The 57,671-nt window shown below is 42.0% G+C and carries 47 protein-coding genes (1 of these 47 running past the window's edge); 33 read left to right on the top strand and 14 right to left on the bottom strand.

Going from position 1 to position 57,671, the window contains the following annotated elements; translation table 11 throughout:
* The 3 genes from topA to FM019_RS05915 form a co-directional block, all read left to right on the top strand.
* Nucleotides 1-2,376 carry the 3' portion of a type I DNA topoisomerase gene (gene topA / locus FM019_RS05925; RefSeq protein WP_143835010.1) on the top strand. It extends 261 nt beyond the left edge of the window, so only the last 2,376 of its 2,637 coding nucleotides appear in the window; its start codon lies off the left edge, out of view; its stop codon occupies nt 2,374-2,376.
* Between the two features lie 83 nt (nt 2,377-2,459).
* On the top strand, nt 2,460-3,023 hold the full coding sequence (locus FM019_RS05920; RefSeq protein ID WP_143835009.1) for a DUF2058 domain-containing protein: 564 nt from the start codon (nt 2,460-2,462) through the stop codon (nt 3,021-3,023).
* 42 nt (nt 3,024-3,065) lie between these two features.
* Nucleotides 3,066-3,518 (top strand): YaiI/YqxD family protein, encoded by a 453-nt coding sequence (locus FM019_RS05915; RefSeq protein ID WP_143835008.1) that lies wholly within the window; start codon nt 3,066-3,068, stop codon nt 3,516-3,518.
* 63 nt (nt 3,519-3,581) lie between these two features.
* Here FM019_RS05915 and FM019_RS05910 read toward each other — a convergent pair whose 3' ends face one another.
* The 5 genes from FM019_RS05910 to FM019_RS05890 form a co-directional block, all read right to left on the bottom strand.
* A complete protein-coding gene (locus FM019_RS05910; protein WP_143835007.1) occupies nt 3,582-4,790 on the bottom strand; it encodes a DEAD/DEAH box helicase in 1,209 nt (402 codons plus the stop codon).
* Between the two features lie 99 nt (nt 4,791-4,889).
* Nucleotides 4,890-6,080 carry an aromatic amino acid transaminase gene (locus tag FM019_RS05905; protein ID WP_143835006.1) on the bottom strand — a complete coding sequence of 397 codons (1,191 nt, stop codon included), beginning with the start codon at nt 6,078-6,080 and terminating at the stop codon, nt 4,890-4,892.
* 70 nt (nt 6,081-6,150) lie between these two features.
* The gene (locus tag FM019_RS05900; RefSeq protein ID WP_143835005.1) at nt 6,151-6,918 is read right to left on the bottom strand and encodes an NRDE family protein; all 768 of its coding nucleotides are present in this window, start codon (nt 6,916-6,918) and stop codon (nt 6,151-6,153) included.
* Nucleotides 6,918-7,883, bottom strand: a complete 966-nt coding sequence (locus FM019_RS05895) for an FHA domain-containing protein (RefSeq protein ID WP_143835004.1) — start codon at nt 7,881-7,883, stop codon at nt 6,918-6,920. The genes FM019_RS05900 and FM019_RS05895 overlap by 1 nt, the downstream gene beginning before the upstream one ends.
* A complete protein-coding gene (locus FM019_RS05890; protein ID WP_143835003.1) occupies nt 7,874-9,127 on the bottom strand; it encodes a serine protease in 1,254 nt (417 codons plus the stop codon). The genes FM019_RS05895 and FM019_RS05890 overlap by 10 nt, the downstream gene beginning before the upstream one ends.
* Nucleotides 9,128-9,228: 101 nt before the next feature.
* Between FM019_RS05890 and FM019_RS05885 the strand changes: the two genes are divergently transcribed.
* Entirely contained in the window at nt 9,229-9,855 is a 627-nt protein-coding gene (locus tag FM019_RS05885) for a lysophospholipid acyltransferase family protein (protein ID WP_143835002.1), read from the top strand.
* Nucleotides 9,845-11,086 (top strand): cystathionine gamma-synthase family protein, encoded by a 1,242-nt coding sequence (locus FM019_RS05880; protein ID WP_143835001.1) that lies wholly within the window; start codon nt 9,845-9,847, stop codon nt 11,084-11,086. Before FM019_RS05885 ends, FM019_RS05880 begins: the two co-directional genes overlap by 11 nt.
* Nucleotides 11,087-11,144: 58 nt before the next feature.
* Here FM019_RS05880 and FM019_RS05875 read toward each other — a convergent pair whose 3' ends face one another.
* Both FM019_RS05875 and FM019_RS05870 read right to left on the bottom strand, forming a co-directional pair.
* A complete protein-coding gene (locus FM019_RS05875) occupies nt 11,145-12,518 on the bottom strand; it encodes a DUF4397 domain-containing protein (protein ID WP_143835000.1) in 1,374 nt (457 codons plus the stop codon).
* 281 nt (nt 12,519-12,799) lie between these two features.
* A complete protein-coding gene (locus FM019_RS05870; protein ID WP_143834999.1) occupies nt 12,800-13,339 on the bottom strand; it encodes a glutathione peroxidase in 540 nt (179 codons plus the stop codon).
* Between the two features lie 141 nt (nt 13,340-13,480).
* On the opposite strand from FM019_RS05870, the gene FM019_RS05865 reads away from it, so the two are divergent.
* A complete protein-coding gene (locus tag FM019_RS05865) occupies nt 13,481-15,976 on the top strand; it encodes a prolyl oligopeptidase family serine peptidase (RefSeq protein ID WP_143834998.1) in 2,496 nt (831 codons plus the stop codon).
* 31 nt (nt 15,977-16,007) lie between these two features.
* On the opposite strand, the gene rrtA is transcribed toward FM019_RS05865, so the two are convergent.
* Nucleotides 16,008-16,502 (bottom strand): rhombosortase, encoded by a 495-nt coding sequence (rrtA, locus tag FM019_RS05860; protein ID WP_260681548.1) that lies wholly within the window; start codon nt 16,500-16,502, stop codon nt 16,008-16,010.
* Between the two features lie 520 nt (nt 16,503-17,022).
* Here rrtA and ggt point away from each other — a divergent pair.
* A complete protein-coding gene (ggt, locus tag FM019_RS05855; protein ID WP_260681547.1) occupies nt 17,023-18,768 on the top strand; it encodes a gamma-glutamyltransferase in 1,746 nt (581 codons plus the stop codon).
* A gap of 32 nt (nt 18,769-18,800) precedes the next feature.
* On the opposite strand, the gene FM019_RS05850 is transcribed toward ggt, so the two are convergent.
* From FM019_RS05850 to cysK, 4 genes are all read right to left on the bottom strand, one after another.
* Nucleotides 18,801-19,301, bottom strand: coding sequence for an NUDIX domain-containing protein (locus FM019_RS05850; protein ID WP_221934362.1), 501 nt, complete (start codon nt 19,299-19,301; stop codon nt 18,801-18,803).
* 15 nt (nt 19,302-19,316) lie between these two features.
* Nucleotides 19,317-19,427 (bottom strand): NUDIX hydrolase N-terminal domain-containing protein, encoded by a 111-nt coding sequence (locus tag FM019_RS20910; protein WP_221934361.1) that lies wholly within the window; start codon nt 19,425-19,427, stop codon nt 19,317-19,319.
* A 23-nt stretch (nt 19,428-19,450) separates the two neighbouring features.
* Entirely contained in the window at nt 19,451-19,915 is a 465-nt protein-coding gene (locus FM019_RS05845) for a hypothetical protein (RefSeq protein ID WP_143834996.1), read from the bottom strand.
* A gap of 104 nt (nt 19,916-20,019) precedes the next feature.
* Nucleotides 20,020-20,988, bottom strand: coding sequence for a cysteine synthase A (gene cysK / locus FM019_RS05840; protein ID WP_143834995.1), 969 nt, complete (start codon nt 20,986-20,988; stop codon nt 20,020-20,022).
* A 269-nt stretch (nt 20,989-21,257) separates the two neighbouring features.
* Between cysK and FM019_RS05835 the strand changes: the two genes are divergently transcribed.
* The 11 genes from FM019_RS05835 (at nt 21,258) to FM019_RS05785 (ending at nt 31,104) form a co-directional block, all read left to right on the top strand.
* Complete coding sequence (locus FM019_RS05835) at nt 21,258-22,094, top strand: MoxR family ATPase (RefSeq protein ID WP_143834994.1); 837 nt, start codon at nt 21,258-21,260, stop codon at nt 22,092-22,094.
* Nucleotides 22,094-23,272, top strand: coding sequence for a vWA domain-containing protein (locus FM019_RS05830; protein ID WP_143834993.1), 1,179 nt, complete (start codon nt 22,094-22,096; stop codon nt 23,270-23,272). Before FM019_RS05835 ends, FM019_RS05830 begins: the two co-directional genes overlap by 1 nt.
* Nucleotide 23,273: 1 nt before the next feature.
* The gene (locus FM019_RS05825) at nt 23,274-24,443 is read left to right on the top strand and encodes an RDD family protein (RefSeq protein ID WP_143834992.1); all 1,170 of its coding nucleotides are present in this window, start codon (nt 23,274-23,276) and stop codon (nt 24,441-24,443) included.
* 20 nt (nt 24,444-24,463) lie between these two features.
* Nucleotides 24,464-25,480 carry an XdhC family protein gene (locus tag FM019_RS05820; RefSeq protein WP_143834991.1) on the top strand — a complete coding sequence of 339 codons (1,017 nt, stop codon included), beginning with the start codon at nt 24,464-24,466 and terminating at the stop codon, nt 25,478-25,480.
* Nucleotides 25,477-26,100 carry an NTP transferase domain-containing protein gene (locus FM019_RS05815; RefSeq protein ID WP_143834990.1) on the top strand — a complete coding sequence of 208 codons (624 nt, stop codon included), beginning with the start codon at nt 25,477-25,479 and terminating at the stop codon, nt 26,098-26,100. Before FM019_RS05820 ends, FM019_RS05815 begins: the two co-directional genes overlap by 4 nt.
* Nucleotides 26,097-26,579, top strand: coding sequence for a (2Fe-2S)-binding protein (locus FM019_RS05810; RefSeq protein WP_143834989.1), 483 nt, complete (start codon nt 26,097-26,099; stop codon nt 26,577-26,579). Before FM019_RS05815 ends, FM019_RS05810 begins: the two co-directional genes overlap by 4 nt.
* On the top strand, nt 26,576-28,819 hold the full coding sequence (locus tag FM019_RS05805) for a molybdopterin cofactor-binding domain-containing protein (RefSeq protein WP_143834988.1): 2,244 nt from the start codon (nt 26,576-26,578) through the stop codon (nt 28,817-28,819). The genes FM019_RS05810 and FM019_RS05805 overlap by 4 nt, the downstream gene beginning before the upstream one ends.
* A 131-nt stretch (nt 28,820-28,950) precedes the next feature.
* Nucleotides 28,951-29,664 carry a rhomboid family intramembrane serine protease gene (locus FM019_RS05800; protein ID WP_143834987.1) on the top strand — a complete coding sequence of 238 codons (714 nt, stop codon included), beginning with the start codon at nt 28,951-28,953 and terminating at the stop codon, nt 29,662-29,664.
* On the top strand, nt 29,664-30,113 hold the full coding sequence (locus FM019_RS05795) for an acyl-CoA thioesterase (RefSeq protein WP_143834986.1): 450 nt from the start codon (nt 29,664-29,666) through the stop codon (nt 30,111-30,113). Before FM019_RS05800 ends, FM019_RS05795 begins: the two co-directional genes overlap by 1 nt.
* A gap of 134 nt (nt 30,114-30,247) precedes the next feature.
* The gene (locus FM019_RS05790; RefSeq protein WP_143834985.1) at nt 30,248-30,796 is read left to right on the top strand and encodes a YaeQ family protein; all 549 of its coding nucleotides are present in this window, start codon (nt 30,248-30,250) and stop codon (nt 30,794-30,796) included.
* Nucleotides 30,796-31,104 carry a hypothetical protein gene (locus tag FM019_RS05785; protein WP_143834984.1) on the top strand — a complete coding sequence of 103 codons (309 nt, stop codon included), beginning with the start codon at nt 30,796-30,798 and terminating at the stop codon, nt 31,102-31,104. Before FM019_RS05790 ends, FM019_RS05785 begins: the two co-directional genes overlap by 1 nt.
* Nucleotides 31,105-31,278: 174 nt before the next feature.
* On the opposite strand, the gene rne is transcribed toward FM019_RS05785, so the two are convergent.
* Nucleotides 31,279-34,278: a ribonuclease E gene (rne, locus tag FM019_RS05780; protein ID WP_409553363.1), complete on the bottom strand. Its 3,000-nt coding sequence runs from the start codon at nt 34,276-34,278 to the stop codon at nt 31,279-31,281.
* Nucleotides 34,279-34,875: 597 nt separating this feature from the next.
* Here rne and rluC point away from each other — a divergent pair.
* Nucleotides 34,876-35,820: a 23S rRNA pseudouridine(955/2504/2580) synthase RluC gene (rluC, locus tag FM019_RS05775; protein ID WP_143834983.1), complete on the top strand. Its 945-nt coding sequence runs from the start codon at nt 34,876-34,878 to the stop codon at nt 35,818-35,820.
* A gap of 33 nt (nt 35,821-35,853) precedes the next feature.
* Here rluC and FM019_RS05770 read toward each other — a convergent pair whose 3' ends face one another.
* Nucleotides 35,854-36,438, bottom strand: a complete 585-nt coding sequence (locus FM019_RS05770; protein WP_143834982.1) for a nucleoside triphosphate pyrophosphatase — start codon at nt 36,436-36,438, stop codon at nt 35,854-35,856.
* Between the two features lie 108 nt (nt 36,439-36,546).
* Here FM019_RS05770 and yceD point away from each other — a divergent pair, with 108 nt between their 5' ends.
* The 14 genes from yceD (at nt 36,547) to FM019_RS05700 (ending at nt 57,492) form a co-directional block, all read left to right on the top strand.
* A complete protein-coding gene (gene yceD / locus FM019_RS05765) occupies nt 36,547-37,074 on the top strand; it encodes a 23S rRNA accumulation protein YceD (RefSeq protein ID WP_143834981.1) in 528 nt (175 codons plus the stop codon).
* A gap of 9 nt (nt 37,075-37,083) precedes the next feature.
* Nucleotides 37,084-37,254, top strand: a complete 171-nt coding sequence (rpmF, locus tag FM019_RS05760) for a 50S ribosomal protein L32 (protein ID WP_143834980.1) — start codon at nt 37,084-37,086, stop codon at nt 37,252-37,254.
* 6 nt (nt 37,255-37,260) lie between these two features.
* Complete coding sequence (gene plsX / locus FM019_RS05755; RefSeq protein ID WP_143834979.1) at nt 37,261-38,292, top strand: phosphate acyltransferase PlsX; 1,032 nt, start codon at nt 37,261-37,263, stop codon at nt 38,290-38,292.
* Nucleotides 38,293-38,295: 3 nt separating this feature from the next.
* On the top strand, nt 38,296-39,255 hold the full coding sequence (locus FM019_RS05750; protein WP_143834978.1) for a beta-ketoacyl-ACP synthase III: 960 nt from the start codon (nt 38,296-38,298) through the stop codon (nt 39,253-39,255).
* A gap of 24 nt (nt 39,256-39,279) precedes the next feature.
* A complete protein-coding gene (fabD, locus tag FM019_RS05745; RefSeq protein ID WP_143834977.1) occupies nt 39,280-40,212 on the top strand; it encodes an ACP S-malonyltransferase in 933 nt (310 codons plus the stop codon).
* 10 nt (nt 40,213-40,222) lie between these two features.
* The gene (fabG, locus tag FM019_RS05740) at nt 40,223-40,963 is read left to right on the top strand and encodes a 3-oxoacyl-ACP reductase FabG (protein ID WP_143834976.1); all 741 of its coding nucleotides are present in this window, start codon (nt 40,223-40,225) and stop codon (nt 40,961-40,963) included.
* Between the two features lie 178 nt (nt 40,964-41,141).
* The gene (acpP, locus tag FM019_RS05735; RefSeq protein ID WP_008844663.1) at nt 41,142-41,381 is read left to right on the top strand and encodes an acyl carrier protein; all 240 of its coding nucleotides are present in this window, start codon (nt 41,142-41,144) and stop codon (nt 41,379-41,381) included.
* A gap of 75 nt (nt 41,382-41,456) precedes the next feature.
* Nucleotides 41,457-42,701 (top strand): beta-ketoacyl-ACP synthase II, encoded by a 1,245-nt coding sequence (gene fabF, locus FM019_RS05730; RefSeq protein ID WP_143834975.1) that lies wholly within the window; start codon nt 41,457-41,459, stop codon nt 42,699-42,701.
* A gap of 75 nt (nt 42,702-42,776) precedes the next feature.
* On the top strand, nt 42,777-43,610 hold the full coding sequence (gene pabC, locus FM019_RS05725) for an aminodeoxychorismate lyase (RefSeq protein ID WP_143834974.1): 834 nt from the start codon (nt 42,777-42,779) through the stop codon (nt 43,608-43,610).
* Nucleotides 43,603-44,604 carry an endolytic transglycosylase MltG gene (gene mltG, locus FM019_RS05720; protein WP_143834973.1) on the top strand — a complete coding sequence of 334 codons (1,002 nt, stop codon included), beginning with the start codon at nt 43,603-43,605 and terminating at the stop codon, nt 44,602-44,604. The genes pabC and mltG overlap by 8 nt, the downstream gene beginning before the upstream one ends.
* Before the next feature lie 13 nt (nt 44,605-44,617).
* Nucleotides 44,618-45,244 (top strand): dTMP kinase, encoded by a 627-nt coding sequence (gene tmk / locus FM019_RS05715; protein WP_143834972.1) that lies wholly within the window; start codon nt 44,618-44,620, stop codon nt 45,242-45,244.
* Nucleotides 45,245-45,246: 2 nt separating this feature from the next.
* Nucleotides 45,247-46,131: a DNA polymerase III subunit delta' gene (gene holB, locus FM019_RS05710; protein ID WP_143834971.1), complete on the top strand. Its 885-nt coding sequence runs from the start codon at nt 45,247-45,249 to the stop codon at nt 46,129-46,131.
* A gap of 28 nt (nt 46,132-46,159) precedes the next feature.
* Nucleotides 46,160-46,939: a TatD family hydrolase gene (locus FM019_RS05705; RefSeq protein WP_143834970.1), complete on the top strand. Its 780-nt coding sequence runs from the start codon at nt 46,160-46,162 to the stop codon at nt 46,937-46,939.
* A gap of 191 nt (nt 46,940-47,130) precedes the next feature.
* Nucleotides 47,131-57,492 carry a S8 family serine peptidase gene (locus tag FM019_RS05700; RefSeq protein WP_143834969.1) on the top strand — a complete coding sequence of 3,454 codons (10,362 nt, stop codon included), beginning with the start codon at nt 47,131-47,133 and terminating at the stop codon, nt 57,490-57,492.
* Nucleotides 57,493-57,671 lie beyond the last annotated feature (179 nt).

Here is a 57,671-nt window from a genome sequence, read left to right as displayed (position 1 = left end):
GCTCATTACGATATTCTTAATGGTAAAGAGAAAGTAGTCGCTGAATTGAAAAAGCTGGCAAAGGACGCAGATACGATTTATCTCGCAACGGATTTGGATAGAGAAGGAGAGGCGATCGCCTGGCACTTGCAGGAGATTTTAGGGACCAAAGGAAAAACCTACCAGCGCGTCGTATTCAACGAAATTACTAAAAATGCCATTCAAGACGCATTTTCTGATCCTGGTGAAGTGAATATCGAACGCGTCAACGCACAGCAAGCACGTCGATTTTTAGATCGTGTTGTTGGCTTTATGGTCTCACCTTTACTTTGGAAAAAAGTCGCAAGAGGCCTTTCAGCGGGGCGAGTTCAATCGGTGGCAGTTAGACTTGTTGTGGAGCGTGAGCGAGAAATCAAAGCCTTTGTTCCAGAAGAGTTTTGGGATGTTCACGCCGACCTAGATGCCGCGTCTCAACCCCTTAGAATGCTAGTCAACAAGGAAAATGGCAAAGCATTCAAACCGACTAATAAAGCACAAGCTGATGAAGCAGTAAAATCTTTAAAATCAGCACAATACAACGTAATTAGTCGCGAATCGAAACCCACACAAAGCCGTCCGTCTGCACCTTTTATAACTTCAACGTTACAGCAAGCTGCAAGTACACGATTGGGATTTGGCGTTAAAAAAACCATGATGATGGCGCAGCGTCTCTATGAAGCGGGTCACATTACTTATATGCGTACCGATTCAACCAATTTGAGTCAGGACGCAGTGCAAACTTGTCGTGATTTCATAAGTGATAATTTCGGAAATAATTATTTGCCTGAAAAAGCAAACCTTTACGGCAGTAAAGAGGGGGCACAAGAAGCCCACGAAGCAATTAGGCCCTCAAATGTACAAGTTAAATCCGAATCACTGACCGAAATGGAACGTGATGCGCAAAGATTGTACGAATTGATCTGGCGACAGTTTGTTGCCTGTCAGATGGTTCCAGCGAAATATGATGCGTCAACCATTAAAGTTGCTGCTGGCGATTTTGAATTGGTAGCAAAGGGGCGTGTGCTTAAATTTGATGGTTGGACACGTGTACAGACACAAGTTAAAAACAAAAAAGATGATGACTTAACTTTACCTGATGTCAAAGAAGGCCAGAGCCTTGATTTAAAAGCCCTCGATCCTAAACAGCATTTTACTAAACCCATCGCTCGTTTTAATGAGGCGTCATTGGTAAAAGAATTGGAAAAACGTGGTATAGGCCGTCCTTCTACCTATGCAAGCATCATATCTACCATTCAAGATCGTGGTTACGTCAAACTTGACAACAAACGTTTTTATGCGGAAAAAATGGGAGAGATCGTCAACGACAGATTAGTCGATAATTTTACCGATCTAGTGGGCTTCGATTTCACTGCAAACATGGAACAACAGCTTGATGATGTAGCAACAGGTAAACGCAAATGGAAGGATGTGTTAGACGAGTTTTATGACGACTTCTACCAACGTTTGTTGAAAGCTGAATTGCCGCCTGAAGAAGGCGGGATGCGTCTCAATCAGGCGATTGAGACCGAAATACCTTGCCACATTTGTGAGCGGCCCATGAACGTAAGAACCGCGTCAACAGGCGTGTTTTTGGGATGTTCAGGTTACAATCTTCCTCCCAAAGAACGCTGTACAGGCACAAAGAATCTTACGCCTGGTGATGAAGTTGTTAAAGTGGATGACGAGGAAGAGCTCGAAACTGAATTGCTTCGTGCTAAACGGCGATGTGATGTCTGCGGTACTGCAATGGACAGCTATTTAGTCGATGAAGCCCGAAAACTGCATGTATGTGGCAATACACCGACCTGTCCTGGGACCTTTGTAGAAAAAGGCACCTTTAAAATTAAAGGTTACGACGGCCCAATAATCGAATGCGACAAATGTGGATCAAATATGGAGCTGAAAAATGGACGTTTTGGCAAATATTTTGGATGCACAAATGAAGATTGCAAAAATACGCGTAAGTTGCTGAAAAACGGCGAACCCGCGCCACCAAAAGAAGATCCTGTGGATTTGCCGGAACTTCCTTGCGAAAAATCCGATGCACACTTTGTATTAAGAGATGGTGCTTCTGGAATATTCCTTGCCGCGCATAATTTCCCCAAATCTCGAGAGACCCGAGCGCCATTTGTTCACGAATTGGCCCGATTTAGAGACCGGATATCGCCAAAATTCTATTATTTAGCTGACGCGCCAGACAAAGATCCTGATGGTAATCCTAGTATGGTCAGGTACAGTCGCAAAACCAAACAACAGTACATCACAACCGAGAATAGTGATGGAAAAGCAACAGGTTGGGCAGCGTGGTATACCGACGGAAAATGGCAAATAGATGATAAACGCAAAAAGAAAAAGTAAATTTGCGTGACTTTGCATTCAGTAAATAAAACGGCGGTGTTACACTGCCGTTTTTTATTTTTAAGAACTTTTTAGAGACGATCATGGCGTTATCACTTCAAGAGCAGTTGTTAAAGGCCGGTTTAACAGATAAGAAAAAAGTTAAACAGGTGAAAAAAGAGAAACACAAAAAAATAAAGCATCAACAAAAACACAAAGTCGTTGAGGAAAACGTTGCCAAAATAGCAGCGGATAAGGCGTTGGAAGAAAAAAGAGAAAAAGATCGTCAATTAAATCTTGAAGCGAAGAAAGTCGCCGATGCCAAGGCCATATCAGCGCAAATCAAGCAACTGATAGAGATAAATAAACAGCCCAAAGACAATGGCGACATTCCTTGCAATTTCCAGCATAACAATGTCATCAAACGCCTTTATGTCGATCAACAAACTCGCAATCGTATCAGCCAAGGTAAATTAGCTATTGTAACCTTGGGTAACGGCTACGAAATTGTGCCGATGCCTGTTGCAGACAAAATTAGTGCCCGGGATGAAGAGGCAGTGGTTTATCGAGCAGATGAAGCCGAACAGGCCGAAGCTAAAAGTAGCGCTACAAAAGAAGAAGATGATTGGTATGCTGAATACGAAATTCCAGATGATTTGGTTTGGTAAGCAGTGAAAGAGCCGTTTAGGTCGACAAAATGAGAGATAACATTGAAAATTTGGGTTGATGCGGACGCGTGTCCCAATGTCATTAAAGACATTTTATTTAAGGCAGCACAGCGAACAGGCGTAGAAATGATGTTGGTTGCCAATCAATACATCAAAGTGCCACCTGCAAAAAACATTTCGTCTTTGCAAGTTTCTGCGGGCTTCGATGTTGCTGATGACGAAATCGTCAAACGTTGTGAAAACAATGATCTCATTATCACTAGTGATATTCCTTTAGCGGCAGAGGTGATTGAAAAAGGCTGCTTGGCGTTGAGTCCGCGTGGAGAATTGTTAGACAAACAAAATGTACGCTCCAGGCTCAACATAAGAGATTTTATGGATACGATGCGTGCCAGTGGTGTCAATACGGGTGGTCCGCCAGCGCTGAGCCAAAGCGATCGACAAAATTTTGCCAATCACTTAGATAGGATCTTAACTCAGAACCTGAAAAATTAAATTCGCAAACAATGGCAGACCCCATATTAAAGAGATTGCGCAATTGAGCTTTTCAGACTCTTTTTATTTAAAACGCTTTGGTTTTTTAGGCTTTTTAGGCTTAATAGGTCGGTCATCTAATTTAGATTCTGGTAAGCCTTCTTTAGGGTCAAACCCGTCGATAATCTGTCGGGTAATAACTTGCTTAGTCAATCTTTCAATGTCTTTAAGTAATTTGAATTCATCTTGGCAGACTAAAGATATGGCTTTGCCGCTAGCGCCAGCTCGCGCAGTGCGCCCGATCCGATGCACGTAATCTTCAGAAACATGAGGGAGGTCATAGTTGATAACAAAAGGTAATTGCGCGATGTCCAATCCTCTAGCGGCAATATCCGTCGCAACCAAGATACGGACTTTTCCGGTTTTAAAATTGTGTAGAGCGGTTGTGCGCGCACCTTGGCTTTTGTTTCCGTGAATGGCAGCTGCAACGAGTCCTTTGGCCGTTAGTTGCTTCGCTAGGCGGTTTGCACCGTGTTTGGTGCGGCTAAACACTAACACCTGCTGCATATCTTCCTGCTTGATAATGTGCGACAACAGAGCAGATTTTTTGGTTTTATCAACCGGGTAAACGCGTTGTTCAACTTTTTCAGCCGTAGAGTTCGCTGGTGTCACAGAGACTTCCACAGGGTCATTAACTAGCTCACGTGCAAGGGCTTTAATCTGATCTGAAAAGGTCGCAGAAAAGAGCAGGTTTTGGCGGTTATTGGGTAACAATTTCATGACCCGCTTTATGTCATGGATAAATCCCATGTCCAGCATTCTATCTGCTTCGTCAAGCACCAAAATTTCCAAATTCTGAAATTTAACGGCGTTTTGGCTATGCAAGTCTAGGAGGCGACCTGGTGTAGCAACCAAAATATCGACACCTTTTCTAAGTGCTAACATCTGTGGGTTGATGCTCACTCCACCAAAAACCACCGTATGCGAGCACGGAGAATGTAAAGCGTATTCTTTGATACTACTCGCCACTTGTGCCGCTAATTCTCTTGTAGGCACTAAAATAAGGGCTCTAGCATGGTTGTTTTTGACTTTTGTACCGTTGTGCAGCCTTTGCAGCATGGGCAAAACAAACCCGGCTGTTTTACCCGTGCCGGTTTGAGCCGCAGCCATTACGTCTTTACGTTCTAGGATTGCGGGAATGGCCTTTTGTTGTATTGGGGTAGGGGCTGTGTAGCCTTTCTCTGTTAATGCATTTACAATATTTTGGTGTAAGCCTAAGCTGTGAAAATTCATTCATTTATCCAAGTGAGGTAGCCGTGATAAAAGAAATGATCAACAGGCCAAAAGAGTGAGGGGTCGCCCGCGCTATTTGTATAAACGCGGGCTGGGAAATTATAAAACGTCTACTAATGCTGTGGCCAATTGGTCGACATTTTTTAAGCTGATGCCTGCGACATTAACACGGCTTGAATTCACAAAATATACACTATGTTTATCACGGACTGCCTGAACTTGTTCAGGCGTAATGCATAGATAAGAGAACATGCCTTTTTGCGAAGTGACAAAACTGAAGTCTTTCTGAGCTCCTTTTTCAGCGAGTTTATTTACAAGTAATTCTCGCAATGACTGCATACGAACTCGCATGTCATTAACCTCATTTTGCCACTCATGTTTTAACTCTTCATCATTAAGAATGATATCAACCAATGCACCACCATAAGAAGGAGGCATTGAATAAATACCACGAGCAACAAACTGAATTTGTGATTGGATACTTTTTTTAATGGTAGAGTTGGCGGTAATCATCGCTGCCAATCCAACGCGTTCTCGGTACAATCCAAAATTCTTTGAACAAGAAGCAGCAATTATAACTTCAGGAAGATTCTGCGTTAACAAACGAACACCATAAGCATCTTCTTCTATGCCATCACCAAATCCTTGATATGCAATGTCAATAAAAGGCAGGAAACCTCGGTCTTTTGCGATGTCCAACACGGCGTGCCATTGCTCTTTTGTTAGGTCAGCACCGGTAGGATTGTGACAACAGCCGTGTAACAACACAACGTCACCTTTTTTAACCTTGGCCAAACACTCAGCCATTTGAGCAAACTTTATCCCTGCAGTGTCTTTGTCGAAATAGGGATAGGTTTCAATATTGAGTCCCGCATTTCCAATTAGAGGAATATGGTTAGCCCAGGTGGGATCGCTTACCCAAACCGTGGTATCTGGGTTGCAGCGTTTTAATAGTTCAGACAAAATACGCAATGCACCACAGCCGCCCGGCGCTTGAACAGCAGCCACCCGATCTTCTAGTAGTGCAGGGTGACCCTTACCCAATATTAGTTCTAGCATCCCATCAATGTAACCTTGAACACCTTGTGGTGTGATGTAGGTCTTGGTCGTTTCTTTTTCCAATAAAAGTGTTTGTGCTTTAGCTACTGAGCTTAAGATTGGCGTATCACCATTTTCGTCTTTATAAACGCCAACACCTAAGTCAATTTTATGTGGATTGGTATCTTCTTTAAACGCAGCGGAAAGTCCAAGTATAGGGTCGGCAGGTAATTGAGGTAACACTTCTAACACAATGGGTCCTTTAATGGGTGGGTAGCAAAATCTGCCGCTATTATGCCAGCTATCAACAAGAATTCGAGCACTAATTAAGCTGGAATTCGAAATGTTGTTGCTGAACATTCTTACCTTGGGGATTAAAGGTGTGTTCTAGCCATGTCACTTTGTGTTGATTATCAACGAGAAGCAGCGTTGCAGAGCGTGTTCCATACTCTTCTGACTGAATAAAAACTGATGATAGCTTTCTTTCCCATTCAATTGGAACCCCAGTTTGAGGAAGCAATTCGTCGGAAGATTGGGTTTGATTAAGTAAAATATCAAAAAGCTTGTCTGTTTCAATCGGCCCATTTTGTTGACTATGCGCTTTTAACTGCGCTACGCCTTGATTGATTTTTGGCCATGGACTATCAAGATCCGCGTTCGATAGGCCAAACACACCATTAGAAAGCTTATTCATTTTGTCTGTATGATTGTTGTAAACCCACAGGTTGTTCCATTCGCCAAACAGCAGGTTGTAGCCGTTGTAGTTGTCTTTGGTGCGACGTAGTGTCTTTAGATAATCTGTTTTGTGAACATCTGACAATAAATAGTGTGTCACTAACTCGCCACGAGTTGTCGCATCGGGCATGACTTTTTGTGGATCCCTAACATTGGTTAGTGCTGAAAGTTTTCCGCCTTTGGTGATCCCCATCCAAGTGCCTCCCGCTTTTAAATCTTTTCCAGCAAGTAACTGTGGATGCTTTTGCCAAAAATTGGATTGCAATGTCGGTCTGTTGTGAAATTCATCTCTATTTGCCGCGATGATCAATGGATACTGTGGATGCTGTTGAACGGCGATAAACAAAATACACATTAGTCTTTGTCCTCGCGCTTATCCTTTTGTAACTTGTTTACTAGATTTGATGAGCGCTTTACAAAATCATTGCTATTGCTCGCTTCCGCAAATCGCAGCGCCGGAACTAAAACAGTTGGATTATATTTGGGATTTTGATGGAATTTGTCCGTATTCACAAAATGTGGAGACAAAGTATAGACACTAATCAAAATTGTCCCGGCTGCGGCTATACCATTACGTAAACCATTGGATTGATGGAAGGCAAAGAACAATGCGAACCATAAAAAAGCAAAAAATAGTACACCTTTGGTGACGAGGATAAACCAATAAATACTTTGCACCGCACTGCTATTAAATTGCAAAAAGGTTTGTCCATAATCGAGCAACTCTGAGGCAATCAAAAATATCCACAACAAGGTGAATTGACTGACAATATGAGTGTCTTTTTTGGCTAACTTTGAGAGTAATGCAAAAGCCAATGGCCAAATGCTGGCTGTCGCAGCTACCGTTAATACAATTTTAACGATGACTGCAAATTCTAGTTGATTGATTGAATTTAAGTAATACTTACTGCCGATCATCGCGATGAATACGCTAAAGAAAAACGCGCAGACTCTGCGCATATCAAGCCACTCTATTTTCTCTTCTAATGCACTTAATCGTACGGTAGGTGCAACGTTTTGGCATTGTTTGAAAACGCGTATTCGGCTGCGACCTAGGGTAATAATATCGTCAAATGAAGATAGCGTTTGTGCAACTGACTTACCATTGATTTTAATTCCGTTTAAAGACCCATTGTCGACAACATCGAGACTGCCTGTTTCCTCATTTTCTGTCACTTTTAGATGATGAGGGCAAACGTATGGATCTTCTATCCGAATATCATTGTCATAGGCACGACCAATGGTAATGGATGACTTATCTAACAAGTAGTGCTGAATCACTTTGCCATCTTTAGATAATAATTCTACGACTACTGCCATGACATTGAATCCATAAAGTGTTTTGAAAAGGCTTCCATCGACTCATTGCTCACCCCTGATAAAGTAAAATGACTAATCAGGCTTCCTTGATTAAAGTCGTTGCTCGCAGAAATATACAGAACGTCAAACAAGTCCTCAAAATCTTTGTAGGCCCTAGCACACAGGACACTCTTTTGTGTCATCCCACGTGCATTTTGAACGAGGTCTTGTTGACAACGATAATTTGTTACATCGTTTTTTGTTGCGGGGTTACCTGGTCGTGTGAAGGCGATCTTTTGTGATATTAAATTATGAAACTGAACACTGTTTAGCTTCTCCGTCGTCAACCATTCAAATTCAATTTCAACTTCGCCTGTTTGAAGCTTTCCGTTTAGAAATATTGACTCGCCAATTCGGCAACGATTTGACACCGATAAAAACGAAACGTTTTTTTCACTCGCATTTGAGCCACCCCAACAGGTAATAAAATCCGATATCTGCTCTGGAATTGACGCTTTTCCGAGCATTCCAGTTTGCCAATTTGATGATAGAAGTTTTTCTATCATGGCTTTCTGGTTGTCATGGAGCTGCTGTTGAATATGGGCTTTATATTGTGTTGGCTCAAGGGTTTGTTTGGCAGCCAACAGATTTGCTACTTTAGGCAGTGGGATCAGAAAGCCAATTTGATTACCGGCTGTTGCAACATTAACACCAACCACCTGACCATTTTCGTTCACAGCTGGGCCGCCGCTCATTCCAGGATTAATTGAACCGGTAAAATGTATTCGTTGATAAAAGCTGTTTTTCTTTAATCCATTAAATGTACCGGGCACGACGATCATGCCTAAATCGTGAGGGTTACCAAGAGAAAATATTGTTGAACCTTGTAATGGAAGGGCATTTGCTATTTGTAGCGATGTATGGGATAGACCTTGCTGGTCAATTTTAAGCAAAGATAAATCGTTGATGACATCAAAGGTTTGTAAGGTTAAATCGCCCGTATTGCCATTGGAGTCCAAATACTGAATACGGTATTTATCAGGGAAATATACATAATCAGAGATTACATGGTAATTGGAAACCATATCACCGATGCCATTGACTAAAAATCCAGAACCAATCGATGACTTGTTTCCAGACTCCTTATCAATCATTTGAATTTGATATAGGGCAGGTCGATATTGATTAAACAGATTTTGTGCTGTTTGCTGTGAGAAAGCCGTTTGGCTAAAAAAGACTGTGACAATAAATAAAAAACTTCTCAACGTTTAGATTCCGTTAATAAAATGATTTTTGCCGGTGTCTCGACAATTCACTCATGATAAGAGAATATTCATTTAATTAACATCGTATTATCTGTTTATTCATGTCTGATCCACTCAATTGTCCAAATATTAGTCAAGATATCCCTCGCTTGGGAAATAGCTTTAGTCAGTGGTTAGGAAAATCCGTACTTTCTATCCTCGGTTGGCGATTTGAAGGGGAGTTCCATGACAATAAAAAAATGGTTATTGCGGTAGCTCCACACACATCAAATTGGGACTTTGTGATTGGTTTAGCGGTGGTATTTTGTCTCAAATTAAAAATATCCTTTTTCGGCAAACACAGTATTTTTATTCCGCCTTTTCGAAGTTTGCTAAAAAGATGGGGAGGGATACCAATTGAGCGATCCAAATCACATGGTGTCGTGAGTCAAATGATTGAAGAAATAAAGGGCGCAAAAAAAATGTTACTATGTTTGGCTCCTGAAGGCACTCGAAGCAAAATAGCGCCTTGGAAGTCAGGATTTTTGCATATTGCACATCATGCCAACATTCCTGTATTTCTAATAGGATTAGATTATCAGCGCAAAACCATCCTATTTGGACCTATTTTCAACCCATCCGAGGATACTGATACAGAAATGCGTAAAGTCTATGAATTTTATGCTAAAGTTCACCCGAAATACCCCTCTCAGGTAGCCTTTCCCGCGGAGAATACGATTGAAAGATAAAGGTTTCACGACACGATTAGTGCATGCCGATCGCACTTTAAACCAACCTCAAGATGGTGCCGTACATTACCCAACTTGTAATTCTGTTCTGTTTGAATACGCTGACGTTAACGAACTAGTCGATGTATTTCAGGGCAAAAAACTGGGGCATGTCTATTCACGTTCATCGTCTTCGTCGAATTCTGCTTTACAAAACATTCTGAACGAACTTGAAGGCGGCGTTGGCGCTGTAACGTTTTCTACAGGAATGTCTGCAATATCCTCTGCGATGATTTCGTTGTTGAAACAGGGTGACCACATAGTTGTGAGTCAGTTTTTATTTGGCAATACCCGCAGTTTTATGGATACCTTGATAAATTTGGGTATAGAAGTAAGTTTTGTTGATACTACTGATGTCAAGGCCGTAGAGGCTGTCTTATCGGATAACACAAGGATGGTGTTTACAGAAACCATCGCGAATCCAGTAACCCAAGTCGCGGACCTGACAGCGATAGGTCAGTTATGCGTAACTCACAATCTGCTGTTTATGGTTGATAATACAATGACGCCAGCCTACTTATTCGATGCCAAAGACGTTCAGGCTTCATTATTGGCATGCTCATTAACCAAATACGTTGCTGGGCACGGTAATGTTTTAGGTGGGGCGATTATTGATACAGGTTTGTACGATTGGCAGCAATACCCAAATATTTTTTCCTTGTATCAAAAAGGTGATTCCTCACAATGGGGCTTGACGCAAATACGTAAGAAGGGCTTGAGAGATTTGGGCGCGACCTTATCGCCTAATTCGGCGCAGCAAATATCCGTTGGCTTAGAAACCATGGCATTGAGAATTCAACGAAGTTGCCAAAACGCCCTAAGATTAGCGACTTATCTGCACAGTCATCCAAAAGTTGCTAACGTTTACTATCCAGGTTTAGCTGACCATCCACAACATTTCATCGCGCGCGAGCTTTTTAAGGGCAAATATGGTGGGATATTCAGTTTAGATCTAAAACCCGGTTTGGATTTAAATACGTTTTTAAATAGTCTTCGCACTGTCATTACCGCCACTCATCTAGGCGATACGAGAACGTTGGCTTTACCTGTCGCCTCAACCATATTCTACGAAAATGGCCCACAGGAACGTTCAAAGATGGGAATTAGCGATGAGATGATTCGATTTTCTGTGGGTATCGAAGATATTGATGATTTAGTTGCAGATTTTGAACAAGCCTTTGCGAAAATTTAATGCCAATCAGTGCGTATCTGATTGGCATTGATAGTAGATTACTCTCGATAGGTTGAAATTAGTCGACAAAATCATCGAGTAAAATCAGCTGCGGTGGTCCATCTGTAGTGTTCAAATCAACAGCGATCGCGGTATAAATTGAACCAGCTTCAAGAGTTAATACTCCCGTCTCTAGTGGAGCGTCTTTAATTCCTGCGTCAGTGACCGACACAAAATAATCTCCAGGTGCCAACGATACATAGCCAGTTTCTGCGAGTTCTGCTGTATTGTACGGCACGGCACCAAAGGTAGGATCAACATCACCAATTTCACCGTTTGCAGTAACATAGATATCGACAGGTCCCGTCGCCTGTGAAGCATGAATAATTCGCACTCGAGCCTCAGTCGCAACAACACGCGGCATGTCTACAAGCAAATCTAAATCTGGTGTTGCCACCAAATTGTTTGCAATCGCCGTGTAAAACATACCTTGCATAAGCGTAATCGGTGCATCATCAATCGCTACAACTGAGTTGTCAGCATCTACCGCAACATCAATCAGGTAGTCACCGGCAGCAACATTTGCATAGTCTGAAAATTGTAAGAATGCCGGCCCGTCAAACAAGGTTAACGCATTATTAGCGATAACGTCGACAGCTGGTGCATCGGCGATACCGTGAACAACTCGGATGCTCGCGCCTGCGTTCATATCAAAAATTTTCGAAGCGCCGTTTGCGTCTACGACTAACAAGGTTACGGGCGAATCACCAGTACCAACGTTTTGTGTCGCGGCGACGACTAAATCAGCACCATCTGACAGAGTCACCGTCCCTGAGTCGTAGACTACGTCCATCATTCCGGCCAACGTAATCCGAATTTGATAATCACCGGCGGCCACTTCAACTTGACCAGTAAATTGTTTGTAGTCAGCAGTGGCCAAAGGTTGCGCTGCGGCAAGATCATCTCCTGGCGCGGTTACATAGATATCAACTGTTGGTGCATTTGCAGCAGCATGGACCACTTGGACACGCGCGTTACCAGCAGTAACAGCAGATTCAGGGTTAGAAACGACCAACGCCTCTACGCCTTCAGCGACAGTATCAACAGCAAAAATGTTGTAAACGGTGTCACCATCTAAGGTTAGGTTTGCATCAATAACGTCTAAGTTTCCTCCTGGAACTATCGCCTCAACACGGATATCGTACGAGCCTTCGGGAACCTCAATGTCCCCTGAGGCTACCTGGTAATCAACACCTTCTAAACCAGCCAACACAGCGTCGTTTGCATAAACATTTACCATTGGTGCATCAGGGGAGGCATGAATCACTCTAACTGTCGCGTCTGGGATCGGTGGCGGCGGAACGGGAGGGGCGGGTAAATCACTATCATCGTTGCAACCAATCAAAAAGATTGAAGTTAAAATGGCTATAAAAAGTGTTTTTGCAGAATTCATATTAATAACCTTTGCGAGTTTATGAGCGATCGGTTACGTGTGTAAAATTTGAGCAGATCACAAAAGTTTTACATTTTTTTCATTTGTCTTTTATCGCATACAAAGTAAAAATAATTTGTAAATATAACTGACAAATTGAACTTTTTTAGAGACGGTGGGACTAATACTTTGTAGTACTTGAGTGAGAGAAGATAATTCTCACACTCTACATTGTGTGTTCCAAACAAAGTGTGTTTTCGCCCCGCTAAAAGCGGGGCTTTTTTTTAGAAAATAGAGGGATGTTAAAGCGCCAGCGTTTTTTCAACTTCTTTGATAAAGTCGTCGTCAGTCGGTTTAGTGAACGATGAATATGCATCTACTACATCGCCATTTTTATCGACCAAATACTTATAAAAATTCCATTTGGGTGTGGTTCCAGACTTTTTCGCTAACATACGATACAACGGGTCAGCGTTGTCGCCTTTTACGGATGTTGCCTCGAACATTGGGAATTTAACGCCGTAGGTCAGCTCACACAATTCTGCCGTTTTTCCTTCATCTTCGTCTTCTTGATTAAAATCATGAGAAGGGAAGCCCAACACAACTAGACCTTGGTCTTTATATTCGCTGTAAAGTTTTTCTAACCCCTCGAATTGAGGTGTAAAACCGCAATAACTTGCCGTATTAACAATGAGTAGTGTTTTTCCTTGATATTCACTACACATATTGACGGTTTCTTGTGAATTAAGTTTGCGTTTCATAAACTTAAGGACATCCGGACACTGATTAGCCGAAGCGAATGGGCTGATAAACAACGCGGCTAACAGTAAATACTTTTTCATGATTGCTCCAAAATGATGGGTGGTTAGTATTCGTTACTAATAAAAACAAGGGATTTAGGATCACTTGTTTACCTCACACTCTTCATACGTTTTAATATGTGCAAGTGAACGAGCAATTAAACAATAACACGAGACCACTTTATGCAAACCACTTTTAAGCGATTTGTTTTAACTGCATTGACGGCAAGCTTAATGGCGTGCTCAGCGCAGCAGCAATCGACAGGCCAAGCTGCCGTTGACAATCTCCCGACTCAATCTCAAGAAGCTCCTACTTATCAAACTATCCAAACTCCTGCTACCACTGGTCAGGAACTGTCATTGACGATGGAACAAATCATGGCAGATCCGGACTGGTTGGGCAGACAACCCCAGTCACCGCATTGGTCAGAAGATGGAAAAAGCGTGTTCTATCTACAAAAAAGAGAAGGGCAAGTGATAAGAGACTTATGGCATCAACCTATTGAGGGTGGTCCAGCGCAACAGGTAGCGTTAGATGCCTTGCACAAACATGCTTATCGCCAAAAAGTCCTCAATAAAGACAAGTCTATGTCCGCTTGGGTATTTCAAAACAACCTATTCGTTTCATCAGCCAATAACGATATCAAACAACTTACTCGCACTGATGAACGCATCTTTAACCTAAAGTTTTTGGTAAATGGAAGCTTGAGTTACCAGGTTGGCAACGCTATCTACGCCGTAGACGTCAATTCAGGTTTCACGGAACAATTGGTCAGTTGGAAATTTGCTAAAGCCCCTGAAGCTATTGAGCCTGCTGAGGATTACATTGCAGAGCAGCAATTGTCATTAATAAGTGTGCTGGCAAAAAGACGTCAAGACAAAGTTGACCGCTTTAATTATCAGCAGGATATTTCAACACAAAACCCTAGCTCTACTGCGAAAGCGTTCTACTTGCCGGCCAAACATAAAACAGTAGAAGCCAGTCTGTCTCCTAACGGCAAGTATTTAGTGTTAGCCGTTGAAAAGGATTCACCGTCTCGCGCGGATACTGACATTATGCCTAATTATGTTATTGACAGTGGCCGTATTCAGGCTGAATCAGTACGCAGAAGAGTGGCTGACGCAGAACCAGAAAGTCATTACCTTTGGTTTATTGATTTAAACACCAAAGAGCAAAAGAAAATATCTTACAGCAATTTGCCTGGTTACAACGATGATGTTCTTGAAGATGTGAAAAGGGAAAATGCACAAGCAAAGGGCGAGAGCTACACGGCAAATAGATTGCCCCGTGATATCGGTTTGCTTGTGGATTGGGGGTGGAGTCAAAGCGCTATTGCTTGGCACAATTCCGGTGAACATGTGGCCGTGATGCTTGAGGCTTGGGACAACAAAGACCGTTGGTTGGCGACAGTCGATGTGAACAGCAAAAAATTGGTTAATCAACATAGATTACAAGACAAAGCGTGGATCAATTACAACTTTAACAGCTTTGGTTGGCTAAATAATTCTGCAGAATTGTATTTTTTATCGGAACAGACCGGTTATTCACATATTTATGTGAAAGGGCTTGAAAGTAAGGCACGCCAACTGACAACAGGTAATTATGAGGTTGACGAACTAACGTTATCTCACAACGATGAATATATTTATTATCAGGCAAACCAAAAGCACCCTGGTATATATGAAATTTACCGGGTGAATTTAAAAAGTGGCGAGATTTCGGCATTGACCGATCTTAATGGCATGACTGATTATGTTTTGAGCGATGCTGAAGACAAATTACTGTTAACTCATTCAAAACTCACGTCTCCCCCTGAATTGTTTATCAAAAACCTGGATTCCAATGAACAAGCAATTCAAATTACCGATACAACCAGTGACGCGTTTAAACAGATCTCTTGGGTTGCACCTAAAATCGTGCCGATTAAGTCGTCTCACGTAAATCAACCCGTTTACTCTCGTTTGTATTTACCGAAAAATCATGATGTCGGTGAGAAAAGACGGGCAGTCGTATTTAATCATGGAGCAGGTTATCTACAAAATAGCCACTTAGGTTGGTCTGGGTATTTTCGGGAATTCATGTTTCACAACCTCTTAGTGCAAAAGGGTTACGTCGTTCTTGATATGGACTATCGCGCTTCTGCTGGTTATGGTCGAGATTGGCGCACTGCAATTTATCGTCACATGGGTAAACCAGAAACTGAAGATCTTGTTGATGGGGTCGACTGGATGGTGCAAAACGTCAATGTCGATCGCAATAGAGTAGGCACATACGGGGGATCTTACGGTGGCTTTATGACGTTCATGGCATTGTTCACTGAACCCGATTTGTTTCAAGCCGGTGCTGCCTTGCGTCCAGTGTCAGATTGGGCGCATTATAATCATCCATACACGTCAAACATTTTAAATACACCGGATGTTGATCCTATTGCATACGAGAGAAGTTCACCGATTTATTTCGCTGAGGGCTTAGCAAAGCCATTGCTAATTAACGCGCCAATGGTCGACAACAATGTGTTTTTTGTTGATGTTGTGCGTCTGGTGCAAAGGCTTATAGAACTTGAAAAAGAAAACTTTGAAACGGCCATTTATCCAGTAGAGGCTCATGGTTTTGTTGAACCCAGTTCATGGCTCGACGAATACAGAAGAATATTTAAATTGTTTGAACAAAATCTTTAGAGAAACTTTAATGTGGCAAACAATTGACCGCTCAATTCTTAGGGGTTGAGCGGTTATTTTGATTCAAAACCAAGCGACCACCTATCCATAAACTTCCTGCAATCGCGCCGTAAAGGTGCGCATCTACCGCAACTTGTGCTTCGATTAGGCTTTGTAAATTCTCATCTGCACCAATAACTTGTTCATAAATAATTTTTATCCATACACCCAACATCAGCCACCAACCAAATTTTATCCTATGTCGTATGTCCTGATATGCGCCCACGATAAAGGTGCCATGTAATACGCCAGATAAACCTACGTACCATGCAAAATTATTCGATAAAAAGGCCATACCTAATGTGACAGCCAGTGAAAAATATAAAAATTGAATTAGGTAGTTTGTTACGGTGTAACTGTAGCCATGTATAGCCCAAAGCAAACTCAGTCCTCCGAGATTTAAAAGCAAGTGGGCGGTGTTTGTATGCAACAGGTTGGCGGTGATAAATGACCAGTAAAAATTTGCTTGAATAGTGGACTGATTCAAACTCAGATACTCGCCGAGTTGTTCGTCAAAAAGCCAAACAAAAACACACAGTACAGCGATAACTAGCGGACCCGTTATTTGTGTGGGAGCTGTTGGTAAATTTAAACGTACGATAAGGCAATAAAACTCATTTTAGCTTTTTACTAACGATAACCAAATGTTGAGAGTCTCACAACACAAAAGGGATAACATGAAATAAGCAATGCAATAAATAACCCCAATCCCGGATAAGTAACGCCTGTAAGCACCGCTATTTATCCCCCTATCTTCGTTGTTCATTATGCGTTTAGAGCGACTAGACAACATAATTCTCGCCTTGATAAGGGAATAAATCACGGCACTTACCTATTAAAACCCAATATCGAAATGACGATAGCTTCTATGTCATTGATAAAGCTTTAAAAACTAAGCTATTCCGACATTTCTTATCCAGAATTAGGGTTAAATACAGTTGCAAGGCTGAGGTTGGATGGTTATCTTTGTGTCTTTGCAGCAGTTGATCAATTTAAAGAGAATTTAAGTGAAGTTACGCCTACGTTTGTTGTTACTTGTCACACTATTTACAAGCATTTCGATTAATGCAGAACAGGTCAAAAGGGAAGACAGAGAACCGGAGGCAGCAACAGGATTTAACCAGAAGAAAGCTCATCTTGCCTCCGAATACATGGTTGTGGCAGCAAACCCCTATGCATCCTGGGCAGGTAAAAACATTCTCAAAAATGGTGGCAATGCTATTGATGCTGCGATCGCAGTTCAGGCAATGTTAACCTTGGTAGAGCCCCAGTCATCTGGCATCGGTGGAGGGAACTTCATCTTATACTGGGACAATAAAGCAAAAAAGTTGTTTGCTTATGACGGTCGTGAAACGGCGCCTTCAAAAGTAAACGCCTATTTATTTATGCAAGATGGAAAACCCATGAAATGGCGTGATGCTGTTGTCGGTGGTCGCTCAGTAGGGGTTCCGGGCGCTCTAAAGGCATTACAAAAGGCCCATAGTGAATTTGGTTCAATGGAATGGGAGACGCTTTTTTCTGATGCTATCAGTACGGCTGAAGAAGGCTTCACTGTATCGCCACGTCTTGAACGTCTTTTAGCTTTAAAGTTTCATCCAGGTTTACAGGATTTTCTCTCTTCTAAAGCATATTTTTATCCAAACGGTAAAGAATTAACTCAAGGGACAAATAAAAAGAATACTAAGTTAGCTCGTGTTTTACGAAACATTGCTCAACAGGGGGCTGATTATTTTTATCAAGGGGAGCTAGCTGAAAAAATCGCGAAAACTGCACAGCTTGCGACGATTAATCCCGGTTTATTGACTAAAGAGGATATTCAAAACTATTCAGCTAAAAAGCGCGACGCTGTTTGCGGGTATTATCGAACCTATAAAATTTGCGGGATGCCACCACCTAGTTCTGGTGGGATAAGTGTTCTGCAAATTCTGAAGATGTTGGAGGGGTTTGATTTAGCAAAAATGGGACCGAATTCTGTCCCAGCAATGCATTTGTTCACCCAATCATCCAAGTTGGCCTATGCAGATCGTAAAATGTACATCGCCGATAGCGACTTCTCTCAGCTTCCGTTTGCGGCTTTGATAAGTCAAAGCTATTTAAGTCGCAGAGCAGATTCAATCGATCTCAAAAAAGATATGTCTTTTGCCAGACCTGGCGACCCCTATATCACAGCTTCGTTAGGCCAAGATACATCGTTTGAACTGCCAAACACCAGTCACGTTTCAATCATTGATAAACATGGTAATGCGGTCGCTATGACTAGTAGCATCGAGTTTGCATTTGGCTCGGGCTTAATGGTAGAAGGTTTTCTGTTAAACAATCAACTTACAGACTTTTCTTTACATCCCAGCCCAAACAATCGACCTGCATTGAATCGAGTTGAACCGAATAAAAGACCTAAAAGCGCAATGAGCCCTACTATGGTATTTGATCAGAATGATCAATTGGTATTAGTGCTGGGCTCTCCTGGTGGTAGTCGAATAGTGAGTTATGTGGCCCAGACAATAATTGGTGTGCTAGATTGGGGACTTGATATTCAACAAGCCATAAACTTACCAAAAGTTACAAACCGAAATGACTATACTGCATTGGAGAAGGGAACGTTGGCTGAGACCTGGAAGTCAGACTTTGAAGCTCTAGGTCACAACGTCAAAGTTATTGATTTGAACAGTGGTTTACACGGTATTCAAATTAGCGGTAAAACCCTCATTGGAGGAGCGGATCCAAGAAGGGAAGGTATAGCTGTTGGCGAATAATGTCGTTATACCAATCCGCTTGCTAGCCTTGGTTAGTCAACGATAACCGGCGTATTGGTATCGTCTAAACAGGTTTTTGCATCGAAAATATCTCGGACAATTGTTCTTCCGGTCGACAATATGGGGAGGTCGTTTAAAGAGAAGAATTCTGCCTCATCGGTCTCATGACCTCCTTTAGGCTCAATGTCACCTGTGCAATGACACAGGAATATCAGTTTGTAGAATTCTCTAATGTCTGCGTCATAGGGTCCAGATCCTTTGCGCCTGATTGATACCAATGAGCAATTATCGACAATCACATTGGCTTCTTCTTGTACTTCTTTACAGATGTTTTCAACTGGCGTTAAACCGACATCGGCATAGCCGCCAGGCAACGTCCACTTACCATCTGATTTTTCGCGAACTAATAAAACCTTATCCTCATGAAACAACGCTCCTCTTACTTCTACTTGTGGCGTCACGTAACGCAGATGATAAGGTGTAATAAGTGAATTAACAGGTTCAATTGGAAGCTGGGTGATATTGGCCAGCATTTGCCTGACAATCAGTTAAATTTCTTGGTATCTTTCTACGTCAAATGGCTCAGGAGAAAAGGCTAGACCAGATTCGGCAATAGCATGCAGACGCTTGAGTTGAGTTAACCAAGTTGACTCACTCAATCTAATGGGATTTTCCTTATTGCTCACAGATATTTGTCAGCCTGAACTCTATCGACTAACCATTTTCCATCAATACGCACCATTTCAACGATTCGAATATCTTCCACCCGGTCACCGTGTATGGTTCCGGTGAAAAAAAGTGTCACCACAGCGGATTTTGCGAATTCATTTCGTCCAACCGAATTACCTGTATCAGGTTGGATCTCAACTTCATCGTAGGTCAGATCGATGACGTGACGTTGCACGTTACGATTGGTATGGTATGACTTGAGTATTTTAGCCATACGAGGTGTACTCATGGCTAACGCATTATTGAGATTTTTATCTCGATATATATGTTCGAAGAATGCAACCGCCGCGTAGTCTGGAGTGTTCGTATCCATCATACCGTATTTGCCTGCACCTTTTTTCTTGTTTGTATCACAAGCTTGTAAGGCCAGTACGGCAAAAAATAGGAATAAAATTTTCGAGAATGCTGAGGTTTTCATAATTATTTTAATACGATTTCACTACACATAGTCTGCTTTTTAATGGTCAAAAAGTAAAGAGGAGGCTCACGGCCTCCTCTTGAATTGTGAAAATAGATAAAATTTTACTGAATCTCTTCCATATCTGAAAATTCGCCAGCAAACAATGCGCTACTTAGGTAACGTTCAGTTGAACTTGGGAATATGACAACAATAACTTTATCGGCATTCTCAGGTTTCTCAGCTACCCGTTTAGCGGCAACCGCTGCTGCTCCTGTTGAAATACCAGCTAGAATCCCTTCTTCTTTCAATAGCCTGTGGGACATAGCAATAGCGTCTTCATTGCTCACTTGCTCTACTTGATCGACCATGTCCAAATCGAGGTTTCCGGGAATAAAGCCGGCACCTATACCTTGAATTTTGTGAGGCCCCGGAGTGAGTTCTTCACCTGCTTTGGCTTGGGTAATAACCGGAGAATCCGTTGGTTCAACAGCGACAGTCAAAATATTCTTGCCTTGGGTTTTCTTAATGTATCGACTTACTCCAGTAATAGTACCGCCTGTACCAACACCAGCGACAAATACATCGACTTTACCATCGGTATCTTTCCAGATTTCTGGCCCAGTAGTTTTTTCATGAATTTCTGGATTAGCCGGGTTGTCAAATTGCTGAAGTAAAACAAATTTGGACGGATCAGATGCAACAATTTCCTGTGCCTTTGCGACTGCGCCCTTCATGCCTTTAGCCGCTTCAGTCAACACCAGGTTTGCCCCTAGAGCCTTGAGTAATTTACGGCGTTCCAAGCTCATACTACTTGGCATAGTCAACGTCAGTTTGTAACCGCGAGAGGCAGCAACGAAGGCAAGGGCAATACCTGTATTTCCGCTTGTCGGTTCAACCAGCTCCTTTTCTTGGGTCAAGATCCCACGCTTTTCAGCGTCCCAAATCATGTTGGCACCAATTCTACATTTCACACTAAAACTGGGGTTTCTGGCTTCCATTTTGGCGTAAACATTGCCGCTGGAAACAACACGGTTTAATTTCACTAAGGGGGTGTTGCCAATGGCTAAGGAATTGTCGTCATAAACTTGCATAGCATGTCCTTGGATAGGTTAAGGTCACTTTCAGTGATACCATAAAATGGTTATTTGTTATTTGAATAAGTTTTCAAGCCTGTTTAAGGTTGTTCTGTCGTCTGACTTAAACAAACATATGATCGAAAATCGATGATTTTGCTTACTGCAATTGACCATCTTTAATATAAAACACTTTCATATGATTGTGGTGAGCTGCAGAATTTCAAAGTGCTTTTTGCTATATCATATTTTTATATTTACATATTTTTAAAAACTAGAGGTTAGAAATGTCATTTACCGGTACCGGAAACTATATTGCGAGCAAAGAATTACAGCTAGCTGTTAATGCTGCCATAACTCTACAAAGACCTTTATTAATTAAAGGTGAGCCAGGTACAGGCAAAACCATGTTAGCTGAGGAGCTTGCGCAAAGTTTAGGAACGCAGCTTATACAATGGCATATTAAATCTACTACAAAAGCCCAACAAGGTTTATACGAATATGACGCAGTTTCGAGGCTTAGGGATTCACAACTGGGTAACGAAAGTGTCAAAGACATCAGCAACTACATAGTCAAAGGTAAACTCTGGCAAGCATTCGATGCAGATAAGCCGCCGGTGCTATTAATTGATGAAATTGATAAAGCGGATATTGAATTTCCCAATGACTTATTACTTGAGTTAGACAAGATGGAATTCTTTGTTTATGAAACAAAAGAAACAATTAAAGCCGTCAATCGTCCAATCGTTATTATTACCTCAAATAATGAAAAAGAATTGCCAGATGCTTTCCTAAGACGTTGCTTCTTTCATTACATTCAATTTCCAGATGCTCAGCAGATGCGTGAAATCGTCGATGTACATTTTCCCTCTCTTAAACAAGATTTGCTTAATCAAGCTTTAGAGTCGTTTTTTGATCTTCGCGAAGTACCTGGCTTGAAGAAAAAACCGTCAACATCAGAACTCATTGATTGGCTTAAATTACTTGTTGCAGAGGATATTCCGCCAGAGGCGCTGCAAAATAAAGACGGTAAAACATCCATTCCTCCGCTCTATGGAGCCCTACTTAAGAACGAACAGGACATCCACCTGTTCGAAAAATTGGTATTTATGGCGCGTCGCTAATGTTGGTCGATTTCTTTTTTAAGGTCAGGGAATATCAAGTCCCTGCGACGCTAAGGGAGTTGCTTGATTTGCTTAATGCGTTAAAGCATCAGGTAGTATTCGCCGATCCCGAAGCGTTTTATTTTTTGTCTCGAACATGTTTGGTTAAAGATGAAAGTTACTATGACAAATTCGACCGCGCCTTTGCCGACTATTTTGAGGGGGTAGAGTCTCTTGACCTCTTTGGTAAAGACATTCCAGAAGAGTGGTTAAAGAAACAACTTGAACGTCATTTTAGCGACGAAGAAAAAGCTGAGATAGAGGCCTTGGGGGGCCTCGATAAGTTGTTGGAAACACTCAAGAAACGCCTTGAAGAACAAAAAAAGAGGCATCAAGGTGGCAATAAATGGATTGGCACTGGTGGGACGTCACCCTTTGGCGCTCATGGCTATAATCCTGAAGGGATAAAAATTGGTGACGACGCCAACGGTCAATTCTCAGCGGCAAAAGTGTGGGAAAAGCGGAACTTTAAAAATCTGGCAAGTGACGTTGAATTGGGCACACGAAATATCAAAGTGGCGTTAAGAAAGCTCCGGCAATTTGCTCGCACAGGCGCCAGTGAGGAACTCGATTTACCCACAACCATCAGTAAAACTGCTAAAAATGCAGGCTGGTTAGATATTCACATGGTGCCTGAGCGACATAACGCTATTAAGGTTCTGATGTTTTTTGATGTCGGCGGTTCAATGGATGCTCATATCAAAGCGTGTGAGGAACTATTTTCAGCGGTACATAGCGAATTTAAGCATTTGGAATATTTTTATTTTCACAACTGTGTGTATGAGGGCGTTTGGAAAGATAACCAAAGACGCAACAAAGAGCTGATTTCAATTTATGACATTATTCATAAATACGGCAATGATTATAAATTGATATTTGTTGGCGATGCGACCATGGGACCCTACGAAATCACCTATCCTGGTGGGAGTGTTGAACATTGGAATGAAGAGCCTGGGGCGCTCTGGATAAAACGACTAACAAACTACTTTGAACATGCGATTTGGCTTAATCCTCAGCTTTCTCGTTACTGGGACTATTATGCATCAGTGCAAATTATCAAAGAGTTGATGGAAGAAAAAATGTTTCCAATGACGATAGAAGGATTAACCGATGGTATCAAGGCATTAACGAAGCGTTAAGATGGAAAAAAGTAACATTCTCAGTGAGCCAAATAATACAAAGTTGGATCGAATAGCTGAATCCAATGAGCAGAGGCAAGAAAAGCAACGTAAAGAAACTCGCTCAATAGTCACGCCTTATGCTTTTGAAGTAGCACCTTTTCTATTTGGCACGCCATTAGCTAGTCCTATTCGTCGCGCTATGGCGTTACTCATCGATTTACTCTTTGTTGCGATCCTCTCAGGTGTTAGTGGTAACGCTTTAGCAGTGTTTGTTGCCGGATTGTTATGGATGTCTACTCGGCGTTTAAAGCGTGAAAATCGTTCGTCTAGGCTTATTTATGGTATTAGAGCTGGCGCTTTGTCACTATTTTTATTGGGATTTTTAGGCGGCGTGAATGATCAGTTTTTCAATTTAGAGTCGCCGGACCAAAATGTGCAAACAAGCAGTGATTTGAATTTTGAAGAGACAGATGCAAAAACGGCTATCGCCGTCACATTATTTACAGCCAAATATCTTATCGATATTAATGCGCTAAATGAAGGCACGTTTGAGGGCGACTGTGAACTTCCTTTTCATTGTTGGCAATTGGTTGGAGAGGAGTTTGTCGAAGGTTTACCGTCTCTTGATATCAAGGCATCCACTGCTGGGGAAATGCTTAGTGAGTTTTTACAAAATGCCGAGCAGCAATTAAGTGACGTGGAATATCAGGCTTTAGAAATGAATTTAAAAACGCTTTTTGAAACTAAAAAGTTTAAACAATCGGAAAACGAGTCGATCAATCAGGACGTTTTAACCGACCCGCAAAACATTGAAGAGGTCTTAGAGCCAGGTCTTGAGACGTCACCAGAAAACAAGCAGCAATCGTCATTTTTAGATCATAGTGTCATTAAATGGATGCAAGGTATTGTGTCGGATCTAGGGTTAGGTTTTGGTTGGGCAGCTTTTTATTTTACTGCCACCATGGGATTGTTAAAAGGTCAGACAATTGGTAAAAAAATACTTGGCATTAAGGTGATCAAATTGGACGGAAGTGCTTTGAACCTGTGGGAAAGTTTCGGTCGCTATGGGGGATACGGAGCAGGACTGGCGACTGGGTTGATGGGTTTTTTGCAGGTTTTCTGGGATCCTAACCGACAGGCCATTCAAGATAAAATATCTGAAACACTCGTCATCAGAAAAATAGACTAACAAGGATACAAATAGTCTTTATGTCGAATCATTTAAAACATATTTTAGCTCACTGGTTTCCTCTAAAAGATGAATATAAATGGGTATTGGCGACTATTTTTGACACCGAAGGCTCTTCTTATCGCAAGAAGGGGGCTCACATGTTGATTAATGACTTAGGACGCTATTATGGATTGCTCAGTGGCGGCTGTCTTGAGTCAGACATAATGAATCAGGCACGGCGCTGTTGGGACAACAATGAGAATCGAATTGTCACTTACGATATGCGTGAAGAAGAAGATCTAGCCTGGCAATTAGGCATAGGGTGCGGCGGTATGGTCAAGATTTTGTTGCAACCCGTTGACAAGAAGAATCAGTATCTTTATCTGCATCATCTTTATCAAGCGGTATGCGATGGACAATTCGCTGAATATCGTCAACGCATCGAAGAGGGTCCGCCTAAAAATTTGTTCGCCGTCGCCAGCCAAAAAGTAAGAAAACAGCCAGAATTTGTGTTGAATGATGGCGGTAATGAGTTAATTCAAACGATAGCTCCACCGTTTCATATCGCTGTGTTTGGCGGCGGCAGTGACGCTCAGCCAGTGGTCAATATTGCTGGACAATTAGGATGGACTATCACGTTACTCGATTCTCGTTCGGCCTATGCCAGAAACGATTATTTTCCTTGTGCGAATAGCATCATTAAAACGCCGTTAAGCGAATTGAACAGCGCAGAAGTTGTTCCGAAATGGATAAATACAATCGATGCTGCGGTTGTCATGGGACACAGTATCACCATGGATGCTGAAGCATTAAAGCTCGTTGCCACATCAAGCGCAAAATACTTAGGAGTATTAGGGCCGATTCATCGAACAGATCGGCTCTTCGAGAAGGCTGAACTAGAAAAGCAGCACTATCCTATTCCAATCGCCAACCCAGTAGGGTTGCGTTTGGGAGGAGAATTACCAGAATCGATCGCGCTATCAATTATTAGTGAAATACATTGCTATTTAGAAAATTCTGATGGCTTATCGATAAGTGGCGTTTTTCATCAATGAGCACTTCCTGTCTGATTATGGCCGCAGGAGAAGGACATCGCTTTGGCTCCTGTAAACAGTTGGCGTTAGTCAATGGCGTTCCTTTGATTAATCATGTTGTTGAGAAATACCAACATGCTGGATGCAAACATATTTATGTTGTGTTGGGGGCCAATTGGCAACCGATTAGCGCCATATTACCCCCTTACATAAACGTACTCATTAATGAAGACTGGCAATTGGGTTTGGGAAAAAGTATTGCGTTTGGTGTAACGTCATTGTTGCAACAAGATGAACAAGCAAATCACGTCCTTATCGGTCTTGGCGATCAAATCGCGTTGACGAGTTTGGCTATTCAAAGGCTTATGAAGGAACAAACTAGTCATGCTACTTTTCCTGTCGCATCATGTTACAACAATGTTATGGGGGTCCCTGCGAGTTTTCCGCGATCCTATTGGCAAGACTTAATGTCTTTAACGGGTGACGTTGGGGCAAAAAATCTATTGAACCGTTATGCAGATAGGTTGGTAAAGGTAAGTCTACCAAGTGCGGCATTGGATATCGATCGACCTGAGCAACTCAAGAATTGGTTAATGCAAGATACACTAAGAGTGACAAATCATTTAGAGGAAAAATCATGATAAATTTTCGTGTGAATGGAGAGCAAAGATCTGTCGATGTAGATCCATCTATGCCTCTACTTTGGGTATTAAGAGATGTATTGGATCTTACTGGAAGCAAATTTGGTTGCGGTATTGCGCAATGTGGAGCCTGCACAGTGCACATCGACGCTCAGCCAGTTCGTGCTTGTGTCATGCCCATATCAGCAGTGGCTGGCAAAGATGTTTTAACCATTGAAGGTTTATCGCCAGATGGCGAACACCCAGTTCAACAGGCCTGGAAGCAGCACAATGTGCCGCAATGTGGCTATTGTCAGTCTGGTCAAATCATGAGTGCCGTTGCGCTTTTATCCTCCAACCCATCACCGTCAGATGAAGAGATAGACAACTATATGCAAGGAAACATCTGTCGATGTGGCACCTATACGCGGATAAGAGCGGCAATTAAGGATGCATCTGCACATTATAGTCTGGCTAAAAATGTGGGGGATGAAGCATGAGTGCTCAGGTTCAAAATGTAAGCAGACGACGCTTTTTAAAAACTACTGGAATTGGTGCTGGTGGTTTGGTACTCGGTGGCATCATGCCTGCGTTTAGTCCGGTATGGGCTGAACACCCGCAATCGTCAAATGAACTGAATTTGTTTGTCAGTATTAATAAAGACAACACAGTCAATATTGTGTGTCATCGAAGTGAAATGGGGCAGGGGATCCGAACCAGTATCCCTCAGGTGGTTGCCGACGAGCTTTGCGCTCAGTGGGACAAGGTATCAGTCATTCAAGGTTTAGCTGATGAACGGTATGGTAGCCAAAATACCGATGGATCTCGTTCAATTCGACGCTTTTATACAACGCTTCGTCAAATGGGGGCTTCTGCCAGGACAATGCTAGAGCAAGCTGCAGCAGATTTGTGGAAAGTCGAGGTATCAACTGTCTACGCAAAAGACAGTTTTGTGCATCATAAAGATTCGCAAAGAAAAGTGAGTTTCGGATATCTATCTGAAAGCGCAGCAAAATTATCTCCACCGAGTACTGAAACATTAACCTTTAAGTCTAAAAAAGAGTTTCAATTTATTGGTAAACCCATAGATGGAATCGATTTGCCAGATATTGTTACAGGTAATGCGGATTTTGGTCAGGATATAAAAATCGAAGGTATGTTGTACGCCAGTATTGAACGTTCACCTGTGGTCGGTGCAAAAGTAAAGTCCTTTGATGGCGATGCCGCAAAAGTGGTTGCTGGAGTGGTTGACACCTATCAAATGCCTGAGCAACCGTCACCCGTTGTCTTTCATCCCTTAAATGGTGTCGCAGTTTTAGCCAGCAACACATGGTCTGCAATGCAAGGTCGTAAAGCGCTGAATATCGAATGGGATCTCGGAGCGAATGCGTCGCACAATTCGGATGAATATTTAGCTGAAATTAAACACCGTATTATAACGCCGGGTAAAAAGTTTAGGGTGGCAGGTGATGCCTATGCAAAATTTGACAGTGCAGCGGACCGTCATGAAGCGACATACACCATGCCTTATTTGGTGCATGCACCTATGGAGCCTCCCGCAGCTACGGCGATAGTAAGAGACGGTAACTGCGAAATATGGGCATGTACACAAACACCGCAAAGCACACAAGCAAACGTAGCTGGTGCATTGGGAATCGACCCCTCAAAAGTTAAAGTGCATGTAACCTTTTTGGGCGGCGGATTTGGGCGAAAATCCAAACCAGACTTTTCTGTTGAGGCAGCTTTATTAGCGAAACATACAGGAAAGCCGGTGAAAGTGGTTTGGAGTCGAGAAGATGACATCCAACAAGGTTACTATCATGCTATCAGTGCTCAGCATTTTGCTGCGGGAATAGATGAAAACAAACAAGTCATCAGTTGGCTGCAAAGAACCGCGTTTCCAAGTATTAGTTGGACGTTTACAGGAACCGTTGACGAGCCGCAGGCTGGTGAATTGTCTTTAGGCTTTGGAGATGTCCCATTTGCCATAGATGATTTAGTTTGCGAAACGCACAAAGCAACTGGTCACATCCGAATCGGGTGGGTACGTTCGGTAAGTAACATTCATCATGCATTTGCTCAAGGCTCATTTGTAGATGAGTTGGCCGCGAAGACAGGTAAAAGTACTTACGATATGTGGATGTCACTATTAGGTGAAGACCGTATGGTGGATCCAAAAACCCAAGGTTTTGATTATCAAAATTATGGGGAGCCGCTAGAAAATTTCCCTATCGACGTCAGTCGATTGAAAGGTGTTTTGGTTGATGTAGTGTCTAAATCTGGTGCTAATCAAGCTACCGCGAAGAATGAGGGGTGGGGCATAAGTGTGCAGCGAAGCTTTGTTAGTTATGTCGCCGTTGCAACAAAAGTGAAAGTGGAAGACGGCAAAGTCACTGTGCTTGAGATGCATTCAAGTATTGATGCCGGGACAGTGGTGAACCCGGACAGAGTGCGCTCTCAACAAGAAGGCTCGATGATTTTTGGTTTGTCATTGGCCTTAATGGGCGAAATTTCTGTTAAAAATGGTGCGGTAGAACAATCTAATTACCATGACTATCCTGTCCTTCGGATCAGTCAATGTCCAAAAATTGAAAGTTACATCATTGCTTCGGACGCTCCGCCAGGTGGTGTTGGTGAGCCTGGAACGCCGCCGGTGGCAGCAAGTTTAACTAACGCAATTTATCACGCAAGCGGTGTAAGAATAAGGGAGCTTCCCGTTAACAAAGTTATGTCTGTGTAAAAACCTAACTATGTCATGGTGCCTTTTGCATTAAACCAAAGGCACCTACTTAGTCAAAGATGAACATACATATAGCAAACGATTGTAGTAGGTGAGCTTGTGATTTCAAACAGGGGACACATTTTTGTGTAATGAATACGCAATCATTAAAAAAAAGCATCTTTGTTACTAGCACCTTTGTCAGTCTGCTTTGGTGTATTAAATCGTTTGAATTGATATTCCACATTGACTTGGTTTGGTTAGGTGTTTATCCCCAAAAAATTGAAAGTCTGTGGGGGATACTCACGGCTCCTTTTATACATGGTTCCATTGAACATCTGTTTAACAATACCTTGTCGATGTTGTTACTTGGTTCGTTCATCATTTATGGCTATCCAAAATCACGATGGCGTGTCATCGGTTTGATCTGGTTGATATCAGGCATTGGCGTTTGGTTGTTTGCTCGAGATTCCTATCACATAGGGGCAAGTGGATTGACTCACGGCATGTTTTTCTACTTATTTGTAATTAGTTTGTTTAGACGAGACAAAAGCTCAATTGCTATTATGATGGCTGCCTTTTTTATGTATGGTGGCATGACGATGACGATTTTCCCCCGAGAGGAAAATATTTCCTTTGAATATCATCTTTTTGGTGCCTTGGCCGGAACTATTGCAGCCCTGATATGGCGAAATCTTGATCCAAAACCTCGAGAAAAAGCTTATGAATGGGAAAATAAGGAAGAGCCTGATCAATTTGAATCAGAAGCCTGGCAACCTAACGCAGATGAACTTGACCTAGATGAAAAAGAAATAGAAGTGCAGAACAAACCCAGACCTATACAAATAAAACGAGAATTAGATTAATGTCAGAGACTTTTACTACATTGTTAAGAATTCGATACGCTGAATGCGATGCACAACAAGTTGTGTTTAATTCTCGCTATGCGGAATATGCAGATCTAGCGGCAACTGAATTTATACGCGCCATTTTAGGGGGATATCAATCATTAATAGACAGTGGCTTGGACAACCAAGTTGTAAATCTCAATATTAGTTGGAAAAGTTCAGCTCGATTTGATGATGTACTGCGTTTGGAAACATGGGTGCCAAAAGTGGGTAATAGTTCGTTCACAATGACTACGATGATAAAACAGTTTGAATCTCATGAACTTGTTGCAGAAGTAACAACCACCTATGTTTTTGTTGATGCAAAATCCTATCAGAAAACCTCAATTCCTGATGATATTCGAAAAAAGCTATTAACCGGTGCGCCAAATGTAACTGTTAATTTGGCGGGTATCGAATTGAAATAATACAAAACTAACAACAGCTTGAAGAAGTTGGTATTAACCTTCGTATGCACAAATTTTTGTTAGTTAATTGATTACTCGACGGCATTTTCGCAACATCCACACGTCTTTCGCGCTCTTTATTACTCAGGATCATCATGGCACTTAAAGCGACCATTTTTAAAGCTGACTTATCGATTACCGATATGGACCGCAACTACTACAACGACCACAACCTGACTATTGCTCGCCACCCTTCTGAAAATGATGAACGCATGATGCTCCGAATTATTGCGTTTATTGTGAATGCTCACGAGCGATTGCAGTTCACTAGAGGGTTATCTAATGATGAGGAGCCAGACCTTTGGCAAAAAAATTTCAGCGATGAAATAGAACTCTGGATTGAATTAGGCCAACCCTCTGAACAGCGCATTAAAAAGGGCTGTAATCAAAGCCAGCAGATGCAGCTATATTCATACGCCAACAACAGCTTTGAAGTATGGTGGAAGAAAGAAAAGACAAAGTTAAAAGCCAGGAAAAACTTGTCAGTATTTACGGTTCCAGAGGAGTTGGGCGCCAAATTGGCAAGTACTGTTCACCGTACTATGCAAATCCAAGCAACTGTTCAGGATGGCCAAATCTGGCTGACAATTGAAGGCGCCGGTACACCCGAAAGTGTAGAAATAATAATAGAGAATCGTACTTAATGAAAAAGCTTTCCACTGTGCAACTTAAGCAACAAGCGCTGCTGTTTAGCGTGGCCAATAAGATTGAAGAGCAAGGCCGTGAAGAACTTCACGGTATGACGAAATGCTGGTTCGACGTGCAATACCACCAATTCCCTAGCTCAATATTACTGCGCTTTCAGTTTGTAAATGAAGAAGCGCTATCAGCCGCCAACCCTGAGTTAAAGAAATGGCAAAAGCGCTTAAGCGTAGCCTTACTAAAAAAAGGCGTGATATTGAAAGACATGCGTAAGCATTTAACATTCACGCTAGAGGGGCCTGATGCTTAAAGCACATAAAAAACATGCTTAAAAATAAAAGGGATAAAAGCTAAACAGTAGTTAATCATTGATCACTACTCTGTAGATAGACGTTTCGAGTAACCTTTAGCTTAATCCATGTCAAACGAAAAAAGCCTGCAAGAAGCAGGCTTTTTGATTTACAGTGAACTTTCGTTCATTGCATTATGCAATCGAAGACGGTTTAGTCATCTGTGCCGAAGCAGAACTGGCAGTATTGGCAATAGATGCGCTCTTACCAGATATCTTCACAGCAGGGCGTTTGTCTTCAGACATTGAAACGATCTCAATTTGCTCAAACGCATCATCGATCGCTTTAGGTTTTGCCATAGGATGTGAGACTGGGGTTGCCGCTTTCACTTTCACCGGCTTGCCATTTCCTTTCGCTGCGCCTTTACTTGCTTTTTTAGCTGGTTTTTCAGCTTCCTTTGCAACGGTAACAGCGTCTGGTGACTGAATCTCATCTTTACCATCCGCAGAATCTGCATTCGTTACTGTCTCATCTTGAGAAAGTTCCACTACTGACTCAGAATCATCATCTTTAGTTGATGTGATTTGTGGCTCTTCATTAACAGATTCGGCTATAACTTCAACTGCAGGTGAGTCAAGCTCAATTTCTACCTGCTTAGGTGATCCTGTTACTTCCGTGCTTTGTTCGGCAGAATCTTCAGGCTGCGTTGTTTCTGTTTTTTCAGAAGTTATCTCAGCGGCAGCTTGTGCAATTTCTTCTTTCTCAGACTCAGTCTTTTTAGTGCGACGGCGGCGAGGTTTCGGCTTCTCTACCTTTTCTTCCGTAGCAGTAGGTGAATCAAACTTCAATTCGTCTTGGGCTACATCAATATCACTCTGAGTTGTTTCAATTGTTCCTTCAGGGTGATTGTCTAGGTTGTCATTGCTCTCAGCTGATTCAGTGCTTGAATCTTTTTTGCGTTTTTGGCCCGCAGCACGAATATGCCTTGGAGAACGGCGACTTCTCGTGCGTTCAGTTGCAGCATCTTTGTTTTGTGCAGACTCATCAGATTGAACAGTAGCGTCTAATTCAGTAGCCGTTTTTTCAGTGACAACGTTTGATTCGACCTGTTGTTTATCCAAAGTAGCTTCAGCAGTTGCAGGTGCTTCAACAGCATTTTGCACTACGTCGTTTTCAGTACTCTTTTCACCGCGAACATTTCGACGACTGTCTCGACGCTTACGTCGCTCTGCAACTTTTTCTTTTTTGTGCTCAGGTTGAACATTCTCGTTACTTTTAGCCTCTACATTTTGCTTCGGCTCGGCTGGCTTTTGACCCTTTTTGTTGCGAGGTTCGCGCTTTGGTTTAGCTGCCTGTTCCTGTTTGTCATCTTTAGCTACGCGGTCATGTTTAGGTTTACGCTCACCACGGTCTTGATGTTTTGGTTTTCTATTGCCAGTACGATCATTTCGACCACGATTGTTGCGTTGATTTCGATTACGCTGTGCTGGCTTCTTAGTTTGTTGGGGTTCTGGTTCGCTTTCAAACAAGCCAGATATCCATTTGGAAAGCTTTTCAATCAACCCTGGCTCTACAGGCTTTGTTGCTGAAGGCGCTTGTTGCGGTGCAGATAAGCCTTGCAGTACAGGTTGCTCTTTGGGTTTCACTTCTTGTGTTGGCTTGTCTACTTCTGAAGACTGTACATCCATTAGTTCAATGTTGTAGCTTGGGTCTGTGATGGTGTCATCAGGACGACGGCGCGCAACATGATAATGAGGGGTTTGTAGATTCGGGTTGGGAATGACAAGCAAGTTGACGTTGTGACGCTGTTCAATAGAACGTATAGCAATACGCTTTTCATTTAATAGGTAAGTCGCAACATTAACCGGCAATTGCGCTTCAATCTGGCCCGTATTGTCCTTAATGCTTTCTTCTTCCATTATTCGTAAAACAGATAATGCTAAAGACTCTGTACCACGAATATTTCCGTGACCACTACATCGTGGGCAGACAATATGAGCTGATTCGCCAAGGGAAGGGCGCAATCTTTGGCGGGACATTTCCAACAATCCAAAGCGCGATATACGACCTAACTGAATTCGAGCACGGTCAGGTCTAACAGCATCTTTCAATCTGTTCTCAACTTCTCGTTGATGCCTAACTGGTGTCATATCAATGAAATCTATTACTACGAGGCCACCAGCATCACGTAGACGCAATTGACGAGCGATTTCATCAGCCGCTTCTAGGTTTGTATTGAATGCAGTTTCTTCGATATCACCGCCTTTTGTTGCACGGGCAGAGTTGATATCGATAGAAATCATTGCTTCAGTTGGATCAATTACAATAGAGCCACCTGATGGAAGACGAACTTCGCGTTGGAAAGCTGACTCGATTTGCGTTTCGATTTGGTAGTGACTGAATAACGGCACGTCGCCTTTATATTGCTTAACACGACTTGCAAAGTCAGGGCGAACAAGTTGGATGTGCTGCAATGCTTTTTCAAAGACACTTTGGTTATCGATTAGGATTTCACCGACGTCGCGACGCAAGTAATCCCTAATGGCACGAACAATAACATTACTTTCCTGATGAATGAGGAAGGGGGCAGCTTTGCTCTGTGCTGCATCTGAGATCGCATTCCAATGAGTGATTAGTACGCTTAGGTCCCAGGCGAGCTCTTCATAAGACTTGCCGACGCCAGCTGTTCTAACGATCAGTCCCATGCCATCAGGCAAATCCAATTTGCTTAGTGCTTGTTTTAACTCTGTCCTTTCATCACCTTCAATCCTCCGGGAGATACCACCAGCGCGCGGATTGTTTGGCATTAAAACAAGATAACTACCAGCTAGACTGATAAAGGTGGTTAGCGCAGCGCCTTTTTGTCCACGCTCTTCTTTATCTATCTGGATAATAACTTCTTGACCTTCCTTAATTACATCTTTGATGCTGGGTCGGCCTTCAAATCGATACCCATCCGGGAAGTAGGTTTTGGCAATCTCTTTTAATGGAAGGAAACCGTGACGTTCAGCGCCATAGTCAACAAAAGCGGCTTCTAAACTAGGTTCTACTCGGGTAATTGTGCCTTTGTAAATATTGGCCTTTTTTTGCTCATGTCCCGGACTTTCAATATCTAGGTCATATAATTTTTGACCATCTACCAAAGCGACACGCAACTCTTCTTGTTGCGTGGCGTTGATTAACATTCTTTTCATTTTTTATAAACTCGGTTTTTGTACCGATAGCAGAAAGCTTAGAAGTGAAGTTATTGGCTAGAAAGCAAATAATAAATAGTCTCACGACTATAAGAACATGCAGTCTCACGACTGGAAAATGCTTCAGGTGCGCTAGTTAGCGTTAGAATATAACGCCTTGATTTCATGAAGGAACACAGACTGACATAACACGTTTAACGTACTATCATTTCTGAGACCTTGGGCGATGCGCATCACCCCAATTTCTTTTTAATTAGACCGACTAATTGTCTTTGGACAATTACGTCAATCTGTTGCCAAATTCATTTCTTACTTAAAAGCGACCGGTACCAACATTGTACTTCGCTTGATGAGGGGAGTTTTGCATGCACGTTCATTTGAAAAATTACTCACTTCAATTGCAGCATGGCGCTTTTTTCTTAACGAATATAATCGACATCGTTAGCGCGGTGACAAATCTCTCAACCCATCTCATTGTTTATATTTCAGCGTTCAAGACGCCAACAAACAGCCGAAGTATCTCATTAAAAAGGTGCTTAAAGCAAGCGATTAAAATGTTTAAGCTAATTATAAAAACTACGCTAGAATACGCCCACTATGACTGATAAAGCATTTGATAAAGTTCAATTTATAACCATTGAACCTGACCTGGAAGGGCAGAGAATAGACAATTTTTTACGTACTTTACTAAAAGGAGTACCTAAAAGCCTTATTTATCGCATTTTGCGTAAGGGTGAAGTGCGCATCAATAAAAAGCGTGTAAAACCTGAGTACAAGCTCAAAGCCGGTGATTTTGCCCGTATTCCGCCAATTAGAGTGGCTGAACCAAATGCGGCACCTTCGACCAAACTTAATAAAGTTGCCTCGTTAGAGAGCAATATTTTGTTTGAAGATGAGGTGATAATTGTCGTCAACAAACCTTCTGGTATGGCAGTTCACGGTGGTAGCGGGTTGAGTTTTGGGGTGATTGAGGCGCTAAGAGCACTGCGACCGCAGGCAAAATTTCTAGAATTAGTACACCGCTTGGATCGAGACACTTCAGGATGTTTGCTCATTGCAAAGAAGCGCTCAGCGCTTAAACATTTGCATGAGCAACTAAGACAAAAAACGGTAGACAAGCGATACCAGGCATTAGTTATTGGACATTGGCCGGAGAACCGCTTTAAGGTGAAAGCACCGCTAAGAAAGAATACTTTGAAATCTGGAGAACGATTAGTTTGTGTTGCTGAAGATGGCAAACCGTCTGAAACGCGATATCGTGTATTGCAGCGTTACGATAAGGCAACTTTAATCGAGGCGTCACCAATAACTGGGCGCACTCACCAAATTCGTGTGCATTGTTTACACGCTGGTCACGCTATCTTGGGTGATAAAAAGTATTGTGAAGACGATTACAATGAAGAGTTTGCAAAAAAAGGCTTAGAACGCCTGTTTTTACACGCTTTTTCACTTAGTTATATTCATCCTGTATCTACAGAGAAAATGTTTCATGAAGCGCCTTTAAGCGAAGAATTGCAGAGTATGTTAAAAAACTTGAGTTGATTTTTGCGATTGGGGTATAGCGTCAGAAATAGATTAATGGTTTTGTAAAATCTGAATACCAAATTCAGGTAGCAGATCACACAAGGCGATTAGCGGCAGTCCGATCAGTGTATTCGGGTCCCGACCATTGAGTGATTGAAAAAGACAGATACCTAACCCTTCACTTTTGAAACTTCCTGCGCAATCAAAAGGCTTTTCCGTTTCAACATAATGCTCGATTTGCGCAACACTAAGTTCACGAAAAACAACATCAAAGGTGTCAACTAATGATTTCTGTTTTCCATTATTGGCGTCTATGATGCAAAGACCTGTGTAAAACCTTACTGTTTTTCCATTGCATTGAAGCAATTGCTTTACCGCATTAGCTTGGTTGCCGGGCTTCCCTAAAATTTTATTACCAAGGCTGGCCGCTTGATCAGAGCCTATGATTATTCCGTTGTCGTGCCGTTTCGCCACTGCTCTTGCTTTTTGAATTGCTAACCGTTCACACATTTGTTCAGCATTTTCATTTAACAATGAATATTCGTCGACATTTGGCGACTCAAAATCAAATTTCAAACCAATTTTTTCTAACAAAGATTTGCGATAGACGGAGGTTGAGGCAAGAATTAGCGACATAGTCTTTATAAATGATGATGAGTTGCATGAAATATAAGCACATCAACTAGCCATTAGGCAACATTTTCCTTTGACTCCAAGGCAGACAATCTATATTATGCGCGCCCTATGCAGAAAGTGAAATTGCCTAAGCTAATCGATCCCGTCAAAAGTGCAACAAAACGCTCTGATTATCAGGGTGTAATGATGTCTTCCGATATGGCTCGTTTAACTGAAGCAGTGGCTAGTGTTGCTGGCACGATTGAATCTGAAGTGAAATTTGATAAAGACGCGCAGGGTCTGAATTTCTTTCACGGAAATCTGGCAACAACAGTAGAGCTTATCTGTGAGAGATGTGGTGAGCAGTTTGTTCACTCAATTCAAGTATCATTTTGCTATAGTCCTGTAAAAGGGCAATCGCAAGAAGATATCGATGAATTGCCGGAAGTTTACGAACCGGTAGAGGTCAATGACCATGGAGAAATCAATCTTCTCGAGTTACTCGAGGACGAGTTGATTCTGGCTTTGCCGATTGTGGCCCTTCATGCAGAGGAGGATTGCAATATTAAGCAAGACCAGATGAGCTACGGTAAGATTGAACCGGCCGATGAACGTCCAAACCCTTTCGCGGTTTTGAAAGAACTTAAGCGAGACTAGGAGTAAGTAATGGCTGTACAGAAGAGCAAAAAATCTCGTGCAAAGCGTGGCACGCGTCGTTCACATGATGCGCTAGGCGGAGCGACTTTGTCTGTAGATTCAACATCAGGTGAGACGCATTTACGTCATCACGTGACTGCTGACGGTTACTACAAAGGCAAAAAAGTCATCGCTGATTAATTAGCAATGATTTCTAGCCGTCTAACCATTGCGTTAGATATTATGGGGGGCGACAACGGCCCCCATGTAACCCTTCCTGCTGCCGTCAAGGCACTGCAACATAATTCCAATTTACACTTAATATTGTGTGGTGATGAGCGCATCATTAGTGATGTTATCAATCCGCTACCTGAAGATATTCGTGAACGTGTGGAAATTCAACATACATCCGAGCACGTTTCTATGGACGAACGCCCTACTTCAGCACTTCGTAACAAAAAAGACTCATCGATGCGCAGAGCACTGGAAAGAGTTGAATGTGGTGATGCCGATGCTTGCGTGAGTGCAGGCAATACTGGGGCATTGTTAGCGATGGCCTATTATGTTTTAAAAACTCTCCCAGGCATCGATCGGCCAGCTTTAGTTTCTACGTTGCCGACAGACGGTCATCATAAATTGTTTTTGTTGGATTTGGGTGCAAACGTCAATTGTGATTCAGAAACCTTATTTCAATATGCTGTGATGGGCTCCGTGTTGGCCGAACAAGTTGCGGGAATCCATAATCCGCGAGTTGCGTTACTAAATGTCGGCGAAGAACAAATCAAAGGAAATGATCAGGTGAAGTTTACAGCGCAATTGCTGCAAGATGCACCGGGGATCAATTACACCGGGTTTGTCGAGGGCAATGATTTATTCACTGATGCCGCGGATGTCGTTGTCACTGATGGTTTTGTCGGAAATGTCGCCTTGAAAGCCTGCGAAGGATTGGCAAAGCTTGTTATTGACGAAGCTAAAAGAGTTTCAAATCAAAATTTATTCACTAAATTGCTGGCCAAAATAGCCCTTCCATTATTACGAAAAGTTTATCTGAGAGTGAACCCCGACCAGTACAATGGCGCGAGTCTGATAGGATTGCGCGGAATTGTAGTTAAGAGCCATGGAAATGCATCAGTAGATGCCTTTTTGTACGCCATAAAAACAGCGTCGCAAGAAGTCCAAAGGCAGGTTCCTAAAAAAATAAAAGATAAAATCGAATCCGTATTAATGGAGCGTTCCTAAAAAATGTATTCAAAAATAATCGGCACCGGAAGTTACTACCCAAATGACGTCCGTTCCAATGCAGATCTTGAGTTAATGGTAGACACTACAGACGAATGGATCACTGATAGAACCGGGATTAAAGAGCGTCGTATCATTGGTGATGATGAAACGGCGGCAACGATGGGTTATGAAGCAAGTTTAAAAGCTATTGAAGCTGCCGGCATCGATAAAAATACGATTGATATGATTGTGTGTGCCACAACAAGTGGTCGATATGCTTTGCCTAGCACTGCCTGTGAAATCCAAAAATCTTTGGATATTGATGGCATACCTGCTTTTGACGTTGCAGCTGCCTGCGCGGGCTACTGTTATGCTTTGAGCGTTGCTGATCAGTACATCAAATCAGGAATGGTAAAACGGATCCTTGTTATAGGCACAGATTGTTTGTCACGTTTAATCGACCCTGCCGATCGCTCTATGGTGATTTTGTTCGGAGACGCTGCTGGGGCAACAATCATTGAAGCCAGCGAAGAGCCCGGAATTCTTTCCACCCATATTAATGCAGCAGGATCGTACGGTGATTTGCTTCAGGTTGGCAATGTAGAACGCGGAAATGAGTTGTCGGTGCACGAAAACTGGGGCTCGATGAAGGGCAACGAAGTTTTTAAGGTTGCGGTAACAAAACTCAGTGAAATAGTAGAACAAACGCTTGCTGCGAATAATATGAAAAAATCCGATTTGGATTGGTTGGTGCCACATCAGGCCAATTTTAGAATTATCAAAGCCACAGCCAAGAAACTTGATATGTCATTGGATCAAGTGGTGCTCACCTTAGAAAATTATGGCAATACTTCAGCTGCGACTGTCCCCACAGCGCTGGATACAGCAATCAGAGATGGCAGAATTAAACGCGGTCAAAATTTATTGTTGGAGGCCTTTGGAGGCGGTTTTGCCTGGGCTTCGGCATTAGTGAAATATTAATTTTTTACATAAAGGTTTATGTGTATGTCTAAAACAGCTTTTGTGTTCCCAGGACAAGGTTCACAATCCGTTGGGATGCTCGCCGATCTAGCAGAGCAATATCCTCAGATACAACAGACGTTTTCAGAAGCGTCAGACGCCCTCGGTTACGATCTATGGGAATTGGTACAAAGTGACCCGGAAAATCGATTAAATCAGACTCAATTTACTCAACCTGCATTATTGACAGCGAGTGTTGCGATATATCGACTGCTGATATCACTGGGAGCCACGCGTCCAGAATTTATGGCAGGTCATAGTTTGGGCGAATACTCAGCATTGGTTTGTTCGGGTGTTTTAACCTTAACTGATGCCGTTAAACTTGTGCAGGCTCGTGGACAATTTATGCAAGAGGCCGTGCCAGAAGGAGAGGGCGCAATGTACGCCATTATCGGGTTGAATGATGCAGCGATTCTCGAAGCTTGTGCTAAAGCTCAAGAATCAACAGCTCAAGTTGTTGCAGCCGTTAATTTCAATTCACCTGGACAGGTGGTTATCGCTGGTAGTAAAGAAGCGGCTGAATCTGCAGCCCTGCTGTGCAAAGAGGCCGGGGCTAAACGCGCTTTGCCGTTGTCGGTTAGCGTACCATCACATTGTGACTTAATGAAACCTGCTGCAGAGAAACTAGCCTCTATGCTGGAAAATGTTGATTTTGCAACCCCAGAGTGTTCGGTTGTTAATAATGTTGATGTGGAAGTCAAAACTGACTCGGTAGACATTAAAGATGCTTTAACACGCCAATTGTATCGTCCGGTGCGATGGACACAGACCGTTGAATTTTTGCGAGATAATGGAGTGGAGCATATAGCTGAAATAGGACCTGGGAAAGTACTTTCAGGACTTGTTAAACGAATAGATAAAACCTTATCCTCCGAGTCGGTAAATACGCCAGATTCAGTGTCGAACAGTGTAAATTAAGGAAAATCAAATGAGTGACTTAAGTGGAAAAATTGCCTTAGTTACCGGTGCTAGCCGAGGGATAGGTCGAGCCATTGCAGAATCGCTAGCAGGACAAGGGGCCACTGTTATAGGAACAGCGACTTCAGAAAGTGGCGCTGCAGCAATCAGCGAGTACCTGGGCAAATATAATGGCACTGGTATGGTCCTGAACGTTTCTGATCAAGCCTCACTAGATAAAGTGCTAGCCGATATTAAAGCGCAGCATGGTGACATAGAAATATTGATCAATAATGCGGGGATAACTCGCGACAATTTATTGATGAGAATGAAAGACGATGAATGGCAAGATATTCTCAATACAAATTTAACGCCAATTTTTAAACTCACTAAAGCAGTTTTGCGCGGTATGATGAAAAAGCGTTTTGGACGCATTGTAAACATTGGCTCAGTTGTTGGCACCACCGGCAACCCAGGCCAGGCGAATTACGCTGCAGCTAAGGCTGGGGTTATTGGTTTTAGTAAATCAACAGCACGAGAGGTGGCTTCTCGTGGGATCACAGTTAATGTTGTCGCGCCTGGATTTATTGACACTGATATGACGAAATCTTTAACTGATGATCAAAAAGAAGCTATCTTTAAAGACATACCGGCTAATAGGTTAGGACAACCAGAAGAGATTGCAGCCACAGTAAGCTTTTTAGTGAGCGATAGTGCTGCCTACATTACAGGTGAAACCATTCATGTGAATGGTGGCATGCACATGGGTTAAAAAGTATGCATAACAATCGGTTATTAGTACTTGATTGTTAAATTTTTGTTTATTAGACTAATTTAGTTCGGTGGTTTGACCAGGTAAAAAGTTGGTTGTCTTGCTTGCAAGGCATTGACTAGCTGAATAAACTACCGGAAATTTAAACTCTAGCGACTTTATAGGGAAAACTAGAATCATGAGTAACATCGAAGAACGCGTTAAAAAAATCATCGTCGAGCAATTAGGCGTTAAAGAAGAAGAAGTAAAAGCTGAAGCCTCATTTGTAGATGATTTGGGTGCAGACTCGTTAGACACCGTTGAACTTGTTATGGCTTTAGAAGAGGAATTCGACACGGAAATTCCTGATGAAGAAGCTGAAAAAATCACTACTGTGCAGTCGGCTATTGATTACGTTAACGCTAACAAAGACGCGTAAGACATTCCAAAAAACGGCTCTTTCTGAGCCGTTTTCAATTTATACCTACAATAATCTCTTTATGCGGAGGCCAATGTGTCAAAACGTCGCGTTGTAGTTACAGGTCTTGGCATGCTTACCCCATTGGGTACTGATACCAACAGTACGTGGGCCGGCATTAAAGCTGGCAAAAGTGGTATTGCACCAATAACAGCCTTTGACCCGAGTGAATTCACAACTCATTTTGCAGGCGAAATTCCAGATTTTGATGTGGAAAGCTACATTCCAAAAAAAGAAACGAAAAAAATGGACCGTTTCATACAGCTTGGAATTGCAGCAGGGAAGCAGGCAATCGCCGACTCTCAATTAGAAGTCAATGAATCAAACGCCAATCGTGTTGGAGTAGCCATAGGCTCCGGTATTGGTGGGCTAGGGTTAATTGAAGAAAATCATAAAAAAATGTTGAATGGTGGACCGAGAAAGCTCACGCCATTTTTTGTTCCAGCGACTATCACCAATATGATTTCTGGTTTTCTTTCAATCTACGAAGGATTAAAAGGCCCCAACCTTAATATAGTGACGGCTTGCACAACTGGTGTTCATAATATTGGTGTAGCTGCGCGTACTATTGCGTATGGTGATGCCGATGCTATGGTGGCTGGCGGAGCTGAGTCTTCTATTTGTGCACTCGGATTAGGCGGATTTGCAGCAGCCAGAGCACTATCAACCCGCAATGAAGAACCGCAAAGAGCGAGTCGGCCATGGGATAAAGACCGAGATGGGTTTGTTATGGGCGAGGGCGCTGGTGTCGTGGTGTTGGAAGAATATGAGCATGCAAAATCCCGTGGTGCTAAAATATATGCTGAATTAGTCGGTTTTGGCATGAGCGGTGACGCGTACCACATGACTTCTCCGCCGGCTAATGGTGAAGGTGCTGCGGCTGCAATGGATAACGCCATTAAAGATGCCGGTGTTGACCCTTCACAAATTGGTTATGTTAATGCACATGGCACATCAACACCCGCTGGCGATGTGGCAGAAGTTGCTGCAGTTAGATCAATATTTGGTGATCACGCAAACAAGTTGTTAGTTAGTTCTACTAAATCGATGATTGGTCACTTGTTGGGTGCGGCGGGTTCCGTTGAAGCGATTTTCACGATTCTTGCGCTGAGAGACCAAATTGCTCCACCCACGATTAATTTGGATAACCCTGGTGAAGGATGTGATTTAGATTTTGTTGCACATAAAGCAAAATCCATTGAAATGGACCATGCACTGTGTAATTCCTTTGGATTCGGTGGAACAAATGGCTCGTTGCTTTTTAAAAAATTGCCAGACTAACGCTCTAGTCGTTGCCAACCTTCAATATACGTTTTAGATTAAGCCCAGATATCTGGGCTTTTTTATGGATTTTTTATGATCAAAATGGTCGACGACCAGACAATGCTACCTATTAATGAGAGAATCGCTAACTATGGCGATGGCTGTTTTACCACTATTGCGGTTGTAAAAGGGCGCGCTGAACTCCTCGATCAACATATTAATCGGTTACAAACAGCTTGTGAGAGGTTACAGATTGATTTTTCAGATTGGCATTCGCTGCGCTCGGCTATCGAGCAAAAAGCAGAGGTATTGACTAACAATGTGATCAAGGTTTTGCTTTCACGGGGTACCGGAGGCAGAGGTTATGGGACTAAGCAGGTCTCTAGTGCCAACTGTTATGTGTCGATTTCTGCTTTTCCAAGTGACTATGCTAAAAAGCAAGTTAACGGAATAACTTTAGGGCTTTGCAATGTTTGTTTAGCTGCACAGCCGATGCTCGCCGGAATTAAACATGTTAATCGTCTTGAGCAGGTTTTGGCAAAGATTGAGTTGGAAAAGACTCAGTTTGATGATTTGTTGGTATGCGATTCCAGTGGGAATGTAATAGAAACTACTGCCGCCAATGTATTCTTTGGTCATCAGGGGCAGTGGGTCACACCTGAGTTATCGGAATGCGGGATAGAAGGGGTTATGCGTAACCATATAATTAAAATAATGAATAAAAACAATGTAGTCGTGCACGAAAAGCCAATTCCTTTTTCGCAGTTAATGCATTTTGATTCGGCATTCGTATGCAATAGCTTGATGAAACTTATTCCTATTTCGACGATCCAGCTATCGGCAGACAACAGACTCGCTTTTAGTTCTAGCCATATATTTATTGATTGGTTTAAGGACAATCAAAATGAGGTTTCGATCAATGCCTAGAATCATAAAAATAGTTCTGGCGTTACTGTTGCTGTTACTTATATCCATAACGACTCTCTTTTATCAAATTAATTCTGCGTTCAATCAGCCCCTCAATATTGTAGGCAGTAAGCTGGTTGTTGTTGAAAAAGGCCAGTATGCGCATTTTGTGATAAATCGTATGGCAGAGCAGGCCCTTTTATCTGACCCTTTACTAATTAAAGCTGCGCTGAAAATCGAACCTGAGTATGCTCGGATAAAAGCGGGCACCTATGAAATAAAACTGGGAATGTCCGCCAGAGATTTTTTCAACGATTTGGTTAATGGTAATGAAAAAACTTATCAAATCAGTTTAATCGAAGGACTAAAATGGTCTCAATGGTTAACGCAGCTAAACAATCATCCAAATATCCAAGCCTCAGATAAAAACGAACAACAATGGGTAAATTGGTTAGATCCTGATATTCAAGGTGGATCACTAGAAGGCTGGTTACTGCCTGATACCTACCAATTTACTGCAGGAACACGAACAGAAGATATTGTTAAACGCGCCTATGTCGCCATGACAGAATATCTCCAACAAGCATGGACTAACCGAGCTTTGGTTCTGCCTTATGAAACTCCTTACGAAGCGTTAATTATGGCTTCTATTATCGAAAAAGAGACCGGGGTTGCCCATGAAAGACCAAGAATTTCCGGCGTATTTATTAATAGATTAAGAGACAATATGCGTTTACAAACCGATCCTACGGTAATTTATGGAATGGGGGACAGCTTTGATGGTAATATTCGCCGCCAAGATCTACGGCAAGCAACTCCTTACAACACCTATGTGATTAAGGGATTGCCACCTACACCAATTGCTATGCCTGGAAAACAAAGTATCGATGCAGCTATGAATCCTTTAGAAACCGATGAATACTATTTTGTTTCCAAGGGTGATGGTACGCACAAATTTTCGACAACATTAAAAGAACACAATCTAGCCGTTAGAAAGTATCAATTAAAAAAATAGGTAATAAGATCCCGTGACGAATAAGGGTAAATTTATAGTAATTGAAGGACTTGAGGGAGCGGGTAAAAGCAGCGCAATTTCCACAGTCAAGCAGGTTTTAGAATCACTTGGTAAACAGGTGGTATGTACCCGTGAGCCAGGTGGAACCCCAATGGCTGAATGTATCCGAGATTGTGTCAAGCAGGATTGGGTAGAGACTGTCACTCAAGAAGCAGAGTTATTATTGATGTATGCTGCGAGGGTTCAGCTTTTAGAAAATGTCATTAAACCTAACCTTGTAAAAGGTAAGTGGGTGATTGGCGACAGACACGATTTATCTTCACAAGCGTATCAAGGCGGTGGTAGACAAATTGCCATAGAAAAAATGCAGGCTTTGAGTCAAATCGCGCTTAATGGCTTTAAACCGGATTTTACTCTGTATATGGATGTGGAGCCAAAAATAGGACTTGAACGGGCTCGTGGTCGCGGTGAACTTGATAGAATTGAACAAGAGGATATCAGTTTTTTTGAACGCACCAGAACTCGTTATTTGTCATTAGCAAAAAAAGATGAAAATATTGTAGTGATTAATTCAATGCAAAATATAGATGCTGTACACGACGATATTATCAAGTCATTGCGCAGCTTTGTTGAGGCCTAATCATGTACCCTTGGCTTAGTGATACCTATGAGCAGCTTATTTCAAGAGTAAAGAAACACTCATTGCACCACGGCCTGCTAATTCAAGGTGTCGATGGGGTAGGGAAAAGTGATTTTTGTGTTCATTTGGCTAAGTCAATACTCTGCAAGTCGGACGAAAACCATGCATGTGGTCAATGCCAATCTTGCAAGCTCTATGAAGCGCAATCACATCCTGATCTTTATCGACTAGAAACTGACAAGCAGGTGGGTGTTGATTTAGTGCGCGATGCAATCACTAAACTGAGCACGACTTCACAGCTGTCTGGGAATAAAGTATTGATTATGGAAGCGGCCGACAGTATGACCGACTCAGCCGCCAATGCACTGTTAAAAACCTTAGAAGAGCCTACTGACAATACGTATCTGCTATTGATTAGTTCAAAAAGTGAAGCCCTGTTGCCCACCATTAGGAGTCGTTGCGAAAAAGTCACCTTGAGCTGTTCAAAAAGCGATGATTGTATTGCTTGGTTGAAGGCGCAGGGAATAGACAGCATAGAACCTAAATTACTAAAACTGTACCAAAACTCGCCACTGACCTTGCGTGAACACCTCGCTAAGCGAGAAGGGTTAACCTACGCTTCATTTCTAGAAAATCTTGATTCTTTGCAACATAAACACAATTCTGCATTACAGCTCGCTGAGCAGTGGCAAGATGAAGCGCCACAAGTTGTACTTTGGATGCAATATTGGGTGGCAGACAAAATTAAGTCTAAATTGCAAGATAATCAAAAGGTATGGGATTTCCATCATCGGCTTTTAGAATATTATCAAACACTGCAAAACCCAGGCGTGAATCGAATTTTAGTGTTATGCGCCGTCCTCAACCACGTTGTTGACTTAAATTAAGTTTTAAAATGAGAAAAAAGAGTACCCTATGTTTGTAGATTCACACTGTCACCTTGATCGCTTAGACAAAACCCCAGATCAGTTGTCAGACATTCTACAGTTTGCAATGAGACGAAAAGTTGAGCATTTTTTATGTGTTTGTGTGTCAGTTAACGACTTTCAAGCTATGCAAGAGGCAGTTAGCCTTTATGAAAATGTTTCTATCTCCTGCGGTGTTCATCCGTTACATCAAGACGAAGCAAGCACCTATGAGGAACTGCTGAATTTTGCTTCTGCTGACAATGTGGTTGCCATTGGTGAAACAGGTTTAGATTACTTTTACAGCAAAGACACAAAGGATGTTCAAAGAACATCTTTTATTGATCACATTAAAGTGGCTAATGTGTTGCAAAAACCCCTCATTATTCACACTAGAGATGCAAGAAAAGATACTATCGATTTATTAACACGCTATAAATCGGCCAGTACTAATGGTGTTTTACACTGTTTTACTGAGTCTTTAGAAATGGCTCAAGCTGCAATAAAATTAGGTTTTTATATTTCCATTTCTGGGATTGTCACATTTAAAACAGCAACAGAGTTACAAGAGGTGGTTAGGCAATTACCTCTTGATCGACTGCTAATTGAAACGGATTCACCTTGGCTTGCTCCTGTTCCTTATCGAGGAAAACAAAATCAACCTGGCTATGTTGTTGAAGTGGCTGAGTTTATTGCCGACTTAAAGGGTATTAGCGTTGAACAATTGGCCTCTGCAACGACCGATAATTTTTATGCACTGTTCAATAGAATACATCGAAAATGCGGTTAAAAGACAATATCGGCTATCCTCAGCCTGCAAAATTATACAGCAAAGGTAAACACGCTCTATTGTTCAACTAAAAATTATTAGCTCAAAAGAACGACAACCGATCGTTTGGGAATGTGTTGCGATCCGCATACATTTATACTAAATTGCAAGGTAATAACAGTAGTCTATTAGTTGTATGTTGGAGCAGTAAAATGAAAAGGATGTCGCGGATCGCGGTAAGCATAGGTGTATTAAGTTTAGTTCTCGCTGGTTTATACATTCATTTTTCGCCGGATCTTCCGAAAAAGCCATTTTTAGCTGAAATTTCTGTTGTTGAGCCGGATAGTTCTACCAATGAAATTCTAGCGAAAATCCCATCTTCGCAAGTCTCAACAGATAATCCACTTTCAAATACCGATGCTGCTGCAAAACAGAGTCGCGACGAGTACGTGCCTGATGAAATACTGGTTATGTTCTCCTCTGCTTTCACGTTTCAAGAGGCAGAAGAAATAGTTAGTGAATATGGTTACGAACTAACTTCACAAGTATCCAAGTCCGCAGGCGTTTATTTGGTCTCCTTGCCGGAGGGGACTGACGTAATCTCAGTACAGCAAAAATTGCTCCAGCATCGTGAAATCCGCGTCGCGGAACCTAATATTATTTATTACACCCAAATTATTCCCGATGACCCGGATTTTACGTCTTTGTGGGGGCTAAATAATACTGGCCAAAATGGCGGTCTTGCTGATGTCGACGTTAACGCACCAGAAGCGTGGGAGCGTTCAACGGGGAGCAGTAATGTAATTGTCGCTGTGATTGATACTGGTGTTGATTACACCCATCCCGATCTGGTTGACAATATGTGGGTTAACCCTAATGAAGTAGCGGGTAACGGTATCGACGACGATAGCAATGGATATATTGATGATATATACGGAATTGATACGGTCAATGATGATACTGACCCAATGGATGACCACTATCACGGTACACATGTAGCAGGAACTATTGGTGCAAGAGGGAACAATGCTGATGGTGTTGTGGGTGTAAATTGGGATATTAGTATTATAGCTTGTAAGTTTTTGAATTCAGGTGGTTCAGGTTCACTCAGTGATGCCGTGGAATGCCTTGATTATCTTCATGATTTAAAAACGAATCATAATGTAGATATTGTGCTGTCCAATAACTCTTGGGGAGGAGGGGGCTTTTCTACCGCGCTCGAAACAGCTATCGCACTGCAAAACGATGCTGACATTATATTTGTGGCGGCAGCGGGTAATAGCAGTAATAACAACGACATTTCACCCTCTTATCCAGCGAGTTATGAAGGAGACAACATAGTTTCAGTCGCCGCAATTGACAGAAGTGGTAATCTGGCCAATTTCAGTAATTATGGGGCAACCTCAGTAGACATTGGTGCTGCAGGTGTTGACGTTTACAGTACGCTACCAGGAAATACATACGGTTCATTAAGCGGTACATCAATGGCATCTCCTCATGTTGCAGGAGTCTTGGCACTAATAAAAGCAGATCAAGCTCAGTTGAGCATGACTCAATTGATTACCAAATTGTATGAAGATGCTGAGCCACTGGCTTCTTTAAATGGACTGACACTAACCGGCGATCAAGCGAAACTCGATCTCATCGGCGCGGACACTGATGCTGATGGCATCCCAGACTTTTGGGAGATTCAGTACGGTTTAGATGAAAATGATGCATCAGATGCATTGTTGGATAATGACAATGATGGTTTAAACAATCTACAAGAATACGATAACAGAACACTTCCTAATTCGCCGGATTCGGACAATGATGGTTTGAATGACGGAGACGAAGTCAATCTATACGCCACAAATCCCATTAATGACGATACTGATCAAGACGGGTTATCTGACGGAGATGAAATAAACACTCATTCTACCAATCCTTTGTTATTGGATTCTGATGATGATGGACTGAACGATGGACAGGAAATAGTTGATTATCTTACCGACCCCAATTCTAGTGATTCTGACAGTGACGGATTGGGTGATGGATTCGAAGTATTATATGGATTTGAGCCGCTGCAAAGTATCGGTGAAGAAACCCTTGATAGCGACAGTGATGGTCTAAATAATTTACAAGAATATCAGGCTAATACAAACCCGTTATCCAATGATTCGGATGCCGATGGATTAACTGATTTTGAAGAGGTTAATACGTATTTTACCAATCCAAATTTGGCTGATAGTGATTCCGACGGACTGATTGATTTTGACGAAATTAATAGCCATAGCACAGATCCCAACAATGCGGATTCGGATAGCGATCAAATGCCAGATGGGTTTGAAGTGGGCGCTGGTCTTGACCCAGTTGTTGATGACGCAAACCTTGATCCTGATTTAGACGGCAGAAACAATTTACAAGAATACATCGATGGTACAAATCCATTTTCACCAGAAGTATTGGATACCGAACCTAATGATTCATTCGATACAGCACAAACCATCGACGGGTTTTTCACCCTAAATTATTCGATAGATATCGGTGATGAAACTTCGAATACTTCCGAATCCATTCCACACGTTACCATATTGGGTGAAGGTGACGGCAGCTATGATTTTTTTGAGTTCACCGTGACGTCTGCGCCTTCTAGGGCAATATTTGACATCGATTATGGATACACTTCAGGTACTGCCGGTTCAATGGACTCTGATCTGATTCTTTTTGATCCCAATGGTGTTGAGCTGATTTATTCAGACGATGCATCAATATCTAGCGGCGAACAGGGTAGCGAAAGTGGCTTGGATAGCTTCTTTACTTATGAATTTTCTCAAGTTGGCACCTATGTACTGAGAGTATCGCAATATTACCGATCGCCTATTCAAAATAACGCGAATTATACGTTACACATTTCATTAGATGCTGCACTTGTAGATGCAGACAGTGATGGTATGTCTGATTTTTGGGAAACTAGCAATGGGCTGGATCCCAACGACCCTGGCGATGCAGCACTTGATTTAGACTCCGATGGATTAAGCAATTTAGAAGAATTTAACGCGGATACTAATCCAAATATTGCCGATACGGATTCTGATGGGCTGAATGATGGTGATGAGATTAATGTTCACAGTACAGATCCCAAAAATAGTGATTCGGACTCTGATGGTTTGACTGATGGTGACGAGGTTAATGTTCACGGGACGCAACCTAATAACGCAGATTCTGATTCAGATGGATTAACAGATGGTGATGAAGTTAATGTTCATCTGACCAATCCAAATCTCATCGATTCTGATACTGATGGATTAGGTGATGGATACGAAATCACTCACGGTTATGATCCGACAGTTTTAGAAGACCACGCTAATCTTGATGATGACAACGACACGTTAAGTAACCTTGAAGAATTCTCCTTAGGTACCAATCCGCGTTTGGAAGATTCTGATCAAGATGAGTTAACCGATCCTGATGAAGTATCAGTTTACTCAAGCAACCCTAATTCCGCGGATACTGATTCAGATGGCATGCCTGATGGGTGGGAAGTAAGTTTTGCTCTGGACCTATTAATTAATGATGCTGATTTGGATGCAGATTTGGATTCATGGAGTAACTTGCTTGAATATCAAAATGGGACGAACCCAACAGATGCATCTTCTTTCCCTACACCCATTTTAGGCTACTCGATAAATGCCAGAGATGAGCTTTATCAGTTTAATATCACATTGCAAACCAGCTTGTTGATAGGGAATTTAGGTCTAAATTTTGATTTTGAAGGCATAGCATTTAATACCGATGGGTATTTATATGCAGTAGAAGATTCCAATTCAGATTTGTACAAAATCGATCCTCAAACCGGTGTCGCTGAGTTTGTCGGTTCTTTGGGAGTGAATGTTTATGAGATGGGGCTTACGCCTGATCTAGAAGGCAATTTGTATATGGTCGGAAGTGGATATTTGTATTCCGTCGATGTGCAAACTGGTGAAGCGACACTTATTGGGGATTTAGGCGTATTTTCTATAGATTCCTTGGCTTTCGATGGCACGACTTTGTTTGGACTGTCCGCTGTTGGTCAAGGACGATTGTATTCAATATCTGTTGATACCGGACTAGCCGAATTTATCGGTGATGTTAATGGCGTTTCGCTCACCAAGCAATCTGGCTTGACAATTGATCAGACAGGCAACTTGTGGGGTTTGGATGAAGACGGTTCGATTTTCAGTATCGATAAAGTAACGGTTGCTGTTTCTAATATATTTAGTATTGATAACGGTTTTGAATCTTTGGCGATTGAGGTAACTGTTGATAGTGATGGGGATGGAATCAATGATTTTTGGGAGATTCAATACGGTCTTGATCCATCTGATCCTAGTGATGCGGCATTAGACAACGATAGTGATGGACTATCAAATCTTCAGGAGTTTATGCTGCGAACTGACCCAACATCTATTGATACGGATAATGATGGTCTAACAGACAATGAAGAGGTGAATACCTATTCAACACAACCTACAAACGCTGATACTGATGGCGATGGGATGGGTGATGGTTGGGAAGTTAGTTATTCATTAGATCCTTTATTAGATGATGGGAGCTTAGATTTAGACAATGATGGATTTTCCAATGTTCTTGAATTTAAGTTGCAAACTTCGCCTGCAGATAATACAAGCCAGCCCGAACTGCCATTAGCAATTGGCTATAACTATAGTGATGAATTAGTCAGCGTAAATTTAATCGATGGCTCAACCTCACTACTTGAAGCCTATAATTATCAGCTAGACGCAACGGGCCTGGATTTCAATGAGCTAGAGGTTCTTTACGCTATCAATGACAATTCAGACAGTCTAATTCAGTTTAACTATGGTTTAAATTCCTATAGTGAAGTTGGAAATTTGAATGTTTACACCTATCAGCCTTCTTTTGCCATTAAAGATCAAAATGTAGCCTACATGGCAACTAATGGATGGTTGTATGAAGTAAATTTACTAAGTGCCGAAACAACCGAAATTGGTTTCTTTGGTGAGTATGAGACTGATTCATTGGTCTTTGATGGTGTTAACCTTTACGCGATCAATAGCAACAGTCGTCCTCAGTTATTTATGATTAATGTTGAAACAGGTGCGTCAACACTAATCGGAGATATTGACCCCTATTATTTAAATTACCAATCAGGTTTGACCATAGATGGTTTTGGTAATTTATGGGCCGCCGATAGCAATGGTTTTGTGATGTTAATCAACAAAGAAACTGCAGCTATTGAGTATGTTGTAGGCACTGATTCGGAACTAACCAGCCTCGCATTGTTTAACATTGTTGATGTCGATCAAGATGGTATGCATGATCCTTGGGAAATCCTTTATGGCTTAAATCCTAATGATGCAAGTGACGGAACCTCGGATCTTGATGGTGATGGACTGTTGAACTATCAGGAGTATTCCTACAGAACAAATCCAGACAATTGTGATTCTGATTCTGACGGTCTTACAGACGGTGAAGAAGTTTCTACGTTTATGAGTGACCCCGCCAGAAACGATAGTGATGCAGACGGAATGCACGATGGATGGGAAGTCTCCTATGGGTTAGATCTTCTAGTTGAGGATGCTTCATCAGATTTAGATGGTGATGGAATATCTAACATATTGGAATTCAAACTCAACACCTTACCCAACGATGATGCCAGTGTTCCAGTCGCGCCAGTTGCGGTTGGTTACAACTTAAACGATGAATTAGTCAGCGTAAATTTAATTGATGGCTCTACTTCACTGATCGAAACCTATAATCATCGTCTTGATGCTTCTGGATTAGATTTCAGTGAACTAGAGGTTCTGTATGGGCTTAATGACAATTCCAACTCGTTAATTCGCTTTAACGGCGATTTAAGTTCCTACACTGATGTTGGCAACTTTAATATTTATATGTACAACCCCTCATTCGCCATTAAAGATCAAAATTTTGCTTATATGGCTACTGATGGCTGGTTATATGAAGTGAATTTACAAAACGCTGAAACAAACTCAATCGGTTTTTTTGGGATATACGGAACGGATTCAATGGCTTTTGATGGGGATAATTTATACGCCATAAATAGCAACAGCCAACCTCAACTGATATTGATTAATACTGAAACCGGTACATCTACATTAATTGGAAATATTGATCCCAATTATTTTAATTACCAATCAGGTTTAACCGTGGATGAATTTGGCAACTTATGGGCAGCCGATAGCAATGGTTTTGTGATGTTAATCAACAAAGAAACTGCAGCTATTGAGTATGTTGTAGGCACTGATTCTGAACTAACCAGCCTGGCACTGTTTAACGTTGTAGATGTCGATCAAGATGGTATGCATGACGCTTGGGAACTCCTTTATGGCTTAAATCCTAATGATGCAAGTGACGGAACCTCGGATCTTGATGGTGATGGACTGTTGAACTATCAGGAGTATTCCTACAGAACAAATCCAGACAATAGTGATTCTGATTCTGACGGTCTTACAGACGGTGAAGAAGTTTCTACCTACATGAGTGATCCTGCTTCTGCAGATACTGATGACGACAGTATGCATGATGGCTGGGAAGTATCATTTGGTTTAGATCTGCTTGTCGATGATGCAGCTCTTGATTTAGATGGTGATGGAATATCGAACATATTGGAATTCAAACTCAACACCTTGCCCAATGATGGAACGAGTGTTCCAACTGCTCCATTAGCTGTTGCCTATACATACAACAATGAATTGGTAGAACTCGATTTAACATCTGGTGAAATAGAAAATATTCAAACATTCGATTATTCCTTAAGCCTGACTGGATTAGATTATTCATCAGACCAAGTTCTGTTTGGAATGAACGATAACAATGGCTCTTTAATTAGATTTGACCAAAACAATTCAACCTATGAAGAAATTGGCAGCATCAATAATTACGTTTATCAGCCCTCATTAGCAATTATCGATAATACGACAGCTATAGTCGCTTCAAATGGTTACTTATACGATATTGATATCACCACTGGTGCTGTTTCTGAAATTGGCACTATCCCTTTGTACAACACCTATTCATTAGCTTATGACGGTGAAAACCTTTATACGATAAACAACGAAGGTGATGCAGCCTTATACATTATCGATACTGCAACCGCAGAAACGACATTAATCGGTTTAATAGATTCGGGTTATTTAAGTTTTGAAAGTGGCCTCGCTGTAGATCAAAGCGGAAATTTATGGGCTGTCGATGGCAGTGGCAATGTGGTGTTGATAAATAAAGAAACTGCTAAAATAGACTTTGCCGTGCAGAGCGATGGGCAGTTTAGAAGTCTTGCCTATTTTAGAATCGAAGACAGTGATCAAGATGGAATGCACGATCCCTGGGAATTGTTATATGGTCTTGACCCCACTAACTCAGTGGACGGTGATACAGACTTGGATGGAGACGGACTTGTTAATCTAGAAGAGTTCATCAACCGTACCAATCCAACACTAATTGACACGGACTCTGATGGGTTAAATGACTATGAAGAATTATTAACCTATTTCACTGATCCTCTGGTATCAGACAGTGACAGTGATGGTCTATTGGACGGCGCTGAAGTGGAATTACAAAGCAATCCACTTTCGGAGGATACCGATGGCGACGAAATGCACGATGGCTATGAAGTAGAAAATGGTTTGCAAGTATTAGTCGCTGACGGAAATTCTGACCTAGATGCTGATGGTTATTCAAATTTACAAGAATTTCAATACAACACTTACGCAGGAATAGTAACGGTTAGTGATTTAGAGCCAAATGACGATTTTGCCAGCGCACAAAATCTCGATATGCTGATGACCAACAGATATTCCAAGAATGTCGGGGATAATAACCATAATACGTCAGAATCTATCACATATGCCAGCATTTTAGGAACGGGCAATGGTACTCACGATTATTATCAATTTACCATTCCTCAAGACAACGCAACCGTCATAATTGATATTGATTACACAAATTTTGATTCTTACGTCAGGTTATACAACGAACAGGAACAACTTATATTCAGTAACGATGACTCAAGTAATTTAAATGGACAGGAAGGTAGCACAAGCGGATTAGATTCTTTTCTGTTGCTGCAGTCGCTGTCACAAGGAAATTACTATTTGAAAGTAAGTCGTTTCCCTGAACAATCCATTGATACGGGCGCAACGTACCTCCTCAACTTGTCTGTCGAAGGTGCGTCTGTAATTGATTGGGATCAAGACGGCATGACGGATTCTTTTGAAGATCAGTATGGCTTAAATAAATATGATGCATATGATGCGTTTAACGATGAAGACGATGACGGACTCAATAACCTTGCTGAATATTTACATGGAAGTCATCCATTTATGGCGGATTCTGATGATGATGGTGTAGAAGATAGTGAAGATATTGCACCAATGGATTCTTCAACTGGCAGTAATGATGCGCCTGTATTTGAAGGCCTTGAAGGAATTTCGATTGAAGCTGCAGGTATGGAAACAGAAGTTGAGCTTACGCCACCTACAGTAACTGATAACAATGTATTAAGTTTAACGATTACGTCAGATTACGCTGGACCATTATCCATAGGCGAACACGTCATAACCTGGACTGCAACAGACCAAGTAGGAAACCAAAGTAGCGTAGAACAAACGGTTGTAGTTAGCGACACTACGCCTCCTACATTAGATAACTTCAGTGATATTGATATATACAGTGAAAACGATTTGACTAATCTGCTTAATTATTTGTCTGATGTGTCATATGATTTGGTAGACGGCAACGTTGAAGTTAGTGTATCGGTCGAAGATTATGAAACCACCTTGTTGCCTACGGGTATGCATAGTGTGGAAATCAGTGCGGTAGACCAATATGACAATGCAAGCAGCAAAGTGATCGCTGTCGCGATCCATCCACAGGTCGAGCTACCTACCCAAACGCTTGGCGAGCCGGGAAGCCGTTTGCAATTAGTACCTACGTTAACAGGCAAACCAGCAAGGTTACCGCTGAGTGTTTGGTACTCTGTGAGCGGTAACGGACAAGAGCAAATTGGACAAACTACTTTTGATGGTGAGTCGTTTACGCCGATTCAAATTGATTTGTCGCAGTCTTTAATCGCTGGAGACAATTTGCAGGTGGAGATGGTCTCAGCCGAAAACGCATCGGTTTCTCCGACACATCGCTCTGGATTGATCACCATAGTTGAAGGCAACGTTCTTCCTCAAATGAGATTGGTGGCCTATCAACAAGACAAGCCTGTTTCTTTTATCGCGAGAGATTTGGGGACGGTAACGATTGAGGCGTTAGTAAGTGATGTGAACGCAAATGATACGCATACTTTAACAAACGTATCTTCCCGAGGGGGATTCATCGATTTGAACGACGATGGAAACCCTTTTAGTTGGGAAATTGATCCTCAAACATTAACTGGCTCAATGAATATGGAAGTGACTATTGCGGAGAACAATACTGCTGATCAACTGGCAACGAGCAATTCAATAACGTTACTTGTTGTTGATAGTTTGCCAGTATTGGGCAGTATTGATAGTGACGGTGATGGTCTGACCGATGCTCAGGAAGGGGTATTTGATGATGATGAAGACGGCATTCCTAATTATTTAGACAACAATGCTATTCATAGTCGACTTCCATTAGAGAATTCAGAATCAATGATCAAAGCTGCACCAGGTCTGCATTTATCCCTAGGAAATGTGGTTCGGATAAATAGTGGAATGCAAGCTGCAGGCGCAGTTCTAGATCCCGATGATATCGAAAATGCGGTTAATGTATTGGGTCTAAATACAGAAACAACAGATTTGCATTATCAAGCCACCGGAAAGGCATTCAACTTTATATTATCTGGGCTAGTATCACCGGCTATGTCAACAGTGGTCGTCATCCCACTAGATGATTCGGAAAGGATCAATGAAAACTCAGTACTAAGGAAATTTAGTCTAGATAACGGTTGGCAGGATTTTGTGATTGATGGATCTAATATGATTTATTCTGCAGTCCGTTCGAATGATGGAGTATGCCCTAATTACCCTACTGGTTTTCAGGAAGGGTTAGTTAGTGGGGCAGGTTGTTTAGCTTTATTGATTGAAGATGGCGGACCTAACGATGCTGATCGCATGACAAATGCCCAGATAGAAGATCCTGGTGTGCTTACGCAGTTTGTCAATACAGCTCCTATTTCCAGTATAGCTGAAGTTAGCTCCATCGCAGAAGGTACTACATTTATATTGAACGGATCGAGTAGCTCTGATGCTGATGGAGATATGCTGACCTATAGTTGGTCGCAAATCAGTGGTCCCACAGTAAGTTTTGCGGGGCGCACGTCCGAAAGTATCACTTTGACGGCACCACAAGTTTCTACAGATGCAACTATGGTGTTTTCGCTCACGGTTAACGATGGTTTCAGCGATTCGAGTTCACAGGTGAGTATAAATGTTAGAAATAATGCGACAGCTCCTACTCCGACCAATCCGAATTCCGGAGAAGGAGGTGGAGGAAGCATGCCAATTGGAATATTGATGCTGACATTTATCTTAATGTTATTCAGGCTTTATGGATGTCGACTACATACAAAGGTTAATTAAAATGAAAAGGGTGCTAAAGCACCCTTTTTTATCCGATGTTGACCCGTCCTAAATAACGTTGACACTTTCCAGCCTTAAATTGGAGAGTGTAATGCAATCAATAAGTAAGCGTACCCAGCGCGACTATTCGCTCGCTTTTAAATTGTCAGTTGTTGACCAAGTAGAAAAAGGAGAAATGA

Origin of the sequence: Aliiglaciecola sp. M165 (genome assembly GCF_007197995.1) — a bacterium.
Lineage (GTDB): Bacteria > Pseudomonadota > Gammaproteobacteria > Enterobacterales > Alteromonadaceae > Aliiglaciecola.
The sequence above is the reverse complement of the archived record's forward strand: the minus strand, read 5'-3'. Positions and strand labels throughout refer to the sequence as shown.

Bases quoted from the DNA above. Each gene is read 5' to 3' on its own strand.
- FM019_RS05885 (WP_143835002.1), top strand. From the start codon at position 9,229: ATGTCTGATCCACTCAATTGTCCAAATATTAGTCAAGATATCCCTCGC.
- FM019_RS05850 (WP_221934362.1), bottom strand. From the start codon at position 19,301: ATGCTGGCCAATATCACCCAGCTTCCAATTGAACCTGTTAATTCACTT.
- FM019_RS05700 (WP_143834969.1), top strand. From the start codon at position 47,131: ATGAAAAGGATGTCGCGGATCGCGGTAAGCATAGGTGTATTAAGTTTA.
- rpmF (WP_143834980.1), top strand. From the start codon at position 37,084: ATGGCTGTACAGAAGAGCAAAAAATCTCGTGCAAAGCGTGGCACGCGT.
- FM019_RS05895 (WP_143835004.1), bottom strand. From the start codon at position 7,883: ATGGCAGTAGTCGTAGAATTATTATCTAAAGATGGCAAAGTGATTCAG.
- mltG (WP_143834973.1), top strand. From the start codon at position 43,603: ATGCCTAGAATCATAAAAATAGTTCTGGCGTTACTGTTGCTGTTACTT.
- cysK (WP_143834995.1), bottom strand. From the start codon at position 20,988: ATGCAAGTTTATGACGACAATTCCTTAGCCATTGGCAACACCCCCTTA.
- rne (WP_409553363.1), bottom strand. From the start codon at position 34,278: ATGAAAAGAATGTTAATCAACGCCACGCAACAAGAAGAGTTGCGTGTC.
- FM019_RS05835 (WP_143834994.1), top strand. From the start codon at position 21,258: ATGTCATTTACCGGTACCGGAAACTATATTGCGAGCAAAGAATTACAG.
- acpP (WP_008844663.1), top strand. From the start codon at position 41,142: ATGAGTAACATCGAAGAACGCGTTAAAAAAATCATCGTCGAGCAATTA.
- FM019_RS05825 (WP_143834992.1), top strand. From the start codon at position 23,274: ATGGAAAAAAGTAACATTCTCAGTGAGCCAAATAATACAAAGTTGGAT.
- holB (WP_143834971.1), top strand. From the start codon at position 45,247: ATGTACCCTTGGCTTAGTGATACCTATGAGCAGCTTATTTCAAGAGTA.
- rluC (WP_143834983.1), top strand. From the start codon at position 34,876: ATGACTGATAAAGCATTTGATAAAGTTCAATTTATAACCATTGAACCT.
- FM019_RS05870 (WP_143834999.1), bottom strand. From the start codon at position 13,339: ATGAAAAAGTATTTACTGTTAGCCGCGTTGTTTATCAGCCCATTCGCT.
- FM019_RS05820 (WP_143834991.1), top strand. From the start codon at position 24,464: ATGTCGAATCATTTAAAACATATTTTAGCTCACTGGTTTCCTCTAAAA.
- FM019_RS05810 (WP_143834989.1), top strand. From the start codon at position 26,097: ATGATAAATTTTCGTGTGAATGGAGAGCAAAGATCTGTCGATGTAGAT.
- plsX (WP_143834979.1), top strand. From the start codon at position 37,261: ATGATTTCTAGCCGTCTAACCATTGCGTTAGATATTATGGGGGGCGAC.
- FM019_RS05750 (WP_143834978.1), top strand. From the start codon at position 38,296: ATGTATTCAAAAATAATCGGCACCGGAAGTTACTACCCAAATGACGTC.
- FM019_RS05790 (WP_143834985.1), top strand. From the start codon at position 30,248: ATGGCACTTAAAGCGACCATTTTTAAAGCTGACTTATCGATTACCGAT.
- FM019_RS05770 (WP_143834982.1), bottom strand. From the start codon at position 36,438: ATGTCGCTAATTCTTGCCTCAACCTCCGTCTATCGCAAATCTTTGTTA.
- FM019_RS05800 (WP_143834987.1), top strand. From the start codon at position 28,951: ATGAATACGCAATCATTAAAAAAAAGCATCTTTGTTACTAGCACCTTT.
- FM019_RS05875 (WP_143835000.1), bottom strand. From the start codon at position 12,518: ATGAATTCTGCAAAAACACTTTTTATAGCCATTTTAACTTCAATCTTT.
- pabC (WP_143834974.1), top strand. From the start codon at position 42,777: ATGATCAAAATGGTCGACGACCAGACAATGCTACCTATTAATGAGAGA.
- FM019_RS05910 (WP_143835007.1), bottom strand. From the start codon at position 4,790: ATGAATTTTCACAGCTTAGGCTTACACCAAAATATTGTAAATGCATTA.
- FM019_RS05705 (WP_143834970.1), top strand. From the start codon at position 46,160: ATGTTTGTAGATTCACACTGTCACCTTGATCGCTTAGACAAAACCCCA.
- FM019_RS05815 (WP_143834990.1), top strand. From the start codon at position 25,477: ATGAGCACTTCCTGTCTGATTATGGCCGCAGGAGAAGGACATCGCTTT.
- FM019_RS05845 (WP_143834996.1), bottom strand. From the start codon at position 19,915: ATGAAAACCTCAGCATTCTCGAAAATTTTATTCCTATTTTTTGCCGTA.
- FM019_RS05795 (WP_143834986.1), top strand. From the start codon at position 29,664: ATGTCAGAGACTTTTACTACATTGTTAAGAATTCGATACGCTGAATGC.
- FM019_RS05805 (WP_143834988.1), top strand. From the start codon at position 26,576: ATGAGTGCTCAGGTTCAAAATGTAAGCAGACGACGCTTTTTAAAAACT.
- fabD (WP_143834977.1), top strand. From the start codon at position 39,280: ATGTCTAAAACAGCTTTTGTGTTCCCAGGACAAGGTTCACAATCCGTT.
- fabG (WP_143834976.1), top strand. From the start codon at position 40,223: ATGAGTGACTTAAGTGGAAAAATTGCCTTAGTTACCGGTGCTAGCCGA.
- FM019_RS05920 (WP_143835009.1), top strand. From the start codon at position 2,460: ATGGCGTTATCACTTCAAGAGCAGTTGTTAAAGGCCGGTTTAACAGAT.
- FM019_RS05785 (WP_143834984.1), top strand. From the start codon at position 30,796: ATGAAAAAGCTTTCCACTGTGCAACTTAAGCAACAAGCGCTGCTGTTT.
- yceD (WP_143834981.1), top strand. From the start codon at position 36,547: ATGCAGAAAGTGAAATTGCCTAAGCTAATCGATCCCGTCAAAAGTGCA.
- FM019_RS05865 (WP_143834998.1), top strand. From the start codon at position 13,481: ATGCAAACCACTTTTAAGCGATTTGTTTTAACTGCATTGACGGCAAGC.
- FM019_RS05900 (WP_143835005.1), bottom strand. From the start codon at position 6,918: ATGTGTATTTTGTTTATCGCCGTTCAACAGCATCCACAGTATCCATTG.
- FM019_RS05830 (WP_143834993.1), top strand. From the start codon at position 22,094: ATGTTGGTCGATTTCTTTTTTAAGGTCAGGGAATATCAAGTCCCTGCG.